Annotated in this window: 50 protein-coding genes and 1 tRNA gene (1 of these 51 running past the window's edge); 31 read left to right on the forward strand and 20 right to left on the reverse strand. The window is 47.9% G+C overall.

What is annotated here, in order from left to right; genetic code table 11:
- Positions 1–1,972, reverse strand: the 5' portion of a protein-coding gene (locus tag HNR50_RS09835; RefSeq protein WP_184746463.1) for an ATP-binding protein. The gene continues 287 nt to the left of window position 1, outside the view; only the first 1,972 of its 2,259 coding nucleotides appear in the window; its start codon is at positions 1,970–1,972; its stop codon lies beyond the left edge, outside the window.
- 94 nt (positions 1,973–2,066) lie between these two features.
- Between HNR50_RS09835 and HNR50_RS09840 the strand changes: the two genes are divergently transcribed.
- A complete protein-coding gene (locus tag HNR50_RS09840; protein WP_281389087.1) occupies positions 2,067–2,429 on the forward strand; it encodes a VOC family protein in 363 nt (120 codons plus the stop codon).
- Positions 2,430–2,431: 2 nt separating this feature from the next.
- On the opposite strand, the gene HNR50_RS09845 is transcribed toward HNR50_RS09840, so the two are convergent.
- A complete protein-coding gene (locus tag HNR50_RS09845) occupies positions 2,432–3,151 on the reverse strand; it encodes a GntR family transcriptional regulator (protein WP_184746466.1) in 720 nt (239 codons plus the stop codon).
- A 47-nt stretch (positions 3,152–3,198) separates the two neighbouring features.
- Between HNR50_RS09845 and HNR50_RS09850 the strand changes: the two genes are divergently transcribed.
- The 3 genes from HNR50_RS09850 to HNR50_RS09860 all read left to right on the forward strand — a co-directional run bounded on the left by HNR50_RS09850 (position 3,199) and on the right by HNR50_RS09860 (position 5,090).
- Entirely contained in the window at positions 3,199–3,663 is a 465-nt protein-coding gene (locus HNR50_RS09850; RefSeq protein WP_184746468.1) for a tetratricopeptide repeat protein, read from the forward strand.
- 85 nt (positions 3,664–3,748) lie between these two features.
- On the forward strand, positions 3,749–4,933 hold the full coding sequence (locus HNR50_RS09855; RefSeq protein ID WP_184746469.1) for an OmpA family protein: 1,185 nt from the start codon (positions 3,749–3,751) through the stop codon (positions 4,931–4,933).
- Between the two features lie 70 nt (positions 4,934–5,003).
- Positions 5,004–5,090, forward strand: a tRNA-Ser gene (locus HNR50_RS09860).
- A gap of 19 nt (positions 5,091–5,109) precedes the next feature.
- Here the strand turns inward: HNR50_RS09860 and HNR50_RS09865 are convergent.
- The 6 genes from HNR50_RS09865 to HNR50_RS09890 form a co-directional block, all read right to left on the reverse strand.
- Positions 5,110–7,119, reverse strand: coding sequence for a sensor histidine kinase (locus HNR50_RS09865; protein WP_184746471.1), 2,010 nt, complete (start codon positions 7,117–7,119; stop codon positions 5,110–5,112).
- Positions 7,120–7,130: 11 nt separating this feature from the next.
- Positions 7,131–8,231, reverse strand: coding sequence for a fused response regulator/phosphatase (locus tag HNR50_RS09870; protein WP_184746473.1), 1,101 nt, complete (start codon positions 8,229–8,231; stop codon positions 7,131–7,133).
- 112 nt (positions 8,232–8,343) lie between these two features.
- On the reverse strand, positions 8,344–9,318 hold the full coding sequence (locus tag HNR50_RS09875; protein ID WP_184746475.1) for a fibronectin type III domain-containing protein: 975 nt from the start codon (positions 9,316–9,318) through the stop codon (positions 8,344–8,346).
- A 27-nt stretch (positions 9,319–9,345) separates the two neighbouring features.
- Positions 9,346–10,296 carry a hypothetical protein gene (locus tag HNR50_RS09880; protein WP_184746477.1) on the reverse strand — a complete coding sequence of 317 codons (951 nt, stop codon included), beginning with the start codon at positions 10,294–10,296 and terminating at the stop codon, positions 9,346–9,348.
- Positions 10,297–10,457: 161 nt separating this feature from the next.
- On the reverse strand, positions 10,458–11,831 hold the full coding sequence (locus HNR50_RS22390) for a sigma 54-interacting transcriptional regulator (protein ID WP_184746479.1): 1,374 nt from the start codon (positions 11,829–11,831) through the stop codon (positions 10,458–10,460).
- A gap of 29 nt (positions 11,832–11,860) precedes the next feature.
- Positions 11,861–13,420, reverse strand: a complete 1,560-nt coding sequence (locus HNR50_RS09890; protein ID WP_184746481.1) for a B12-binding domain-containing radical SAM protein — start codon at positions 13,418–13,420, stop codon at positions 11,861–11,863.
- 62 nt (positions 13,421–13,482) lie between these two features.
- On the opposite strand from HNR50_RS09890, the gene HNR50_RS09895 reads away from it, so the two are divergent.
- Entirely contained in the window at positions 13,483–14,499 is a 1,017-nt protein-coding gene (locus HNR50_RS09895) for an ROK family protein (protein ID WP_184746483.1), read from the forward strand.
- A 12-nt stretch (positions 14,500–14,511) separates the two neighbouring features.
- Entirely contained in the window at positions 14,512–15,069 is a 558-nt protein-coding gene (locus HNR50_RS09900; protein ID WP_221439855.1) for a hypothetical protein, read from the forward strand.
- On the opposite strand, the gene HNR50_RS09905 is transcribed toward HNR50_RS09900, so the two are convergent.
- Positions 15,066–17,279 carry a glycoside hydrolase family 31 protein gene (locus HNR50_RS09905; RefSeq protein ID WP_184746487.1) on the reverse strand — a complete coding sequence of 738 codons (2,214 nt, stop codon included), beginning with the start codon at positions 17,277–17,279 and terminating at the stop codon, positions 15,066–15,068. The two genes, HNR50_RS09900 and HNR50_RS09905, sit on opposite strands and share 4 nt — an antisense overlap.
- A 438-nt stretch (positions 17,280–17,717) precedes the next feature.
- Here HNR50_RS09905 and HNR50_RS09910 point away from each other — a divergent pair, with 438 nt between their 5' ends.
- Together HNR50_RS09910 and HNR50_RS09915 are read left to right on the forward strand one after the other, a co-directional pair.
- Positions 17,718–19,214, forward strand: a complete 1,497-nt coding sequence (locus HNR50_RS09910; protein WP_184746489.1) for a hypothetical protein — start codon at positions 17,718–17,720, stop codon at positions 19,212–19,214.
- A complete protein-coding gene (locus HNR50_RS09915) occupies positions 19,211–19,801 on the forward strand; it encodes a cyclic nucleotide-binding domain-containing protein (protein ID WP_184746491.1) in 591 nt (196 codons plus the stop codon). The genes HNR50_RS09910 and HNR50_RS09915 overlap by 4 nt, the downstream gene beginning before the upstream one ends.
- On the opposite strand, the gene HNR50_RS09920 is transcribed toward HNR50_RS09915, so the two are convergent.
- Positions 19,767–20,450 (reverse strand): DUF4386 domain-containing protein, encoded by a 684-nt coding sequence (locus HNR50_RS09920; protein WP_184746493.1) that lies wholly within the window; start codon positions 20,448–20,450, stop codon positions 19,767–19,769. The two genes, HNR50_RS09915 and HNR50_RS09920, sit on opposite strands and share 35 nt — an antisense overlap.
- Positions 20,451–20,623: 173 nt before the next feature.
- Here HNR50_RS09920 and HNR50_RS09925 point away from each other — a divergent pair, with 173 nt between their 5' ends.
- Entirely contained in the window at positions 20,624–21,769 is a 1,146-nt protein-coding gene (locus HNR50_RS09925) for a 30S ribosomal protein S1 (protein WP_246433975.1), read from the forward strand.
- A gap of 76 nt (positions 21,770–21,845) precedes the next feature.
- Here the strand turns inward: HNR50_RS09925 and HNR50_RS09930 are convergent, their stop codons facing one another.
- The 3 genes from HNR50_RS09930 to nuoE are packed head-to-tail and all read right to left on the reverse strand — an operon-like array spanning position 21,846 to position 25,257.
- The gene (locus HNR50_RS09930) at positions 21,846–23,615 is read right to left on the reverse strand and encodes an NADH-dependent [FeFe] hydrogenase, group A6 (protein WP_184746495.1); all 1,770 of its coding nucleotides are present in this window, start codon (positions 23,613–23,615) and stop codon (positions 21,846–21,848) included.
- Between the two features lie 12 nt (positions 23,616–23,627).
- Positions 23,628–24,779, reverse strand: a complete 1,152-nt coding sequence (locus tag HNR50_RS09935) for an NADH-ubiquinone oxidoreductase-F iron-sulfur binding region domain-containing protein (protein WP_184746497.1) — start codon at positions 24,777–24,779, stop codon at positions 23,628–23,630.
- The gene (nuoE, locus tag HNR50_RS09940) at positions 24,772–25,257 is read right to left on the reverse strand and encodes an NADH-quinone oxidoreductase subunit NuoE (RefSeq protein WP_184746499.1); all 486 of its coding nucleotides are present in this window, start codon (positions 25,255–25,257) and stop codon (positions 24,772–24,774) included. Before nuoE ends, HNR50_RS09935 begins: the two co-directional genes overlap by 8 nt.
- A 231-nt stretch (positions 25,258–25,488) precedes the next feature.
- Between nuoE and HNR50_RS09945 the strand changes: the two genes are divergently transcribed.
- From HNR50_RS09945 to HNR50_RS09955, 3 genes are all read left to right on the forward strand, one after another.
- Positions 25,489–26,418, forward strand: coding sequence for a GNAT family N-acetyltransferase (locus HNR50_RS09945; RefSeq protein ID WP_184746501.1), 930 nt, complete (start codon positions 25,489–25,491; stop codon positions 26,416–26,418).
- A gap of 11 nt (positions 26,419–26,429) precedes the next feature.
- Positions 26,430–27,494: a serine hydrolase domain-containing protein gene (locus HNR50_RS09950; RefSeq protein WP_184746503.1), complete on the forward strand. Its 1,065-nt coding sequence runs from the start codon at positions 26,430–26,432 to the stop codon at positions 27,492–27,494.
- 218 nt (positions 27,495–27,712) lie between these two features.
- Positions 27,713–28,654, forward strand: coding sequence for an AEC family transporter (locus tag HNR50_RS09955; RefSeq protein WP_184746505.1), 942 nt, complete (start codon positions 27,713–27,715; stop codon positions 28,652–28,654).
- Here the strand turns inward: HNR50_RS09955 and HNR50_RS09960 are convergent.
- Positions 28,651–29,292 carry a J domain-containing protein gene (locus tag HNR50_RS09960; RefSeq protein ID WP_184746506.1) on the reverse strand — a complete coding sequence of 214 codons (642 nt, stop codon included), beginning with the start codon at positions 29,290–29,292 and terminating at the stop codon, positions 28,651–28,653. The genes HNR50_RS09955 and HNR50_RS09960 overlap by 4 nt on opposite strands.
- A 313-nt stretch (positions 29,293–29,605) precedes the next feature.
- On the opposite strand from HNR50_RS09960, the gene HNR50_RS09965 reads away from it, so the two are divergent.
- Complete coding sequence (locus HNR50_RS09965) at positions 29,606–30,205, forward strand: hypothetical protein (RefSeq protein WP_184746508.1); 600 nt, start codon at positions 29,606–29,608, stop codon at positions 30,203–30,205.
- A gap of 89 nt (positions 30,206–30,294) precedes the next feature.
- Here the strand turns inward: HNR50_RS09965 and ung are convergent, their stop codons facing one another.
- Entirely contained in the window at positions 30,295–30,990 is a 696-nt protein-coding gene (gene ung / locus HNR50_RS09970; RefSeq protein ID WP_184746510.1) for a uracil-DNA glycosylase, read from the reverse strand.
- A 192-nt stretch (positions 30,991–31,182) separates the two neighbouring features.
- On the opposite strand from ung, the gene HNR50_RS09975 reads away from it, so the two are divergent.
- The 8 genes from HNR50_RS09975 (at position 31,183) to HNR50_RS10010 (ending at position 42,163) form a co-directional block, all read left to right on the forward strand.
- Positions 31,183–33,711, forward strand: a complete 2,529-nt coding sequence (locus HNR50_RS09975; protein ID WP_184746512.1) for a sensor domain-containing protein — start codon at positions 31,183–31,185, stop codon at positions 33,709–33,711.
- 331 nt (positions 33,712–34,042) lie between these two features.
- On the forward strand, positions 34,043–35,455 hold the full coding sequence (locus HNR50_RS09980) for a PTS mannitol transporter subunit IIBC (RefSeq protein WP_246433976.1): 1,413 nt from the start codon (positions 34,043–34,045) through the stop codon (positions 35,453–35,455).
- Between the two features lie 70 nt (positions 35,456–35,525).
- Positions 35,526–35,984, forward strand: a complete 459-nt coding sequence (locus tag HNR50_RS09985; RefSeq protein WP_184746514.1) for a PTS sugar transporter subunit IIA — start codon at positions 35,526–35,528, stop codon at positions 35,982–35,984.
- Positions 35,985–37,244, forward strand: a complete 1,260-nt coding sequence (locus tag HNR50_RS09990) for a zinc-binding dehydrogenase (RefSeq protein ID WP_184746517.1) — start codon at positions 35,985–35,987, stop codon at positions 37,242–37,244.
- A complete protein-coding gene (locus HNR50_RS09995; RefSeq protein ID WP_184746519.1) occupies positions 37,245–38,153 on the forward strand; it encodes a PfkB family carbohydrate kinase in 909 nt (302 codons plus the stop codon). It begins immediately after the preceding gene.
- A gap of 11 nt (positions 38,154–38,164) precedes the next feature.
- On the forward strand, positions 38,165–38,425 hold the full coding sequence (locus HNR50_RS10000; RefSeq protein WP_184746521.1) for an HPr family phosphocarrier protein: 261 nt from the start codon (positions 38,165–38,167) through the stop codon (positions 38,423–38,425).
- A gap of 1 nt (position 38,426) precedes the next feature.
- Positions 38,427–40,142 carry a phosphoenolpyruvate--protein phosphotransferase gene (ptsP, locus tag HNR50_RS10005; protein WP_184746523.1) on the forward strand — a complete coding sequence of 572 codons (1,716 nt, stop codon included), beginning with the start codon at positions 38,427–38,429 and terminating at the stop codon, positions 40,140–40,142.
- A 17-nt stretch (positions 40,143–40,159) separates the two neighbouring features.
- Positions 40,160–42,163, forward strand: coding sequence for a BglG family transcription antiterminator (locus HNR50_RS10010; RefSeq protein ID WP_184746525.1), 2,004 nt, complete (start codon positions 40,160–40,162; stop codon positions 42,161–42,163).
- A 29-nt stretch (positions 42,164–42,192) separates the two neighbouring features.
- On the opposite strand, the gene HNR50_RS10015 is transcribed toward HNR50_RS10010, so the two are convergent.
- Positions 42,193–42,456 (reverse strand): TIGR03905 family TSCPD domain-containing protein, encoded by a 264-nt coding sequence (locus HNR50_RS10015; protein ID WP_184746527.1) that lies wholly within the window; start codon positions 42,454–42,456, stop codon positions 42,193–42,195.
- A 138-nt stretch (positions 42,457–42,594) separates the two neighbouring features.
- A complete protein-coding gene (locus HNR50_RS10020) occupies positions 42,595–43,362 on the reverse strand; it encodes a PEGA domain-containing protein (RefSeq protein ID WP_184746529.1) in 768 nt (255 codons plus the stop codon).
- Positions 43,363–43,525: 163 nt separating this feature from the next.
- On the opposite strand from HNR50_RS10020, the gene HNR50_RS10025 reads away from it, so the two are divergent.
- Genes HNR50_RS10025 through HNR50_RS10035 form a run of 3 tightly spaced genes read left to right on the forward strand, consistent with a single transcriptional unit; the run spans position 43,526 to position 45,889 of the window.
- Positions 43,526–44,707 carry a homocysteine biosynthesis protein gene (locus HNR50_RS10025; protein ID WP_184746531.1) on the forward strand — a complete coding sequence of 394 codons (1,182 nt, stop codon included), beginning with the start codon at positions 43,526–43,528 and terminating at the stop codon, positions 44,705–44,707.
- A gap of 12 nt (positions 44,708–44,719) precedes the next feature.
- A complete protein-coding gene (locus HNR50_RS10030; protein WP_184746533.1) occupies positions 44,720–45,139 on the forward strand; it encodes a 4Fe-4S binding protein in 420 nt (139 codons plus the stop codon).
- A gap of 6 nt (positions 45,140–45,145) precedes the next feature.
- Entirely contained in the window at positions 45,146–45,889 is a 744-nt protein-coding gene (locus HNR50_RS10035; RefSeq protein ID WP_184746535.1) for a UPF0280 family protein, read from the forward strand.
- Here HNR50_RS10035 and HNR50_RS10040 read toward each other — a convergent pair.
- Positions 45,883–46,941: a DUF2804 domain-containing protein gene (locus tag HNR50_RS10040; RefSeq protein WP_184746537.1), complete on the reverse strand. Its 1,059-nt coding sequence runs from the start codon at positions 46,939–46,941 to the stop codon at positions 45,883–45,885. The two genes, HNR50_RS10035 and HNR50_RS10040, sit on opposite strands and share 7 nt — an antisense overlap.
- 89 nt (positions 46,942–47,030) lie before the next feature.
- Between HNR50_RS10040 and HNR50_RS10045 the strand changes: the two genes are divergently transcribed.
- Positions 47,031–47,168 carry a hypothetical protein gene (locus tag HNR50_RS10045; protein WP_184746539.1) on the forward strand — a complete coding sequence of 46 codons (138 nt, stop codon included), beginning with the start codon at positions 47,031–47,033 and terminating at the stop codon, positions 47,166–47,168.
- 17 nt (positions 47,169–47,185) lie between these two features.
- Here HNR50_RS10045 and HNR50_RS10050 read toward each other — a convergent pair whose 3' ends face one another.
- Positions 47,186–48,490 carry an aminotransferase class I/II-fold pyridoxal phosphate-dependent enzyme gene (locus HNR50_RS10050; protein ID WP_184746541.1) on the reverse strand — a complete coding sequence of 435 codons (1,305 nt, stop codon included), beginning with the start codon at positions 48,488–48,490 and terminating at the stop codon, positions 47,186–47,188.
- A gap of 191 nt (positions 48,491–48,681) precedes the next feature.
- Between HNR50_RS10050 and HNR50_RS10055 the strand changes: the two genes are divergently transcribed.
- On the forward strand, positions 48,682–49,230 hold the full coding sequence (locus tag HNR50_RS10055; RefSeq protein ID WP_184746543.1) for an NADH peroxidase: 549 nt from the start codon (positions 48,682–48,684) through the stop codon (positions 49,228–49,230).
- Here the strand turns inward: HNR50_RS10055 and HNR50_RS10060 are convergent.
- Positions 49,227–49,730, reverse strand: a complete 504-nt coding sequence (locus HNR50_RS10060; protein WP_184746545.1) for a DOMON domain-containing protein — start codon at positions 49,728–49,730, stop codon at positions 49,227–49,229. The two genes, HNR50_RS10055 and HNR50_RS10060, sit on opposite strands and share 4 nt — an antisense overlap.
- A gap of 206 nt (positions 49,731–49,936) precedes the next feature.
- On the opposite strand from HNR50_RS10060, the gene rd reads away from it, so the two are divergent.
- The 5 genes from rd (at position 49,937) to HNR50_RS10085 (ending at position 55,832) form a co-directional block, all read left to right on the forward strand.
- Positions 49,937–50,098: a rubredoxin gene (gene rd, locus HNR50_RS10065; protein ID WP_184746546.1), complete on the forward strand. Its 162-nt coding sequence runs from the start codon at positions 49,937–49,939 to the stop codon at positions 50,096–50,098.
- Positions 50,099–50,101: 3 nt separating this feature from the next.
- Positions 50,102–51,319: an FprA family A-type flavoprotein gene (locus tag HNR50_RS10070; RefSeq protein WP_246433978.1), complete on the forward strand. Its 1,218-nt coding sequence runs from the start codon at positions 50,102–50,104 to the stop codon at positions 51,317–51,319.
- 95 nt (positions 51,320–51,414) lie between these two features.
- On the forward strand, positions 51,415–52,530 hold the full coding sequence (locus HNR50_RS10075) for an ABC transporter substrate-binding protein (protein WP_184746548.1): 1,116 nt from the start codon (positions 51,415–51,417) through the stop codon (positions 52,528–52,530).
- Between the two features lie 4 nt (positions 52,531–52,534).
- Entirely contained in the window at positions 52,535–53,629 is a 1,095-nt protein-coding gene (locus HNR50_RS10080; protein ID WP_184746550.1) for an ABC transporter substrate-binding protein, read from the forward strand.
- Positions 53,616–55,832, forward strand: a complete 2,217-nt coding sequence (locus HNR50_RS10085) for a PAS domain-containing sensor histidine kinase (RefSeq protein ID WP_184746552.1) — start codon at positions 53,616–53,618, stop codon at positions 55,830–55,832. Before HNR50_RS10080 ends, HNR50_RS10085 begins: the two co-directional genes overlap by 14 nt.
- Positions 55,833–56,007 lie beyond the last annotated feature (175 nt).

Below are 56,007 nucleotides of genomic sequence, written 5' to 3' on the forward strand. Positions count from 1 at the left end.
AGCGTTCATTCATAATAAAGGAAACTGTTCCTCCCGGTTCTACAGCCTGACCGGCATTGATTCCCAGATTGAGCAGGGCGTTCTGTATAGAGGAGCTTTCGCAAAAAAGGGTACAGGGGGCGTTTTCATTTTCGAAAACGAAATTGATATTTTTCTTTATGGTGAGACGTAGGATCTCAACGACTTCGGATACAACAGTCTCCATATCCACTTTTCTGATAGAGCTGCGGTTGCCCTGACTGAAATTGAGAAGTTTGCTCACCAGATCGGCACCGTCTCCGCAGGAATCATAAATCATCCGGGCGTATTTTTTTGCTTTCTCATCCATCAGCCTTTCGGGGGAGAGAAGAAGCTGGGATGCCGACATGATTCCCGATAATATATTATTGAAATCGTGAGCTATCCCTCCGGCCAGCTGGCCTATGGACTCCAGTTTCTGGGCCTGCATCAGGTGCTCCAGTATGGAGTTTTTCTCTTCCATAAGTCCGACCAGTTCGGTAATGTCTTTCTTGATAGACAGATACCCGTTGATCTGACCTTTTTCATCGAAGAACGGAGAGACTGATATATCCTGAATAATGACCGATCCGTCGGGATTCTCATTGGAAAACTGACCGCGCCAGGGATTTCCTTTTTCCACGTCTCTCCACAACTCTTCTGTTTTCCGGAGATTCTCCGCTGTGCTGGTACTGAAAATCTGTTCCGGTTTTTTTCCCAGTATCTGCTCCAGAGTGTAATTGTGCATAGCCAGAAAAGCCGGGTTGGCGTATATGAGCTTCCGGTTTTTATCGTATAGTTCAATGGTGTCGATAATCTGTTCAGAAGCCTGACGGAGATGCCTGAGAAACACCTCCGCTTTCTTACGTTTGATAAAATTGAGCAACAGAACCAGAAGAATGACCAGAAGTAACAGAAAAGCCGTGGAGTAGATAACAATTTCCACAATTTTCTCTTTGTCCATTGTTCCGGGAGAGTTAATGATTTTACTGCCCTCAGGTAGATCGGCGAGGGAAATATTAAACCGCTTCAATTCATTGTAGTCGAAATAGTACTGATTGGGACTGGTTTCAATAACCTTAATGGAGTTGATATCCTTTCCATTAAAGATGTCAATGGCTAATCCGGCAGCTGTTTGTGCCTGTTCGTAGTGACTTATGAGCCGCCCACCGAGAACCCCGTCGCCCAATCCATGATACCAGAGATGATAGATGGGGAGAGATAGCGATTTATAAATCAGTTTGAGGCTTTCGTTAAAGCTTTTCGATTGATCATTTTTATCGAAATAGGCGGAGAGAAGAAGGACTCCGCTCCTGTCGTTCAGGTTTTCGAGTTTTTGTGCCAACTCGTCCCATGTGAGTTTTCTCAAGTCGAGATTTATAAAGCTGTATCCGGGAAATTGTTCTTTTACAGACCAGAATGTTTTCAGATCCCCCTGGCCGCTTGCCGTTCCGTCGACTATGACGGTAATATTCCTCAATCCGGGATTCTGCTCGATCATCAGTTCGACCGTGCCAGCCATGGAGACCTGTTCAACGACTCCCGTAACCCCCGAAACATTGTTCATGGAGACGGCTTTTTCCGTATCGTTAACCCCGAAAAAAACAATGGGCATACCCGAAAATAACAACTCCTTTTCCTGCAGGGCGAAAGTCAGAGCATTGTCGTCTCCCGTGATAATCAGGTCGTAGGGATCGCTGTTGGACATTTTATAAGATAGATACTCTCTGAAGAGCTTCCGGTTTTCCTCTTCGGGAAACCTCTTGGTATCCATAAATTCGACATCGAATTCTATGCCCTCCGGCTTGAAGCTGTCCTGAATGCCCTCTACCTGGTGAATAAACGTTGAGAAGGAGGGATGGTAGGAACTGATAAAGAGAACAGACCGGTCTTTTTCTTCTCCTGACAAAGGGGCAAGAATCCCTGTAACGAAGAGAATGATTAAAATACATTCAGGCATTGTGAACCTATTCATTTTTTAATTATGGTTTATAGGATTTATAAAATCTACCGGGATGGAAAAAGGTTTGCCTGTTCATCGGGTTTTTTTTCTGTTACCATATAATATGATGTTTTTATGGACCACTATTCATGTAAGTAATATGGAAAAGTCGCTTGAGTTCTACACAAAAGTACTCAATCTGAAAATCGACAGGAAATACAGTCCCGCGCCGCATATGGAACTGGCCTTTCTGGGAGACGGGGAAACGAAAGTAGAGCTGATCCGGGATAATACAGAAGGGGCTGTCAATCTAGAAGCACCCGTTTCTATGGGTTTCAGGACCGACTCTCTCGACAAGAAAATGGAAGAGCTGGAATCTATGGGTATACCTGTTGCGGAAGGGCCATTTCAGCCGACTCCGAATATCAGGTTCTTTTATGCAAAAGATCCCGACGGCATGAAGATTCAGTTCGTCGAGCAAAAATCCTGAAATCAGGAAAAGCTCAATCTGTAACTGACAGCTTTACCGGGATTTTCCGATTCCGGCAGATAGAGAAATTCCAGACAGCCGGGTTTAAAAATCCTCAACTCTTTCCAGGCCGGCTTTTCGTTTTTCAGGAATGTGTCTGTTTCGATGGTAAATGACGCACCTCCGGGAGGGGTTTCCAGCAGCTGAGATTCCCTGTCTTCCAGTATCCGGCTTTTAACTACGGTTTCCGATCTGCCCGGATTGATCCCGCAAGTTTCGATAAAATAATTCCCTATATCTTCTCCGGGTGTATGATCCATAAAGTTTTTACACAACCCGGCGGATATTTGCTGAATAATGATAAGATAGGGTTTTCCATCGGCCGTTTTCAATCTTTCCACATGATATATATCTTCCGACCAGTCCGGATCACCGGTAATCCTCTCCATGGTTATCAATTCGTCTCCGGGGATCATTCCCGCCTCCTCGGCGCTTTTGTCAAAATCCACAAAATGGGAGATCCTGCGGTTTCTGACAAATGTGCCGATCCCTTTTTTAAATTCGAGAACTCCTTCCGATACGAGGCTCGAAAGAGCTTTGTTGGCCGTGGCTCTGCTGACGCTGAATCTTTCGCAGATAGCCCTTTCGGTGAGGAATTTTTCGCCACCTCTGTACTCTCCGCTTAATATGAGATTTTTCAGATATTGATTCAGCTGCTGATAGATCGGCGATTTATTGATCATATGGAAGATTGTACCATAATATCTTATGCTTTTAAAATGGAGCTTAAATGAAACGGATTCTTCCTCTTGTTCTCTGCCTTATCCTGACTCCTTGCATTTTCGGTGAAACGCTGCGAAGTCTCCAGGCATATGCCGATCACGGCGACCGTGACGCCCAGTTCAAACTGGGGCTCTGGTACTATTCCGGTTACAAAGTGGAACGGGATTTTGAAAAAGCCGCTGCCTATTTTGCCCTGTCAGCCGACCAGGATCATCTCGATGCGTATTTTCTCCTCGGCTACATGAAATATTACGGAGAGGGGATTGAACAGGATGTTCCCGAAGGTCTGAGACTGTTCGGGCAGGCCGCTCTTCTCGGGCATATTCAGGCCCAGTTCGATCTGGGATTTATCTATTATAAAGGGCTTATGACCGAAGAGGACCGGGAGAAAGGACTGGAGCTGATTTCCCTGGCTGCGGAGAACGGTTATAAAAAGGCGGAGGATTTTCTCCGGTCTCTACCAGCTGATTAGGGGCTGCTTACCGGAATTATGCATTGGCATGGTATTCCTGCAGAAGCATCTCATCAATAAAAGCCCTGCCGTCGATGATCAATATATGCTGAATAAAAAAAGAATACTATTGGGTATCCCGCTGTTTGTCATTGCGGCGCTTAGCTCTCTGGAAGCTGAAAATGACCGGATTCTCAGCTTTATACAGGTAGAAGGCCGTGTCCTCCATGCCGATTCACGGGTGGATGAACAGGTATACATAAACGGTTATCTGAGCCATACCGCTCAGATCGATGAGTTTTCCCTTTCGTCGATCGTGAAGGTTGATGAAAAGGGGAAAGCACTTCTCGACTCCAGCTTCAGGACAGTCGAAAGAATCGGGAGGTTCTACGAATGGGTCAGCTCCGAGAATGTTCGTCTCGAGAGAGAGCCTTCCGGATTTATGACAGTTCCCGCTGATGCGGCGCGCCCTGTGCTGCGCCAGGTACCGACATTTCCCTCTGAACCGATCGCCCCCGGTGATTCCTGGACCGCCGCTGCCGAAGAAGTCCATGTCCTGCGCATTAACGGTACTCTATACGGACCCTACCGGAGTACGACCCAGGTCCTCTATACATACAGGGAAGACCGCATGATTGATGGCCGGCATACGGCCTTGATCGATCTGGAATACAGTCTTTATCTACCGGTGCGCCGGGAGGGCGAACCGGTCCGGCTTATATCGGGACAATCGCAGCAGCAGCTTGTCTGGGATCTGGAAAAAGGACAGCCTTTCACAAAAACGGAAGATTTCGAATTTCTGATGATGATGAGCAATGGCACGTCCCAGGAGTTTGTAGGTCGCAGCTTTACGGAATACAGGGAGACTGAAAGCCTTGACAGGGAGGGGACGGCCGAAACTCTCAGAAACGAGTTGGGAGACGACTCGGGGATAACGGTCGAACCGACAGGTGAAGGTGTTCTCCTCTCTCTCGCGGAACTGGATCGCATACTGTTTGAACCGGAATCGGCTGAACTTCGGGCCGCAGAAGCCCAGCGGCTCAACAGGCTCGCTGAAATCCTCAAAGGTTATTCCGATAGAGATATTCTGATAACCGGTCATACAGCGGATTATGGAACAGCCGCCGGCAGAAGCCGCCTCTCTTTCGAAAGAGCTTCAGCCGTAGCTGACAGGCTTTTCCCCGATGGGCGGAAAGGAAGGGGAAAACTATTTCTCCGGGGCGCCGGCAGTACGGAACCGACGGGGACGGACCGGGAGAACCGAAGGGTTGAAATCCTTATTCTCGATTGATTTATACAGGACACCATAAAAAGATTATTGATATTCCCAGCAAGAGAATGTAAAATGCAGCGTGTAATCAGGAGAGGTGCCGGAGTGGTCGAACGGGCCTGACTCGAAATCAGGTGTACTGTCCGCAGTACCGAGGGTTCGAATCCCTCCTTCTCCGATTTCTTTTTCCTACCTGTTTATATTTCAAAGATGAAACTCGATCCTTCATCCAGTTTGCTTTCCACCCGGATTTGTCCCTTGTGTTTTTCAATGAATTCTTTACAGATAAGCAGTCCCAGCCCCGACCCTCTTTCATGATTGGTTCCTTTTGTGCTCATATTGGTCGCAATATTGAACAGCGAATCGATTTTCTCCTGACTCATCCCGACTCCGTTATCTATAATGCTGACTCTGGCCTGCGGGTTTCCTTTTTCGACTCTAACAGAAATTCTTCCCTTTTCTCCGGTAAATTTAATGGCATTGGAAATGAGATTCCGCACCACCGTATCGATCATGTTACCGTCGATCAGCGGCGAAATCTCATCAATAATTTCCGGAACGATCGTAATACCCTTTTCTCCCGCATTATGTTCGAAGAGCTGGATATTGTTTTCCACAATCTCCTTCAGAGGATATTTGACCGGTGTGAAAGAAATCAATCCCCTTTGGGCTCTGGACCAGGTGAGAAGGTTGTCGAGAAGGCGGTTGATGTTTCCCGCTCCTTCGCTGATATATACCAGGAAATCCGATTTTTCCTTTTCCGACAGTCCGAATCTGTCCGATTGCAGCATCTGGGAGAAATTCAGGATTGTGCTCAGGGGATTTTTCAGATCATGGGCTACTATGGAGAAAAATTTGTCCTTTGTGGCATTGAGATCGGTCAGCTGTTTTTTCGATTCGATCAGATCCTCAAGCGCCTGTTTCAGCGCGGTTATATCTACGACGAAAGTCACTTTTTTTGGGGATCCGTCCGTTCCCTCTATGTAGGCGGCGTCCGCGAGTATCGTGTGTTTTTTCCCTTCCTTATCCAGAACCTGCCATTCGCCCCTTATCTCCTTGCCTTCCCTTATAAAATCATCGTGGGCCCGGCTGAGATATTCCCTGTTCTCTTCGGGAACAATCATTGTGAAGTGATTGCCGATTAATTCTTCCCTGGTATATTTGTAGAGTTTCACGTAAGCCTCGTTCACCATTTCAAAGAAACCCGATTCATTAGTGAGACACATGGCGGCGACATTCTGATCAAAAATGGTACGGAATCTTTTCTCGCTTTCCTTCAGATGCTTTTCCTGCTCCTTCTTGTCCGAAATATCCCTGATAACGATGGTTGAAAATTGATATTCGTCGCGAACGATGACAGGACTGACGGCGATGTCCAGATATTTATTCAGAAACTCTTCGTATCTCTCCTGCTGACAGGCTTCTCTGTTGGAAATGGCGCGACAACCGGGACAATCGTCAAAACGTTTATGTCCGTGAATAGCGAGGTAATAGTATGTTCCTATAAGTTCGCCGGCGCTCCTGCCGGTTAGTTTTTCAGCGCTTGCATTGACATCGCGGATTATATAGTCTTTGTCGACAAGAAAAATAGCGTCATTAACCGATGCAAAACTCTGTTTCCAGATTTCCTTTTCAAAATCAATCAGTCTTTCAAGTTCTTTTTCCTGCGTTACATCGATAACCGTAATATTAATACGCCATTCATTGCTTTCAGATAAATGAAAGCGTCGGCTTTCCACGCGGCATTCCCGCAGCTCTGTTTTCTCTTTGGTGTCACTTACATCAAAGAAAAGAAAAATCATCAGATCTGTTTCCGGGGCTTTTTGCAAATCCTGGAAATGGAAGTAAAAGGCATCCTGTGATTGAGGCGCTATAAAGGCGGTCATCTTTTTACCCAGCACATCATATCGGGCGGCATTGAGAAAATTGAGAAAGGTAGCATTGGCTTCGAGAATGGTCTGATCATCGTTCAGTGTTATATAACCGGCGGGAGACTGATCGTAGAGAGCCTGGGCTTTTTTTGCGGAAAGCTCTTTTTCTCTTGTTATTCTTATCAGCTCTTCGTTCTGGTGCTCCAGTTCTATCTGATATATCTGAAGTTCTTCCACCAGATTTTCCAGATTATCGGTGTACAGCTCAGGCGCCGTATGTTTTTTTTTCTGTAGAATCTCTTCCGCTTTTCTTCTCAGTCTATCGTAATCCTGCATGTTTTCCCCGGTTATATCTGAACGCCCATTATCAGAATATCGTCGTTATTGTCAGCTGCCGGACTGATCGATTCCGAGAGGATCTCAATCTGTTCTCTCACAGATTTTCCTTCGGATTCCCTCAGGGCTTTTATTATCTGATCATAGCCGTCCGGTGCACGCAATTCATCAACAAGACCATCGGTAAACATGAAAATCCTGTCGCCTTCTTTCAATCTGGTTTCGTGAACTTTGATAACAGGGTTTTCCATCGTACCCAGCATATGGCCCCGCTCCCGTATCAGTTCAATCGAGCCATCGCCATGTTGGATAAGCGGAAAGGGATGACCGGCATTGATTAAGCTGGCTCTTCCTGTATCCCTGTTCACATAAAGGAGGATTAAAGAGACAAAAAGATCGTCATCTATCACTTTATTGAGAAGCTGATTGATCTGACCGATTATCTGTTTGGGCGTATAGATCACCGATGTGTACTGGCGGATCGCCGTTTTCAGAGCCGAACTCGTTACGATTGATGCTATATCATGACCTGAAACATCGGCGCATATGTAAATGTAGTGATTTTCCGTCAGCTTCACCACATCGTAATAATCTCCGCCCGCTTCCCTCAGCGGTTTGTGGTAGACGTGGAAAAGAGCGTCCGGAATTGATTCCGGGTCAATCAGTATCGATTTCTGGGCGTCGGAAATGCTTTTCAGGTCCTGGCTGTATTTAGCCATCAGTTCGTTCTGCACAGCTTTCAGCTGGATATGATTTCTGATACGGGCGATGACTTCTTCATCATGGAAAGGTTTTGTAATGTAGTCAACGCCTCCGCATTTCAATCCCTCTACGGTGGATTCTTTCGAATAATCCGCCGTCAGGAAGATGACAGGAATAGAATAGGTTTTACTGTTATCCTTCAGTTTCCGGCAGGTTTCCAATCCGGTCTCTCCGGGCATCATCATATCCAGAATGATTAAATCGGGCAGTTCTTTTTCTGCCGTTTTCCGACCTTCCGCACCGTTTTGAGCTTGCAGAGTTTCAAAGCCCTCTGAAGTTAATAGCTTTGATAGATAGACACGGTTGGGAAGAGTGTCATCGATAATCAGTATTTTTATTTTTTCCAGCATGTCCATATTACCCGAAACCTGAAAGATTCTATTGGAATTATAATTGGTAATTCTATACTTCTCAATCTTCTTTTAGATTTCGGGCGTATATGAGCCGTAAGTTCTGGAATTATCAGGGCGATTCCCAGTTTATGTACCATCCCGTTGCGGGAACAGCTGTATCATCCATGGAGCTGTGCAATTCCGACTCCTCTGCTCCCGACACCGAGCTAACGGCGAAATCATAGATTCCGTAGGCCAGCATGCTATTTCCTATGGAGTATTCCAGGTCTGCGCCTGAATCTGTGGAGCCAAGCAGAACCCAGTTGAAACTTCCGTGTTCTCTGTAATAAATCCGGTACAGGTCGACCGACAGGTCATCGCTGTCCCAGGAAATGGTAAAATCCGTTGCAGCCAGTTTTATTTCTGTCCCTTTTTTATTGATCTGCGATAGATCAAGATCTACGGAAGTCACCGTTTCATTCCGGATCAGTACAATTTCCACTGTGCCCGCCACAACTGATTCTCCGTCGAGAAGAGTGACCGCGAGTTTGTAGAAACCGGCGCTCAGGCCGGTTGTCTCTCCAGTCGCCATTCCTGTTTCCACATTGTAACTGACAGGTACGGGTACGCCGTCCAGAGTCGTCATATCCAGAAGAAGCCGGGGCTCTGCCATCAGGTCGTCATTCCACACCAGGGATAAGCCCAGGGTACCGCTGCCTGTTACGTCGTAGAGAACAATGGTCAGCGAAGAGTTCCCTCCCGGTTCCACTAACAGGGTTCCGGTACCTTCGGCCAGAACTTCATCATCGCTGTTGCAGGCCAGGACCCGGAGCGTCCATTCTCCCGGACGAAGCTCTGTTAAATGGACCGATGTCGAAAGGGATACCAGTTCGAGAAAATCTCCCTCCGTATGTGTGGCTTCTATTATGTAGTACGACAGTTCGCTATCGAGACCGGGCAGGGCGGACCGCATGGTTTCCGCGTCCAGTCTTATATCCATCTCTCCCTTTTGATTCAAATCGAGCATCAGCATGGGCGAGCATGAGAGAGTCAATAGAAGGGCTGTCAGTGATAAAAGCGCCGCTTTTAATGATAAAGTTCTCATATTTCTCTTCCATTTTTTTTGATTCGCTTACGGTTGGCTGACTGTAAATGTATGATTGAGGGAGCCGCTTCGCGAGAGATCGCTGTTGAGAGCAATCACGTCGAGTCTGTATATTCCCGGATCCAGATCGGAACCGACTGTGACGGTTGTACCGTTCCCCAGGGGAAATCCGTTCAGATACCAGTCATAGCTTATGGTTTCGGTTTCTGCCGGTGAGGCGGCCGAGACTGTCATGGCCGAGCCGTATGAAATGGTATCCATTGTGCCGCTCAGAACTATTTCAATCGGTTCGTTCAGGTCCACGTCTATGCCGATATCTCCCGATCCGCTGATGCTGTTAACATCGGTATAATCGAAAAAACCGCTTGTTGTTTCACCGGCGACAATCCTGACCGTTTCGGCGGAGCCCATAACAACTGTATCCGTGTCCAGAAGCTGGAGAAGCAGAGTGTAGTATCCCGCTTCGAAGGCCGCCGACAGGGAGGCACTGCCCGCTCCGTCGTCGATGAAATCCAGAGACAGAGCCGTTCCTCCAGGGGGCAGCAGAGTGGCTGAAATGACTGCATTCGAAAGATCATCAGGTTCCCAGATCAAAGAAAGATCCAGTACTCCCGTACCGCTTAGGGGTGTAACGGTTATAGCGGCTGATGCCGTCTCTCCGCCGAAAACCGCAATGGTCCGGCTGCCGCGGCCGATAATCTCTCCGTCCGCATTGGATGCCGACACTTCTATAAGCCAATCTCCCGGCGTCAGATCTTCGATGACATTCCGGTCTTTTAGTGTATCGAGAAGAAAGGTGTGTCCTTCCGGTCCGGTTCCGCTGATGCTGAAAGCATAGGGATCCATGGATATGTCCGGCAGCAAGGTGCGGGAAACTCCATTTCCGATAGACAGTTCCATGGAACCTACAGATAGGTCGGGCAGATCGCAAGCTGCCGTCAATGTGATCACAGCAAGGATGAAAATAATCTTTTTCATAGAATCCTCCTGAGCCCTTTTGGGCTTGACCTCTCTATGGCAAGATCCGTGCCATTCTAAGAAGGACTCTGGTTGCAGGAAGAGAGGTTTTTCGGGAGAATGATGTCAGTTGTTACAGTTTTGTAAGTTACAGTAATTACGATTTCGTAATCATGGATGAATCAGCGGTTTTTCTGCCAGCCCGAATGGGCTATGGCGTATTTTGATATTTTATAATTCAGGGAGCGGCTGGAAATTTTCAGAAGCTCCGCCGCTTTTTTCTGAACCCATCCGCTCTGTTCCAGAGCCTTCAGGATCAACTGCTTTTCCATCTCTTCCAGCGAAAGGTTCACTCCCTCAGGGGAAAGCGCCGGGGAAGATGGATTGAGGTTCCGGTCCGTTGGCAGATAAATGTCTTCGCAGGTTATTTCATCATCCGCCATCAGCACAGCTCTCTCCATAACATTTTCCAGTTCACGGATATTTCCCGGCCACTTGTATCCGAGCAGTTTATCTTCGGCGGACCGGCACATCCTGTAAATCTTCCGGTTGATTTTTTTGGAATAGCGGAGCATGAAAAAATGGGCCAGCATCAGAATATCGGCCTGACGCTCCCGGAGGGGAGGAAGGTCGATGCGGATGACATTGAGCCGGTAGAGCAGGTCTTCGCGGAAGGTCCCGAGGCCGATTTCCTCTTCCAGATTTTTGTTCGTCGCCGAAATGACCCGGACATTGACCTCAATGGTCCGGCTGCTGCCCAACCGCTCAAAAGTCTGTTCCTGTAAGACTCTCAGCACTTTCGCCTGTGTCTTCAGGCTCATATCGGCGATTTCGTCGAGAAATATGGTTCCTCCGTCGGCCTGTTCGAACCGACCGATCCTCACCTTATCGGCACCTGTGAACGCGCCTTTTTCGTGGCCGAAGAGTTCGCTTTCCAGGAGTTCGTCGGGAAGGGCTGCGCAATTGACCCGGATAAAGGCTTTATCGGTTCTGAGACTATTGTAGTGCACCAGTCCGGCAATCAGTTCCTTTCCCGTGCCCGTTTCGCCTCTAAGCATGATCGTCGAGTCGCTTTTGGCTACTTTTTCCACAATTTTCAGAACCTCCCGGAAAGGAGGACTGTCGCCTATGACTTCTCTGGTTTTATAAATCAGATGCTGTTGTCCCCTGAGGTTCTGCGCTTCCAGATGAAGGCGTCTGATTTCAAGAGCTTTTTCCACTTTTACATAGAGTTCGCCCTGGTTGAAAGGTTTTCGGACAAAATCCGACGCTCCTTCCTTTATGGCCTGAACGACCGCTGAAACTTCCTCAATGGGCGAGGAGACAATGATCATGGTGTGGTAGGTTCCCGCTTCGACTTCGCGGATGAGCTGGAGAATGTTTCCACCCGCCATGTCGCATTCGCTGATTATGACATCGAGCGACTTTGTTCTGAGAATTTCCTGAGCGGAAGGGAAGTCGGGAACGCCGATAATGTTATGTCCGCTTCCCGTAAAGAAATGAAGTGTTCTTTTCCGGACTTTTTCGTCCCTGTCAATTATAAGTAAGCTTGCCACTGTAACTTAAATAATATACCCCATTTTCCTTATCGAACACTGTCAGTGAAAAAAGCCGCGTGATTGGATGTAAAAACAGGAAGGTTTCTGTTGAGAATCCTCCGTATTTCCGGAACTGAACGAAAATCCTTGGCAAGAAAAGTACGGATCTCATTTCTGTTCCACCCCTCCGGATGGGCAAACTCCCGGTAGAGCGACAGATCTCCATCATAAAATGATCCCGATTCCAAACCCGAAGCTTCCTCGCTGTTCACCGGCATATTGAATATGGAGACATTGAGGAAATCGATATAGGGACTGTGTTCCGCCACAAAGTCCCTTGTCCGCTCGGCGCTGTCTCTCCTTTCCGCAGGCGTGCCGAACATAATGTACACATAAGTGGAGATGCCCGCGGCTTTGAGGTTTTTCAGAATGCGGCTGACCATATCGAGTCTGATACCCTTCTTCAGACTGTTCAGTACCTGCTGGTCACCTGATTCCAGCCCCAGACAGAGCATCCGGCATCCGGATTCCGCCAGATTGCGGCAGTATGCTTCATTCATCATGGCAGGGAGGAAGCGACTGAAACCGTACCAGAGAGGCCCGGGGGGCCTTTTTATCATTTCATCCATAAGTAGCGGGCTGATTTCGCTGTCGCAGAGATGGATGAGAGAGGGATTGTATTTTTCTGACAGATGAAAAAGATCATCGGCCGCAGCTGATGCGGCAGTTTCGCAGTAGGGATTGTCTTCCCATTTTTCAGAGCAGAATGTACAGCGCTTCCAGGAACACCCCCTGGAGCCGGAATAGGGCAGAATCCTGCCCGGAGATAGATAGGGGGCTTCCCGGTTATACAGATCTCCGTACCAGACTCTTCCCGGGCCCTTGTAGGTTCGCCCGGCAAAACGGACAATGGCTTCTTCGCCGTTCCCCCCGTAGATATTGTCAGCCAGCCCGTAAAGAAATGACATGTCGGACGGCCCCTTCAGCCATGAATTAATCAGTCCGCCGCCGACCTGGATTCTGATGCGGGGGTAACATTTCTTAATCCAGCCGCAAATGGCCAGTCCGGTCAGAGCCTGGCTGAGATAGCTTATGGAAATTCCCACAGCGCTCTGTCCGTTTTTTTCCAGAAGAGGAGCCAGCCTTTCCCTGAACCATGGATAGAAGAGGTTTTCTTCAGGATTTTCCCAGCTCTTTATCAGATCCTTCGAACGGAGGGGGTTCAGGAGGGGGTCATCATAATCGGCCGGTGATATACGGATTCCTCCTGCGGACACGGGACGGCTTGAAGAGGCAAGCAATTTGATTTCGTGAATCTGTCTCTTGTAATTGTCCAGAGAGGCTATTGTTCCGGGAAAGGAGAGAATCTTATCCCTCTTTCCGTACACCCTGGCGGCATGTCTGTCCTCGCCGTCGGCCCGGGGCTGTTCCGTCAGCCAGATGTAACCCTCGAGAGACCCGTCTATCATGATCACCGGTTCTCCCGCGGCTCGCAGGGCTCCGGCCAGATGGACCAGGGCTATGGGCGGTTCGCAGTTTCTCGCCTGGGGCGGATGGATAAGAAGCATGGGGTGGAGTATAGCACGGAGGGTATTGTGAGTCATCATATATAAAGTTTTGACAGGAGTATTTATAGAAAATATAATACTTAAGATAAGAGGTGTGGAAAGTGAAGCTGAACACGGAAAAACTCAAGCGGTTCAACACCGATCTCATCCGCTCCGTTCTGAAGGAAGGCGAGGCATTTACCAGAAACGCCCTGGCTTTTGAAACGGGGCTCAGTCTGTCGACCTGTTCCAATATTCTGGCTGAACTGCTCGAAAGCGGCGAAATCGGCCTTTCGGGGCTCGAGGAATCCACAGGGGGACGGCGATCGAGGCTGTACTGTTATAATCATAATTACCGGACGCTGGCTCTGGTTTACCCTTCGCTGGAGAAGGGGGAGATATCTCTTCATCTATCGGTTGTGAATACGGTGGGCAAACCCCTTCTGGAAGAAGTCCGTGTACCGGCGAAAATTGACGGCGATGATCTGATCGAATTAAGCGGAGAGCTCAAGGGCCGCTTTGAAAACCTCTCTGTTTTAAGCTTCGGCATGCCGGCTGTGGTCCGGAGGGGAGTCATCGGTCTCTGCGAGCTGAAGACTTTGAGCGGTTTCGATTTGAAAGGAGTTCTGGAAAGGGAATATGACATAAAGGTCTCTGTGGGGAACGATGTGAACAGCGCCGCTCTGGGGTATCACGATTCCCTTCAATCCGATCATCCCGAAAGCCTGGTATACCTCTATTATCCCGAGGACGGGATCGCCGGCGCGGGGATAATCGTTCACGGCCGCGTTCTCCGGGGGGACAGGGATTTCGCAGGAGAGATTTCCTATCTTCCCCTGGGAACAGCATTGGATAAGCAGGGGAAGATACAGAAGAACCGGAAAAGGTTTACGGAGCATCTGGTCAAAACCATACAATCGGTCAATTGCCTGATCAATCCCGGCGTCATCGTTATCAGCGGCAGGTGGTTCACAGCTGATTTTCAGACAAAACTTGTGGAAAATGTTAAACTGACATCTCCCGAGGGCCAGATCCCGATCATCCAGTTTGAGCCCGACATGGACGACAGTTACAAAAGAGGGCTTTTTCACCGGGGAATGAAGCTTCTGACCTGCGGATTCGAAATGATTGATCTATAACGGAACAAAATGATGAAAGAACTGAAAATCAAACAGCTTTACAGAACCGAGAACTCGAAAATCTGTATCGATATCAAAGTGGAATACTACAGGGAGGTGTTTCATTCCTGGGACTTCTCTCCTTTGCTGAACCGGGACCTCGACGATGACCTGTTCGAGTATCTCGAAGAGTGCACCAGGGAAATTCCCAGAAAATACGCTTTGAAAATCGTCCTCCATCTCCCTGAAAGAGCGAGAGATGAAGAGAAGGAGGAGGTCAATACAACCAGTTTCCGCAATTTCTTTCAGTACAAAATGCGCAAGCGTAGAATATCCCGGAGGAAAACATACGGGAGCGCTCTCCGTTACGCGGTTTACGGAATTGTGTTCATCGGGATCGGCTATATTACCGAGAATCTTGTTGACCGCTTCTCCATTCTGAAAATTCTCAGGGAAGGCGTTTTTATAGGCGGATGGGTCCTCTTCTGGGAGCTTTTCTCCACCATCTTTTTCACTAAAAACGATCTGAACGAATCCATTCATATTCTCAAACGCCTTTCAGAGGCTGAGATCGAGTACCACTATAATTAGAATCCTTTCAAGTCGAAGCTTACTGTTATTCCTTCTTCCAGATAAACAGCCGATTCTCTAAGATCCTTTCCAACGGGGATAATAATGACAATTTCTCTGCTTTCCCGGGCTCCGGAGATCGTCAGCTCTTTCCCTTCCAGAGATATTTCGAGTCTTTCGCCCTCGCCCTCTCTGTATTTTTCCGACCATCCGTCATCGCTGAATATGGTCGCCGAGCTTTTTCCCGTTCCGGGATAGATAAAGAGAGCCTCCCGTCCTTTATCGTTCATGGCAATGACAGATCCCTCTCTTGCAAATACGGGCATCTGCGAAAGACCGAAGGGTTCCTCATGCCAGCCTCCCTCTCTTTCTGACAGGTCGAATAGATTGAGCCAGTTTCCTTCGGGCAGATAGTATTTCCGGCTTTTCTCCTTTGACGCGGCGGCTGTAACCGGGGCCACCAGCAGGCTGTCTCCGAAAAAGTACTCATCTTCGATTCTCCAGGCTTCCCCGTCCCCGGGATATTCCGCAAAGAGGGGGCGCATCATCGGTATTCCCGAGACAGCTGTTTGCCAGGCCGATGAGTAAATGTAGGGGAGCAGACGGTAGCGCCAGTCAATTAGGCCGGAAATAAGGGATTCCGCCTCTTCTCCGCGGCTCCACGGTTCTCTCGGTCCTGTTCCGTGGGCGCGGAATACCGGAGAGAAAAGTCCAAACTGATACCATCGCACCAGCAGCTCAGGGTCCGGTTCTCCTGTAAAGCCGCCCACATCGCTTCCCCAGTAGGAAAAACCCGTAAGGGAAGCATTGAGACCGAGGGGAATCTCATCAGCCAGTCCTTCAAAGCTCGCCGGGACATCGCCCGACCAGTTGGAAACTCCGTATCCGGCGCTTCCCGTATAGCCGCTGCGGCTCAGAATGAAAAGCCTTTCATCGGGATATTCCTCTTTCATGGATCGGTAGATCATTTCCGACCAGGCCCTGTTATAGTAGTTGTGGAACTCATGTTCCTGCAGCCCGTTCATCCTGACTGTCCGCGGCACATTCTCCGGTTCTCCCAGATCGGTCCAGAAACCGTCTATTCCCTGTTCTCTCATGCGGATGTACTGCGAACCCCAGAACTCATCGGCATAATCCGCAAAGGGATTCATAATCGATCCGTCTGCAGAATCGAAACACCACCAGTCCTTCCAGCGCACAGGCTGACCTTCGCTGTTCGTCCCCAGCAAGCCCTGATCGGCCATGACTGAATAGTTCGGAGAATCGGATGTCACATAAGGCTCGCTGATAGTGATCAGCTTGATATCCCTCTCTTCCAGATAGCTGTCCAGCGCTGCCGGATCGGGCCAGTTTTCTTTATCCCAGTCCAGATCCCCCATATGTTTGAACCAGTAGAGATCCAGAACCACAGCGCTGAGGGGAATTTCCCGCTTTTCGAAATCATCGACCAGATCGATAACTTCCTGCTGGTTCCTGTAGCCGTATCTGGATTGAATAAACCCGTAAGCCCAGCGCGGGAGGAGGTTTTGGGAAGAGCTGAATCGGTAGAAATCCGAAACGGCCTGTTCCGGAGTGTCCGCATAACGGTAGATAAACTCAAGCCTTTTTGAACCTGTCGCCGTCTCAAAAAGACCCGATTCCCTTGCGCCGAACCGAACTGTGTCGTAAACATGGCTGTTGTAGTAAAAACTGTCTCCGCCGCTCGAGTAAATCTGGGGAATGAACATATAGGTCTGATCGCCGTATTGCGGATAGTGATAGAGGGAATAGCTGTCATTCCCCTTTATAATGGATTTGGAGGACTGGCCCATTCCGTACATGAGCTCCCCTTCGCCGGTCTGTTTTTCTTCCAGAAGTCTCTTGCCGCTTAATCTGAAAACCGAGGAGAACAGGAACAGGTCATTTCTGTAGATTTGGAATTCTTCATCTGTTTTGTAAATCCTGTATTGTCCCGATGCATAGAACTTCTTCCCCTCATCATCTTTCTCTTCTCGAAAGGGGAGTGTACTGCCATTCGCCCGGAGGAAGAACCGTTTCTCTGCCGAACTCTCTTCAGTCGCCGAGGCCGATACGGTCAGAAAGCCTTCATCGGTTACGCTTATCCCTACCGAAATGGTGTCGCTGACATAAAGAAGCTCATTGTCATCGATTGAGAATCCCGACTTATCGGAAGATTCACAGGAGACGAAGAGCATAAGAGCGATAAATGAAGAAATCAGATATTTTTGCATGAATAAAACCTCCGGTCACGAATATTGTAACGATGGCATATATTTGATGCAAGCGTTTGCATGGGGCTTTTCAGTTTGATATAAATCTTTCACAGCAACTTTTCTTGCTATAAAGATCGCTTATTCTTCTGTTTCTGAATCGGCTAGCAGGCGGAGAATATGATCTATCAGATTGAGCCCTCCCTCCGCGCCATGTCCTGGAATGAAGGTCTGGACGGGAAACCGGTTATAATCGAATAAATAAGATTCAGGGAGCAATGTCTCCGGGACGGGATGTCCACGGCTCCGGCAGATCTCTCCCGCTGATTCCAGTCGTTTGACAGAATATGGGGGATAAGAGAAAAATAAAACCTGTAATAAAGAGAGGGCGCAAGGATTCCATTAGTTCATTATAGAGCATATCTTGCACCGGAGCCGGCCAATTATTAAAATGGGTATATGAGCTCTTTAAATAGAATCATTATTTTTGCTTCTCTTGCCGGATTGCTGATTTCCTGCAAATCTCAGATCCTGCCGGAGGACTCTTCCATCGAATATGCCGGACCTCCGCAGTTCATTCAATCCGGAGGCAATACATATTATATAGATCCCTCGACAGGTAACGATTCCAATAGCGGATTGGACCCTGCAGCGGCTTTTGCAAGTTTTGATCCTGTCAATACTCATACAGTTCCGGCGGGAACGACAATTCTTCTCAAAAGAGGGGAGGTCTTTAAGGGGCCTTTGCATCCCGGCAGCGGCGAAAAGGGAAACTATATAAGATACGGCGCATACGGTGTCGGAGAAAAACCTCTTATCACCGGTGCGGATGAACTGACATCGGGAGGCTCATGGATCGATCAGGGAGCCGGACTCTGGACCTGGTCTGTCCCTTTTGCAGTCGATATCGGTCAGATTTATTTTAACGGCGATGCCGCGACGGGAAGCAAAAAATGGTCTTCCGCAGAGCTCGGTTCCGATGGCGATTTCTTTTTCGACAGGGCTTCAGGACTCCTGACCCTCTATTCATCAGCCGACCCTCTTTCCGCCTACTCATCCATTCTGGCGGCCAGGACCGAGCATATCATCAATTTCAGCGGCAGCTCCTATGTCCTGTTTGAAGACCTTTCTCTTCGCTACGGCGGGGCGCACGGCTTCGGCGGAGGGAACACCGATCATCTGATCATTCAGGATTGCGATTTCGCTTATATCGGCGGAGGATGGCTTGACGGAGCGGGGGAAACGGTCCGGTACGGCAACGGAATCGAGTTCTGGGGCAACGCTTCCAATCATCTTGTCCAACGCAATACTTTTACCGAGATTTACGACACCGCTTTGACAAATCAGAATCACACGAATCAGTCTGTCCAGCATAATATCTATTATATGAACAATATAATCTCCCGCTGCGGACTGGCATCTTTCGAAGTCTGGAACAGGCCCTCATCATCGCAGACGGCCCATATTTATTTTATCCACAATACATCTTATAACCCCGGGTACGGCTGGGGTGCCGAAAGACCCGATCGTAATCACTTTCATATCGCTCTTTTTTATCATGAAGCGGAAACCGACCAAATCGTGATAAAAGGGAACATATTTTATACATCCTCCATTCCTTCCGGATCGGATTACAATTTTCTTCTCTTCGATGAAAATCCCGCAGGCTGGTTTTCCGAAATCCTGCTGGAATCAAATCTCTGGCACGCACCGGCCGGACCTGCTTTCGGAATAAACTACATACTGTACGATAACCTGTCTGAATTCGCCGCAGCTACGGGGAAAGGCGCCGGCGGCTTATGGGGGGAGCCTCTTTTTACGGATAGTTCCACAGGCGATTTTTCTCTGGCGGAAGGGTCCCCCGGAAAAAATCTGGTCCCGGAAACCGAATTCAGGACAAGCGATTTTTTCGGAAATCCTCTTTCCCTGTCCGCTTCAGCCGGAGCCGTCCAGTGAATGGCAGCCTTGAATCGTTTATAAAAGACATGATGCCGGAAATATCTGCCGATCAGTTGAAATCGCTTGCGGACGCCTTGACGGTTGTCGAACATTCCCGGGGAACACTCCTTGTCAGACAGGGAGACATAGCGGAAGACTGCTTCTTCGTTCTGAAAGGATGTCTGAGGCTCTTTCATGTTGATGAAGAGGGGAGCGAGCACACGGCCGAACTGTATACGGAACTCCAGTCGCTGACAATTTTCGAAAGCTACAAAGAGGGAAAGCCTTCACCTTATTCGGTAGAATGCGTGGAGGATACCCTGCTTCTTGAAGGGGATCTGGAGAATGAAGAGGAGATGAATAGAAAATTCCCCTTCCTTCAGGATATCGTCCGGTCAGCTCTGGAATCCAATTTGTCTTCTGGTCAGATGGATATGGCTCTTTTCCGGGCTTCCAGTCCCGAGCGGCGCTATCTCCAGCTCCTGGAAAAACGCCCCGGCCTGGCCGGCCGTGTGCCGCAGCATCAGCTTGCCAGCTACCTGGGGATAACGCCCGAATCATTGAGCCGGCTCAAGAAACGGCTTTACGACCGGAAAAAGCAATGATAAGCAGCCACAGTGCCAGCAGTAATTCAGCCGAGGCCATGGGAACGGAAAGAATCTTTTCCAGAAGAACCGCCATGGTTTCAAATTGCGGTCCGCTGTTATAAAGCATGTGAATCAGGCTGTAGGCCGGTCCGGCGATAATAAGAAGAATAGACAGAAAAAGGGGAACAAACCGGCTTTTGAATGCCAGAACGGCCAGCAGCGTCAGATGAACTCCGAAAACAATCAGGCCGATCGACCATATCCGGCTGAAGAGACTCATGTTTTCATAGGCGACTTCCGGGTTTAAAGACCTTAGAAGAAAGATGATGGCTGTTGCCAGAAGGGCACTGTAGATCAGCCGGAGAAGAGCGGCGCTTAGACTCAGTCCTCTTCCTGCCGGTTTGAAGAAACTGTACAGTTTTACCGAAACGATAATATCGGTGAGAAGGATCACAACCCAGAGGGCAATTTCCGCCTGAAGAAGGGCGGGGTTCGATTGAACGGCCAGGCCGGTCGCTTCGCTGTCGCCGGAAATAAACAGCTGCCCGTGAATGGCTCCATAGGCAATCCCGGCAGATACAGCCATGATTATAAGACTGATTCCTGTCCATAGTGCCGCTCTCTTCTGCCCGTTATCAAAAATATATTTCTGTTTATTCGATTTCATGTTAAACACTCCTGTTTTTCTCAATGTTGAGTTCAATATACAGGATTGAAAATGTAACGGCATTGACGAAAGTTAAGAATGCCTTTTTCCAGTCAATTGATGTAATCCTCAGGAAAAGGTATGCTTATGGTCGCACATCTTTTTTTGTTAAATAATCGGGAGGTTTTATATATATGGAAAATATGGAAAATGAAGATTTCGCGACGATGTTCGAGAACAGCTATTCCGACATGGAAACCCTTGAGCCGGGACAGCAGATTGAGACGACAGTAATCTCAATTGCAGGAGAGACTGTCTTTCTCCAGCTCAGCGGGAAAAGCGAAGGTGTTCTGGATGCGGGCGAGGTTACAGACAAAGAGGGGAATCTCACAGTACAAGAAGGCGATCCCATTACAGCTTACTTTCTCTCTTCCCGCAATGGCGAGATGCGTTTCACCACAAAAATCAGCGGTGAAGAGGCCAATGACGAAGTCCTTGAAAACGCCTACCGCAACGCCATCCCCGTGGAAGGTCTGGTCCAGAAAGAGATCAAAGGCGGCTTCGAAGTTAAAATCGGTAACTCCAGAGCTTTCTGCCCCTATTCCCAGATGGGCCTTAAAAGGGTTGAAAATGCTGCTGAGTATGTAGGGCAGCACCTTACTTTCAAAATTACCGAATTCGGAGAAAAAGGCCGGAATATTCTGGTTTCCAACAGAGTCATCCTCGAAGAGGAACGGCAGCAGCAGATCGAAGAGTTGAAAAAAGAACTCAAGAAGGGATCAGTCATAAAAGCCACTGTTCTCTCTCTTCAGGATTTCGGGGCATTTGTCGATGTCCGCGGTTTCCAGGCCCTCCTACCCATTTCCGAGATCAGCCGGACGAGAATCAACGATATTTCAGCCGTGCTTTCGGTAGGACAGGAGATAGAAGCGGCCATTATCAGCGTCGATTGGGAAAAAGAGCGTATGTCTGTTTCCATGAAAGAGCTGATTGCCGATCCCTGGGATACGGCTGTCGATAAATACAGACCGGGTACCCGTCATGAAGGTAAAGTCGTGAGGATTACCGATTTCGGTGCTTTCGTGACTCTGGAGCCGGGTCTGGACGGATTGGTTCACGTTTCAGAGCTCAAAGGGGAATCGAGAGACAATCATCCCCGGGATATTGTCAAGAAAGGTCAGACTCTGGCCGTTGAAATCAATTCCGTTGATACGGACAGGAAAAGAATCTCTCTCAAACAGGTTTCTTCTCTGAAAGAGGATGAATCGGTTAAGAAATATATGGAGAGCGATTCCGACACTTACAACCCCTTTGCGGATTTCTTTAAAGATAAAAAGTAAGACACTGTCCCTTTGAATCAGGGCTGTAAAAAAGCTTCCGGCACAAATCAGTGCCATGTCTTTTTTACAGCCTTTTTCATTTGGAACGACGGACGTAACCGGTATGGAGCAGATGGTGAGATGTTTCGCTTCCCGGCTCCTTGAGAAAAACCCTGTACAGTTCCTGCAGTTCCGGATTCTCGTGGGATTTCCGCACGGACATGGCCATATCTTCCGAGTAAACCGCATCCATTCTCTTCTGCCGTATTTCAGGCGTTGTCGGAATCGGCTGTCCGCCTCCGCCCAGACATCCGCCCGGGCAGGCCATTATTTCAATAAAGTGGTAGAACGATTTTCCCTCATCGACGGATCTGAGCACTTTCCTGGCGTTCCCCAGGCCATGAGCCACGGCGACTTTTAGTTCAACATTGTTCAGGAATGACCACTCGCTGAGCGGATTTTCGATCGTAATGGAAGCTTCTTTTACGCCGTCCATACCCCTGACCGGTGAAATATTCAGATCCTCGAAGGGGACGTCTCGGCCCGTTACGAGTTCGTAGGCCGTGCGCAGAGCGGCTTCCATAACTCCGCCCGTCGCTCCGAACAGAGCCGCGGCACCTGTGCTGCTGCCCAGAAGAGTGTCATAGGCTGAATCTGCCAGAGTCATGAATTCCAGTCCTGACTGTTCTATCATCAGGGCCAGTTCCCGCGTTGTCAGCACATAGTCCACATCCTGGTATCCGCTGTCCCGCATTTCCGGTCTCTGGGCTTCAAATTTTTTGGCCGTACAGGGCATAATCGAAACAACCACCAGCTTTGCCGGGTCGATTGAAGCCTGCTCGGCATAATAGGTTTTCGCCAGGGCTCCGAACATCTGCTGGGGAGATTTGCACGTCGACAGATTATTCAGCATATGGGGGAACTCATGCTCTATGTATTTGATCCATCCGGGGGAACAGGAGGTCAGCATGGGGAGCGGGATATTATCTCCATCGACCACTTTTTTCTTAAGTCTCGTCAACAGCTCCGTCCCTTCTTCAACGATGGTCAGATCGGCGGTGAAGTCCGTGTCGAAAACGGCATCGAAGCCGATTCTCTTCAACGCGGTGACCAGTTTCCCCGTTACTCTTTCTCCGGGAGCAAAGCCCAGGTATTCTCCAAGGGCAACCCTTACGGCCGGGGCTGTCTGTACCACAACCGTTTTCTCACCGTCATCGAGCGCTTCCCATACTTTTTCTATATAGCTGTTTTCCGTCAGCGCTCCGGTTGGGCACCGGTTGACGCACTGTCCGCAGTTGGTGCAGACGACCTGATCCAGAGGGTAATCCAGAAAAGTGGAAATACGCAGATCAGCACCGCGATTCACGACGGCCAGCGCCGAGACGCCCTGGATTTCCACGCATGTCCTGACACATCTCTGGCAGCGGATGCACTTGCTGTCGTCTTTATGAATAGCCGGAGAGGATATGTCCGGCAGATAGTTCTTTTTCAGATCAATAAAAGGATTTTCCGTCAATGCGTACTCCCTCGCAAGGTCCTGAAGCTCGCAATGGCTGTTTTTATAGCAGTGCAGACAGTCTGTATTGTGCTCCGAAATTAAGAGATTGATAATATCCTGCCTTGCTTTCCGCACTTTCCTCGAGTTCGTATGGACCACCATACCCTCCAATGCATAGGTGCTGCAAGATGCCTGGAGAGTCCGCATCCCCTCAACTTCCACAAGGCATACTCTGCAGTTTCCGGCGAGACAGAGATCATCGTGATAGCAGAGGGTAGGGATTTTTATATTGATCATCCGGGCCGCTTTCAGCAGGGTTGTTTCTTCAGGCACTTCGAGGGTCCGATTGTCCATTGTAAAGGTAATCATAATCGCTTTCTCCTAATAGACTATTTCTTCTGTGAAATGTTCGGTTATGGATTTGAACGGATGGGCTACCGATTGGCCCAGGCCGCATTTGGCGCTGATTTCCATCATCCCGGCAAGCCCGTTAAGCCGTTTGAGATAGGAGGAAGGCTTTTCAGATGCCTTAACGGCTTCCAATCCTTTCAGAAGCTGCTGACAGCCGACCCGGCAGGGAGTGCACTGGCCGCAAGACTCTTCGCAGAAAAACTCCAGATATCCTTTCAGTATATTGTACATGGAGCGGCTGGAGTTAAAGAGCATCATCGATCCGCCTGTGGGTATTCCCTCAAAACCGATAATCGTTTCGGTGAACAGTTTTCTCGGCACGCAGTACCCCGAAGAGCCCCCCACCTGTACAGCCTTGGTATCACCGTCTCCGAAATCCCTGACGAAATCCTCCAGGTTCATTCCCATTTCCAGTTCATAGATTCCCGGTTTGGGAGTATCGCCGGAGACGCAGAATATTTTGGCTCCCCTTGAATCCTTTGTTCCGAGATTGTGGAATTCCTCCGGTCCGTGCTCGATAATGATGGTGGTGTAAACAAATGTCTCGACATTATTAATAATTGTGGGGAAGTCCAGGTATCCTTTATCGACGGGGTAGGGAGGCTTGTTTCTCGCTTCTCCCCGTTTCCCCTCCATGGATTCCAGAAGGGCTGTTTCCTCTCCGCAGATATAGGCGCCGCTGCCCATGCGCATTTCTATGGGAAAGGAAAGCTTCCGCGGTTCTATAAGCTTCTGGAACCGATCGATTTCCTTCTCTATGTGGCTGATCATGTAGGAGTACTCGTGTCTGAGATAAATGAACCCCCGGTCGGCTCCGACAGCTATGGCACAGACCATCATTCCCGTTAATACCTTGAGAGCCTGTTCTTCCAGAATTTCCCGGTCTTTGAAGGTTCCCGGTTCACCTTCGTCGGCGTTGCAGATGATTATTTTGGACTTGCCCGGTGCTTCGGCTACAGCGTTCCATTTCCGGCCGGTTGGGAAACCGGCCCCTCCGCGGCCCCGAAGACCCGAGTATTCAATCGCATCCAGTATGGATGCGGAACCCATGGACAAAGCCCTGTCCAGTATGGCTCCGTAATCGCTTTCGGTAAACATCAGGTTTATTTTCCTGCTAAGCATCTCTTTCCTCCTCGGCGATGGCAAGCCATTCATTCAGGGCCTCTGCAGTTTTTTCGGGAGTGAGTTCCGTATACACTTTTTCGTTGATGAGCATAGCCGGGCTTTTATGACACCAACCCATGCAGTTGATATGCTGCAGGGTGAACAAGCCGTCGGGAGTTGTTTCTCCCATCTTGATTCTCAGCCTTTTTTCGAGGGTTTCCGCAACGGCTTTTCTGCCGCTGCTGTCACAACTGACGGATTTGCAGATGCGGATCGTATACCGTCCTGTCGGACCGGTATTGAGAAAACTGTAGAATGTGGCCACTCCGTAGACTTCAGCGGCCGAGATGTCCAGCGCCGCTGCGATCTGCTTCATCGCGGATTCCGATAAATAATTCTGTTCCTTGACGACATCCTGGAGGATAGGCAGCAGCTTCTCCCTGGCTGGGCCGTGCTTTCTGATGATTTGCTGAACGTGAAGTTGGGTTTGAGTCATTTTCATTCTCCTATAACAAGGAGCTGAAACAGTTCTTTTCAAAGACGGGAAGAGACAAAATATGAACATCTTCAGTTCCGTAGATTGCTCTTTTCATTAATTCTAAGCCTTCAGCATTTTATAAACCACAAAAAGAGAGAATTTTATCGATATTATTTTGAAGTTTTCCTGTCCGATCTGTATTATTATGAGTGTGAATTTCCCGAAATCCGGTATTACAGAGGTCTGAACGTGAAAATCGATAGAATCCCAAGCCATTATCTGCCCCATGCCATACTCTATCTGGCCGATGAGGATGATCAGCAGATTGCAAAATACAAAGATTCGGCTTTATGGTGGGCAGCCCGGATCGATGGAGAAGTTGTAGGGACGATCGGCCTTCTGGAATTGAGTACTGATCAGGCGGAAATTGTCTCCGTAGCTGTCGGGGAAAAATATCAGAACCGCCATATCGGTTCGCAGCTGGTGGAAACCGCCATAGCTTATGCCAAAGAGAAAGGCTTCAGAGATGTTCTGATCAAAACGGGGAACTGCGGATTATCCCAGATCGGACTCTATCAGAAATGCGGTTTCCGGATCGATTCTGTAAAGAGAAATTATTTCCTCGGAAAATATGAAAATTCGATCTATGAGAATGGAATACGCTGCTGCGATCAGGTCGTAATGAATTACCGGATCTACAGCGAAGCGGAACGGGAGAGAATTATCTCCGGTTACTGGGACAGGTTTTTATTGTCGAATCCCCTCTATAAAGGAAGCCCCTATGACGTGTGGAATTTCTGCTATGGGGAATATCTGCCCAATCTGCTGATAGGACTGGTTAAAACCGGCGCTAAAACAGGCACTTCATCGGCTCTGGAGCTCTATAAGCCGGAGGAAAAGGTACCTGAAGCGGGCGATCTCTCCATCATTACCTATGGAAACGGATTGCCCGGCTGCATAGTTGAAATAACTGAAACCAGAGTGAAGAAGTTCAGCGAAATAAATGCCGATGAAGCCCGGTGGGAAGGGGAGGGCGACCTGTCTCTTCAGTTCTGGCGGGAGGTCCACAGGGATTTTTTCTCAATGGAATACAAAGAGGAAGGACAGGTTTTTCATGAAGATATCCCGGTTCTTTACGAGCGGTTCACAGTTATCTATGATGAAGACCTGAAATCCTGAAGGAGGCGATTTTGACATTAATAGATAATATCAGAGACAAAGCGGGTGAAATAAACTTCTCCGGAATGGTTCTGGTTCGCGATGGTCAGAATCCTCTCTACAGGGAAGCCTTCGGTTATGCGGACCGGAGCAACAGGATTCCCAATAGGGAAAAGACCCGTTTCGCCATAGCTTCGGGAACAAAAACATTCACTGCCGCCGGTATTTTCCGGCTGATAGACCGGGGAAAACTGACTCTGGATACACCTTTGCACAGTGTTGTTAAAGAAGACTTTCCCCTGATTGATAAGGCCGTGACCATAGACAGCCTCTTAAGCCATAGATCGGGAATATACGATTATCTCGATGAAGAGCTGATAGATGATTATGACGGATTTGAGCTTGCGGTACCCAATCACAAGCTTTACGGTCCCCGGGATTATATTCCCATGCTTCACGGGGATATGAAATTTCCGCCGGGCGAAAGATTCTCCTACAGCAATTCCGGATATATTCTGCTGGCTCTGGTCATAGAAACACTATCGGGACAATCCTTTTCCGGATTTATTGAAGAGGAGGTTTTCAAACCGGCGGGGATGAACCATTCGGGCTTTTTCGAAATGAATCGTTTACCCGGCGATACGGCTTATGGGTATATTGATGATAATAAGGACTGGAAAACCAATATTTTCGATGTGCCTGTAAAAGGCTGCGGCGACGGCGGAGCCTTTACGACTGCCGAAGATCTGAGCCTTTTCTGGTTCGGCCTGATGAAAGGATCGCTTTTATCGGAGCATTCCCTGGCCTGTATGACGGAAAAGGTCTCTTCTGTCAAACCGGAGACCGGGTACGGAAGAGGACTCTGGATCGGCTTTGACCGGGAGAAATATCTCTATATGGAAGGCTGTGATGCTGGCGTATCCTGTCTTTCCGTCTATTATTCAGATGCCCGTTATTTTACTGTGCTGTCCAATACGACGACCGGGGCTTATCCATTGAGAACACTTATTCATGAGCAATTGAAGTCCAGACCGGCAAGTAAAAAACGCGATTACAGAAAATCAAGTTCGAAATCGATGAACGGGACAGGGATATGATTTCTGTTTTTGATAATATTGAGTCTGCCAGTTTTCCTTTCGCCGCAAAAAAATACCTTTACACCAAAAGACTGGATTCGCAGATATGATGCTTCTTATTCTTCTCGGTTATGTTCTGACCATTTTTACACTTCTTTTCATTCTTCTTCTCATTTCCAGAATGAAATAAGACATCGGCAATTCTTGACATTCCCCATCAAGTCCTCAATAGTGTAAATATGTTCAATACACTATCCCGATTTATTCCTCTTTTTCTCATTATGTTTGTCGGTTACATCCTGCGCCGCCGCGATATCCTCACTGATGCGGTCGTCGCCGGTCTCAAGAAGATCGTCGTCACGACTGCCCTGCCGTCAGTCCTTTTTCTGTCCTTTCTGACAATGACTATCGAGGCTAAGGCTCTCTGGCTTTTCTCCGGAACCTTTATCCTCTGCATACTCCTCTATCTGTTCGGTATATTTTTAAACAGGACAAAGCTCTGCGCCTATCCGCTGTCGCCTTTCTTTTTTACAGGGTTCGAGTTCGGCATGGTGGGGATCGCCCTCTTTTCCGGGATATTCGGAGTGGAAAACCTTCATTACATACTGCTTATAGGTCTGGGGCACGAGTTTTTCATCTGGTTTTTCTATGCGCCGCTTCTCGAATCGAAAGAGAAGGGGACCGTGGATGCAAAGCTGATCATCCTCAACTTTTTCAAATCACCGATTATTATCGCCATACTGACAGCCATACTGCTCAATCTGACCGGACTCTACGATATGGTGTCAGATAAAGCTCCGGCTCTACTCATTCAGGAAACTCTTGAAATGCTGGCTGCCATCGTTACGCCGCTGATTCTTCTGGTTCTGGGATCGAATCTCCAGTTCAGCACCATCCCCTTTAAAAAGGGATTTCACCTTATAGCCTTCCGCTTCCTGGGAGTCCTTATCGGAGCGACAGCATTGGCGTTCTTTACCAACCGCTTCGTCATGCCGGTGAATTCGATGATGCTCTACGCTTTTATCACCTTTTTCCTGCTGCCTCCGCCCTTCATCATTCCCGTTTTTCTCGGGGAAAGGCATCGGGAAGAGAGCCGGTTCTACAACAGCATCCTGATTCTGGCTACGCTGGTGACTCTGGCGGTTTTTCCTTTGGTTCTCACATTCCTGGGGATTTTCTAGTCAGTAAAATAGTCTTTTGCCCATTTCACTTTGATGAAATACCGGGAGTTTCCTCCCCTATCGGGATGATATTCCTTGCTCAACTCCCGGTACTGCCTGTTCACTGTTTCTGCTGAAGGCTTTCTGTATTCCGGATCCGGTTCCCAGCGCAATGCCATGGCCGCTCCCAGATATTCCACTTTTTTCAGAGGCAGATGTTCGTATTCGACCGCCAGTTTATCCAGATAAGCATCGAAGAAATCCATCCAGTCTCCATGGGTGAACTTACCGTATTCATCAGTTCTCTTTTTTGTGGCCGGAAGAAAGGTTTTTCTGTAAACCGGACAGCTGTCGCGCCCGGTCATCTGTTTCTCCAGCCGCGAGCAGAGTGTGAAAATGACCTTGATAAAAGCGGGAAGGCGGGAAAGTCCCTTTCGGATATACTCCTGCCGCTCCAGCTTCCGGTTTTCCCTTTCTGTCAGATAGTCCCTTTTGATCAGGAAGAAGAGGGGAAAGAAGGGATTTTTCGGAAACCGGTAGGTCCGGTAGAAATTCTCCAGATGCTCCGGTCGAATAATCGCATTGTGAAGCAGGGAATAACAGCGTTTGTTAAAGCGCAGTTTCAGCAGTTTAGGCTCGCTGCTCAGATAGCTGACCATCAGCGGCCAGCGCTCATCTTTTCTCAGAGCTTTTGGCTGTTTATCCAGGAGATAATTTATTGAGTATATCGACCGGCCTTCGGGACGTCGCCGCTTTACTTTGCGCTTCGAACGGGCAGGGTAATGGTGAATTCGCAGCCTTGATCCTCCAGGTTACCTTATGATGGGTCTCCGTAATATTATTTTATTATACCGCAGCTGATCGTGAGTCCCAATCCCCTATTTTTTTGTATAAAAGCGGGATTTCCCGGGGCTTTTTCATAGACATCATTCTTTTCTAAGGACTGGGACTTATATTGCCGAATTTATAATCATGATACAGAATGCCCTCTATGCGATTAAAAGTTTCTTCTATCAATTCTCAAAGTCCGAGCTGATTCTCGTCATTACGGCGGCAGCAGCTGTTCTCATTGCCTTGATTGCTCTTTTTACAGCTTTGGGGCTATTCAGGAAAAACCGGAAAACGGCTGATATCAGACGCATGCTGGTCATTCTTCAGTCTCTCGACCTGCTGTATTACAGCCTGGACAAGCATGTTCACGCCTGGAAAGCCGCAAAAAGCGACGGGCAGAGTGCCGAAGCCCAGAAATTCTGGCGGTTTACAGATCTGACCGAGCTTGTGACCCGGCTCCAGGAGCTTAAAGTCCTTTCGAAAGTATATATGAAGAAAACTGTTCATCTGGAAATAGAAGCTCTTCTCGAATTCCTGGGAGAACTTATCCTCATTTCCTACAGGGGAGAAGACCACTCGGGCAGGCGCTACAGAGTGACGGAAATTCTCTCGACAGATAATTTTGATTTAAAACTCAATGAGATTATAATGAATGTATCGAGAGGAGTGAGATTCAGAAATAAAAAAGCGGTCGAAAAGGAAGCTGTTCAGTCTCTCATTCTTAAGACCTATCTCAAATAAACTCCTCCCGCCGGAGGAGTTTTGTCCCGTTTCTTTTATTCTGTAGTTCCGAAAAAGTCCTATAGCATTTTGAAAAAGTATTTCGCGAATTAGAGATCAGCCTGTTCCGGCAGCTGCCATTGAACTGGTTTCTGTCCTGTCTTTTCCAGATATTCATTGGTTCGGGAAAAAGGACGGCTGCCGAAAAATCCCCTGTAGGAGGAAAGCGGGGAGGGATGGGGGCTCTCTATTACAAAGTGCCTGTCCTTCCGGATAAAACTTCCTTTCTTTCTGGCATAGGATCCCCAGAGTATGAAAACGAGATTTTTTCTTCTCTCCTCCAGCTCTCTGATGACACGGTCAGTTAACTGTTCCCAACCGCGGCCCTGATGGGACCCCGCCTTCCGGGCTTCCACTGTCAGAACGGCATTGAGCAATAGAATCCCCTGATCGGCCCAGCTGTTGAGGCATCCGTGAGCAGGAGGTTTTAATCCAAGATCGCTTTCCATTTCCTTGTAGATGTTGACCAGGCTCGGGGGAGGAGCCACACCGGGCTGAACGGAGAAACAAAGCCCGTGGGCCTGACCGGGGCCATGATAGGGATCCTGTCCCAGAATCACGACTTTCACTTTGTCAAAGGGCGTCCTGTCCATAGCCGAGAAGATCTGCTGTCCCGGTGGAAAGATGGTCTTTCCCTGCTTTTTCTCTTCCAGCAGGAAACGGCGAAGATCTGTCATGTAGGGTTTTTCAAATTCATCGGCCATAACGGCCTGCCAGCTTTCGTGCAGCTTGATATCTCTTTTCATGAGCTTAATATTATCATACATGGGAGATTTTTTAACATCCTGAAAAATTATGTCTGATGGGTTGTTCGTTTCAGCTTTAATCTGTCGAATCTTCAGGAGTCAGTTTCCTCCCGGCCCGTTTTTTATTTTCCTCTCTTGAGAATAGTGACTCTATAAATTACTGTTTATAACAGTAAAGGACTAAATAACAGAATGACCGCTTTTACTCCGGATAGTAAAATTCTCAATGACATTTTTAATAACACGCCCGTTGGAATGTGCATAACGAACGGGAATGGGCTTTACGATTTTGTAAATAGGGCTTATTGCCGGATTTACGGGTATGAAGCCGAAGAACTCATCGGCCGCTCTTTCCTGACCGTTGTCCCGGAAGACCAACACAAATTGCTGGAAGATCTTCACAATGATTTTCTGAAAAACGGGGTAGAAGTTCACGGGGAATGGGAGGTCGTCGACAAAAAAGGGCGGGTTCTCTCCATCATAGCCGATGCCCTCAGGGTGTTCGGCAGCGACGGGAATGCCAGGAAAGTCACTTTTGTTATCGATATTACCGAGCTGAAATCGACGGCGGAAAAGCTTCAGGAAAGTAAAGATTTTCTGACTCGGAAAGTATCGGAGAAAACATCAGAATTGAATGAGATCATCGATCATCTGAAAAATCAGGTGGAACAGCTGTACCGAACGGAAAGTAAGCTCCTGAACATTCGGAAAAACCTGCAGGATGCTCAGAGGCTGGCCAGACTGGGCAGCTGGGAATGGATTATAGAGCAAAACAGGATTGAATGGTCTGATGAAACATTCCGTATCTTCGGACTGGATCCCGATCTTTTTGAAGCCACACTGGAAGCATATTTACAGTCTGTTCACCCCGATGACAGGCAAATGCTGTCAAGTCTTATTGAAAAAACTCTGAAGGAAAAAGAATCCTATACAATAGAGCACAGGGTCGTTCACTCCGACGGAACTGAATTGACTGTTCAGGGTATGGGACAGGTGGAAGTCGATGAATCGGGAAAACCTGTCAGATTTTACGGAACCGTTCAGGATATTACGGATAAAGTCGAAACTGACAGACAAATACGGCGCTTGACCAGAGTCCTTCAGGAAAGCTCCAGTATCATTATCATAACCGATGCTGATCGTGTCATCGAATATGTCAACTCTCGCTTTGAAGAGGTCACGGGGTACAGGCCCGATCAGGCGATAGGTCAGAAAGCCTATCTCTTTACCAGCTATGACAGAACCAGAAGCGATTCTCTGGAGATCTGGAACACCATCTCCACAGGGAACAGCTGGAGAGGCCGTTTTAAAAACCGCAGGATGAACGGTGAATATTTCTGGGTCGAGGCAACCATCTCTCCGATTCAGGATGAGACGGGAAAAATCACCAATTACCTGGCTATTGAAGATGATATTACCTCCATGCTGAAAGCGGAGGAACAGGCAAAGTACCTTACAACTTTCGATAAGACAACGGGTCTCTATAACCGCAGCTCGATAATCGGAATTCTGGAAAAAAAGATAGTTAAGAAGTCTCCTTTCTCTTTGCTGATGATCGATATCGATGATTTCCGGTTAATTAATGAAAATTATGGACTCCGAGTCGGAGACCTGTATTTACAGGCTGTGGTTAAAACTGTGAAAGGAATTGCCGAGAATTGCTGTTCCGGAAAATATCATTTCGGCAGACTGGGTGAAGATGATCTTCTGCTCATTCTTCCGGAAATTCATAAGGAAATTGGAAACGAAATCAACTCGGCCGTTGAAACTCTCAGAGTCGGAACGGAATCCGTGGAGTCGACAGTCAGCATAGGAGTGGCCGGCTTCCCTGAAGAGGGGGAAGAGGTTAAAGACCTTTTGACTAAACTGGATATTGCTCTCTACAGAGCGAAGGAGAAAGGCAAGAACCAGTGTCATCATTACACTTCTGATGATGACCGGTTGTCGGAAATCCACACTCGTTTTTCTCTGCGCCGGCGTATTCTCGATGCACTTGAAGAGGATCGTTTCGTCATCTGGTTCCAGCCCATATTGAACCTGGAGAGCAATCAGGTTCACCACTTCGAAGTTCTGGTCAGGATGAAAGAGAAAGATGGATCCATAGCCCTGCCGGGATCGTTTATACCCGCTGCCGAATCTTTCGGACTTGTCGGGAGCATTGACAGGATCGTCGCGCAGAAAGCCATAGCCTATCAGGCCTTTCTCGCTGGAAAGGGGATTCATATTTCTCTGTCCATGAATCTTTCGGGAAAGGATCTTGCCGATGAAAAACTCCTCGGTTTTCTGAAGAATGAAGTTCAGGAAAGCGGCGCCGATCCGGAGAAAATTGTTTTTGAAATTACGGAGACAGCCGCGATTGAGGATCTTCCCAGAGCCGTGGAGTTCATTGCCAATCTTAAAGAGCTGGGCTGTAAATTTTCCCTGGATGATTTCGGTGTCGGCTTTACGTCCTTTGTCTATTTAAGGGATCTGAAAGTGGATTTTATTAAAATCGACGGCGCTTTTGTCCGCTCGCTCTCCAGAAATAAAGACGACCGGACCATCGTCAAGGCTGTCTCCCTGGTCGCAAGGGATATGGGCATAAAGTCTATTGCTGAATTTGTCCAGACCGAAGCGGACAAGAAAATCCTCAAAGACCTGGGAGTCGATTTTGTTCAGGGGTACCTGATCGGAAAACCCGATCCTTCACCCCTTAACGTGCTGGGAATTGAACTGGTATAGAGTTCCTTCTCTGGAGATCTTTTCCGGGATTGTCATGAATTCAGTTACTGTGCCTGAAAAATTCCTATCGATATACGGGTTGTCAATAAGTTCGTACATCCGGCATTAATTAGTGCCAAATCGATATATTTTTAATTATGCCAATAAAAAATTAGTAAAACTTTCTCATTTCAGGAACCGGCGTGATAATGAAACATCAATAAGAATCTCCGTCCCGGAGTATTCTTGTTCGGATAGGTTGCGGCGTTGCCGCGTTATATACAGGGCCTGCATTCCCGATGTCAGAACATCGGGGATGAAGGCCACCCGAATAAAACAGAGGTGTTAAAACATGAGTACAACACAAAGTGATTCTATGGCTCTCAACGGAGCCGCGTCAGGAACCGCTTCTTTCAGAGCCGGTTTACAGAGATTCGGCCGATTCGTCAGCGGTATGATTATGCCCATTATCGGTGCGTTCATCGCCTGGGGTCTTATCACGACGCTTTTCATTCCCACGGGATGGATTCCCAATGAAAAGCTTTCTTCTCTCGTAGGTCCGATGATTACCTACCTTCTTCCTCTTCTGATCGGTTTCACTGCCGGTAAACAGGTTTGGGGAGTCCGTGGTGGTGTTATCGGTGCTATTGCAACAATGGGCGTTATCGTCGGTGCCGATATTCCGATGTTCATCGGAGCTATGCTGATCGGTCCTTTCGCTGCATGGGTAATGAAAAAATCCGACAAGCTGGTTGAAGGTAAAGTGCCTGTCGGATTTGAAATGTTAGTTGATAACTTTTCCCTCGGAATCCTCGGAATGTTGATCGCGCTCCTCGGATACGTCGTTATCGGTCCGGTTATCAGTGCTATTGTAGCAGTTATCCAGGGTGGAGTTCAATTCATCGTAGACATCAAAGCTCTTCCTTTGATCTCTCTCTTTATCGAACCGGGTAAAGTTCTTTTCCTCAACAATGCTATAAACCACGGGATTCTGAGTCCTCTCGGCATACAGCAGGTTCAGGAATCCGGCAAGTCCATTATGTTCCTTCTGGAAACTAACCCCGGACCCGGTCTCGGCATACTGCTGGCTTACTGGCTGTTCTCCAAGGGAAATATCAAAGCTTCCGCACCCGGCGCCATCATCATCCATTTCTTCGGCGGTATCCATGAGATCTACTTCCCCTATATTCTGATGAAACCGATCCTCATTCTCGCCGCTATGGGTGGTGGAATGGCTGGTGTTCTCACCAACATGCTCCTCGGATCCGGTGCTGTTGCCGCTCCTTCTCCCGGCAGTATCTTCGCCTTGCTGGCTATGTCTCCCAAAGGCGGACATCTGTCCATTCTTATGGGGGTTATCGTAGCGACAGCTGTTTCCTTTGTCATCGCCATGCCTTTTGTTAAGAGATCGGCCGATCAGTTCGAAGATGAAGCTCTCGATGAAGCTAAAGATTCTGTTAAGTCTCTGAAAGCTTCAGGACCTATCACAAAAGTGCTTTTCGCCTGTGATGCCGGAATGGGTTCAAGCGCCATGGGTGCCAACAAACTGACGAAACTGCTGAAAGCGGAAAACATGGATATCAAGGTCGAGCATTGCTCTGTAGATGATATTCCCAGAAACGCGCAGCTGGTTATCTGTCACCGCGACCTGGCTGAGAGAGTCAAACTCTCCGGTACAAAAGCGCAGTGCATCAGCGTCACCAATCTGGTGAATGCCCCTGAGTACAAAGAAGTTGTACAGATGGTTGTAGATAGCCATAAATAATTCTTGATAAAAAGGGGGGATGCATGGCATCAGACCCCCTTTTACTCTCAGCGATATAAGGAGATTACCAGTGGGATTCACAGATTACATTGTTAAAAAGAAAGCTGTAATTTGTGCCCTTGATGTAGTCAGCTGGGAAGACGCCATCAGAAAAGGTGGACGGATTCTGGTTGATAAGGGTGCAGCGACGGAAGAATACCTGGATAACATAGTGAGAAAATGTAAGGAAAACGGTCCTTACATCGTCATCGCGCCGGGTATTGCCATGCCCCATGCTAGACCGGAAGAAGGCGCACTGGCTCTGGGATACGGAATCGTGACACTGAAAAATCCGGTTGTCTTCAACGATCCGGATAATGATCCCGTGAGCCTGCTCATATTTATGGCGGCTCCCAGCGTAAAAGAACACAACGAGGTGGCGGTCAGTCAGATCGCCGACCTCTGTGACGATGAAGAGGCGGTGGAGCAGATTATCGCCGCTTCTTCGGTAGAAGACATAATTGACATATTGATAAATCAGGGGTTTTGAATGAAGACCAAAGCGGTTCGGTTATACGGCAAAATGGATTTACGTCTCGAGGAATTCGAACTTCCCGAAATAAAAGATGACGAAATCCTGGTCAAGGTCTCGGCGGACAGCCTCTGCATGAGTTCCTATAAAGCGGCGAAACTGGGCGAGGACCACAAAAGAGTCCCCGACGATGTCGCCGACAATCCGATTATTATCGGCCATGAACTTTCCGGCGAAATCGTTCAGATCGGAGAGAAATGGCAGGGAAAATACAAGGCGGGAGAGAAATTCTCTCTTCAGCCTGCCATTAATTACAAAGGATCGATGGATTCTCCCGGGTATTCCTATAAATACTGCGGCGGCGACGCCACATACATGATACTTCCTCCGGAAGTGATGATCATGAACTGTCTTCTTCCCTACAGAGGGGAGGGGTATTTCAACGCGGCTCTTTCCGAGCCATATTCCTGTGTTATCGGTGCCTGCCGTTCCCTATACAGGACGGACAGACAGAAGCACATTCATTATCTGGGTATCAAAGAAGGCGGCAGGATGGCCATTCTCGGAGGATGCGGTCCCATGGGACTGGCGGCGATCGATTACGCCCTCGCCGGAGAATTCCGCCCCAGACAGCTGATTGTAACGGATCTCGATAATCAGAGGCTCCAGAGGGCCCAGTCCATTTTCGGACCCATAGCGGAAAAGAGGGGCATTTCCCTTCTCTTTATCAATTCAGGCGAATTGGATAATCCCCATCAGTTCATTATGCGGCTTACGGAAAACGAAGGCTTTGACGATATGCTCGTCATGGTTCCCTTTGCGGACGCTCTCGAGCTGGGCGAAAGCCTTCTGGGCTTCAACGGCTGCATGAATTTTTTCGCGGGACCGACTGATGAAAAGTTTTCTGCAAGATTGAACTACTACGATGTACACTATACAGAGAAACATATAATCGGAACGACAGGTGGTAATGTCGACGATATGACGGAAGCCCTGGAGCTGATGGAAAGCGGTCTGCTTTCTCCGGAAGTTCTGGTCACCCATATCGGAGGGCTCGATGCCGTAGCGGAAGCCACTCTGAATCTGCCCGCGATACCGGGAGGCAAGAAACTGATCTATACGGGGCTGTCTCTCCCTCTCACCGCTCTGAATGATCTTCCCGAACTGGCGGAGAATTCCCGGCTGTTCAAAGAACTGGCGGAGATTGTAAAGAGAAACAACGGGCTCTGGAGTGTCGAGGCGGAAAATTACCTCCTGGAAAATGGAGAAAAGATCTGAATGCATAACAGTCAACCCGGATTTCTAACGGTAGGCCTCAGTCCGGCCATTCAAAAAACTGTGGTTTTCGACACTTTATATGAAGGCGAAGTGAACCGGAGCGAACAATACTATCTGGATGCGGCGGGAAAAGCGGTCAATGTCTGCCGGGTTCTGACCCAGGCCGGTGAAGAGGCTTCCTGTCTCACTATTGCCGGCAAGGAGAACCGGGTTCTCTTTGAAGATCTCTGCTCACGGGATTTTCTCCATCTTTCGACTGTGGAAACAGCGGGACGGGTCCGAACCTGTACGACACTGCTCAACATGGAAAACAACAGTTGTACGGAACTCGTTGTCAATGAGCCTGAAGAGGTCTCCCCCGAAGAGGAGGAGGTCCTGAAAAAATCTTTTCTCCGGAGGATGAAAGAGGACTTCAGATGCCTGATTATCAGCGGCAGCCGGGCAAGGGGGTTTTCGGGTGAGATCATCCCCTTTCTGGTGCGGACGGCGAAAGAAAAAGGGTTGACTGTTATTGCCGATTACAGAGGAACCGATCTTCTGGGATCTTTTATTTCCCGGAAGATAAGGCCCGATTACATTAAAATCAATGAACAGGAGTTCTTCCAGACCTTCCCGGAGTACAGTGATATTAGCCGGGGGATAAAAGAGGTTTCGGAAAAATACGACTGTTCTTTCATTATATCCCGGGGAGCTTTATCCACGCTTATCGCGGAAAGGGGAGCGCTGTCGGAAGTCGACAGCAAACTGATCGATGCGGTCAACCCCATCGGATGCGGAGATTCCATGACAGCCGGAATGGCTCAGGGTATTCTCGAGGGTCTTTCGCTCAGAGAGGCAGTAGAACGGGGACGCGATTACGCCACCCGAAACGCACTCAGCATACATCCGGGATGGATATTAGAAGACTAGGAGTAGAAAATATGGTTCAGGAAACAATTGTTATCAGCAATCCCACGGGACTGCATACAAGACCGGCGAAACAAGTCGTATCGGAAGCGAAAAAATTTGAAAGTGATATTACTATCAAATTCGGAGAGAAGGAAGCCAATGTGAAAAGCCTTCTCAAACTGATGAAACTGGGGATCAGCCAGAATCACAGTATCGATATTGTCTGCGATGGTGCTGATGAAGCGGACGCCCTCGCCCATATGAAGAATTTTATTCTCAATCTGGAGGGCTGATATGAACGGATTAGCCGTTTCCGGCGGAATTTCTTTCGGAAAAGCCTTCCTCCTCGATTCGGGAGCCAGCGTCAGCTGCAGGGGTATCTCCGTTGAACAGATAGACGGGGAAATGAAACGATTTCTCGAAGGGCGAGACAGGGCCGCAGTAAACCTGGAGAAACTGATTGAAAAGGTCAGAACCGAAATGGGCGATGATAAAGCCGAGATATTTGAAGGGCATCTTGAAATCCTCACATCCGACGATGTGGAGGAGGGAGTCAGGGAAATCATCGTGGAGCAGAAAGTCTGTGCGGAAAAAGCCGCTGAGATATTTGCCGAAGACAACGCCAGGGAAATGGAAGAACTGGATGACGAGTATTTCCGTGAGAGGGGGCAGGATTTCCGCGATATCGGACAGCAGCTGATTAAAGGAATTCTGAATATAAATCCCGATGAAAGGACGCTTCCCGATCAGGCTGTCGTTATGGGAGAAGAACTATCGCCATCCCAGACGGCATCGCTGGATATGTCCAGGGTGAAAGGTCTGATTGTCAAAACAGGCGGGAAAAATTCCCATGCGGCCATTATCGCCAGATCCCTTGAAATCCCCGCTCTGATTATGCCCGAACTGGATTTTGCCGAACATGTCAAAAACAACGATATTGTTTATGTCGATGGTGAATCCGGCGAGCTCTGGGTCAATCCCGATGAAAAAACCATCGAGTCCCTGAAAAGAAAAGAAGAAAAACTGGAGAAGGAGAAAGAAGAACTTCTCACTCTCCTCGATGAGCCTTCGGCTACAAAAGACGGACATCCTGTGGGATTGTATGCCAATGTGGGCGGAACCTTCGATATCGGTAATGCGGTCCGTTACAAAGCCGACGGCATCGGTCTTTTCAGGACCGAATTTCTCTTTATGGAAACCATGTCCAGCCCGACTCTGGCCCGGCAGACCGAAGTTTACCAGCATGCCGTCGAGTCTCTCGGCGGCAGGAATGTCATAATCAGGCTGCTCGATACGGGAGCCGATAAGCCGCTTCCCTACTGGCCGCTGCCCCGGGAGGAAAACCCCTTCCTGGGAATCCGGGGAATCCGGCTTCTTTTTCAGAAAGAGGACATTCTCAGAACCCAGATCCAGGCACTTCTTCAGGCTTCCAAATCGGGACCTGTGGGGATGATGATTCCCATGATCGGATCCCTCAAGCCCATTGAAAGGGTCAGAGCTCTGGTGGAAGAGGAAAAACTGGCTCTCGGATGGACTGAGGCTGAAAATCTTATGCTCGGCGTCATGATCGAGACACCGGCGGCCGTGCAGCTGATTAAGGAAATTCTCGATATCGTGGATTTCGTCAGCATCGGAACCAACGATTTGACACAGTATATGCTGGCGGCTGACAGAGGGAATCCCTCTATGACCGATTATTACGATGAATTTCATCCTGCGGTTCTCCGCTCCATAGCCCATGTCATCAAACAGGCGGGGAAGAAGGCTAAACTGAACGGGATCTGCGGCGAGCTGGCCGGCAATCCTCTGGCCCTGCCTTTTTTCGTGGGACTTGGTGTCGACGAGCTCAGCACCAATGCTTCATCCATTTTAAAACTGAAAAAGATACTTCGCGAGATCGACTTTACCGAGGCAGAAAATCTGGTCGAAGAAATCCTGAGGATTCCTACCTCCGAAGGAATACGCATGAGACTTCACCGGTTTCTTGCAGAAAGGGATCTGCTGAAGTGAAAGACCGGCAGAAAAGGATGCTCAGATTACTTCTGTTAAATGAGGGGTCTCTTCTGATTGACGATCTGGCCGGGACCTTTTCTATCGGCCGGAGGACTGTATCCCGCGATCTCGATGTTCTCGACAAGTGGCTCTCCCTCAAGGGAGCGCGGCTTGAGAGAAAGCAGAACCACGGGATACAGGTCCTCTGTTTCGGGACCGATCCTGCCGACCTGATCGAGCTTATCAACAAACCCGATTCCTATCTGGAATCGCTTCCCCCTTTTAAAAGACAGAAACTCATTCTTCTCTATCTGCTTTTCAACAACAGGGAAATAAAGATTTCCCATATGGCCAATACTTTTTTCATCAGCGACACTTCTGTGTGGAACGATCTGAATCAGATCGAAAAAAGCATCGGCGATAAAGATATAGCTCTGGAAAGGATGAAAGGCGTCGGAATCAGGCTGAGAGGCTCCGAATCCTACATCCGGATGAAATTTCTCTCAACCATGATGGAGGTTTTTTCCTCCCGGACCATAATACCTCATCTCTATTCACTCAAAGAGAGCCGTGAATCGACTCTGGAAATCAATCAGTTCAATATGCTTATGGAAAGGCTCCGTTTTCCCGTAGGAAACAGCGCGGTCCAGAAACAGATCCGCCGGGCCGTCTCCGCTCTGGGATACAGTTTTACCATGTCCGGCGAAGCACTCCTCTATTTCTATCTGCAGCTGACTCTCCACAGGATCAAGGCGGGAGCCATGATCGTACGCTACAACAGTTTTCGCTGCACACCGCTTTTTTTCAACCTGGCGCAGGATATTCTTTCCGATCTGCTGGAACGGGTTTTCAGCGGAGCCATACCGGAGGGAGAAATCGCCCAGCTGGGAATGATTCTCCAGGTATTGGAAATCGGAGATCTGAAATCGGTCAGGATCAGCAATTTCGAATCCATGATCGATGATGAAATCCGCGATCTGACGGCCCGGATGATCGAACGGTTCGGAGAACTGGATAAACAGCTCTATTACTTGAATCATCATATGGAGGAAGTGCTCAATCTGTCTCTGGCTTCCCTGGTCATAAGATTGGAAAACGGTGTTCCCTACTGGCACGGCGATTGGGGAAGCTCCTCGTCGGAAGAGTGGAGACGGGGCGAAAAAGAGGAATATCTCTCTAGTCTCCTCAAAGAGCGGTGCGGCCTTGATCCGTCGGGACGTGATCTGGAATACATACTCATTCTTTTTCAGTCCCTCATCATCAGTGAAAGCGAAGTGCCTCCCCGGCGAATCCGCTGTCTCGTCTGCTGTTTTGAAGGGATCGGTCTGGCTTCCTACCTTCAGTCAGTCCTGCAGAGAGAAATCAAGGGAATCAATATTATCGAAGCAACGGCAGTATTTAAAATCCGTCAGGAGTATATCGATGAAAAGGGGATTGAGCTGATTATTTCAACTTTTCCCATAAGCGATATCAATATCCCTGTCATCGATATCTCTCTACCGCTCAATAAGGAAAAAATCAAAAAAGAAGTGGCTTCACTTCTTCCCTTACTGGCGCCCGGGCGGGATTTCGAACCGGTGATTGCCGGGGAAGAGGTTTCATTTCAGGAAGTTCTCAATCTCATTCAGAATTTCATGATGTACCGGCTGGCTGAAGCTCCTGATATCGACCGGGTCATTTCCTCTCTATCGGCAGAGCTGACTGGCACCGGAAAAAAGGCGAAGAAACTGGAAAAAGATTTCCGCAGAAGAGAAGATCTGGGGACGCTGGAGTTCGAAGATTACGGAATCCGGGTTCTCCATTGCCGTTCCGCTGCTGTCGACGGACCGAAAGCTGGAGTTGTTGACTTCGAGGCTGATGATCGTGCCAGAATCCTCTTTATGGTGGCCCCTGATCCCTGTCCGGAACAGATCCGGAAGCTTCTGTCCGTCATAACCATCTCGTTTCTTGAAAACTCATCGTTCCGCCGCTCCATCATATCCGGGGCGCTGAAGGATATCCGAAAGAACCTGATGGATATATTTAAAGATGTTCTGTAGATAATTAGCGGGAATATCTGATTTCAGTTTTATGCGCAGCAGGCTTTTGCCGCGATCATGGTTTTCAGCGATTTGGCAAGCTGGTCCGGGCAGGATGTCTGCCTCATCCCGCAGGGAGATCCTTCAAAGAGCTCAATGACCTTCTCCGCCTCCATTCCTTTGACGAGCTTGGAAATCCCCAGAAGATTTCCGGGACATCCTCTGTGAAAATTTACACTTTTTATGGCGCTACCATCAAGTTCAATGTCAATGCGGGCTGTGCATACACCCTGAACTTCAAAACTTTCTTTCATATGAATAAGGCCTCTATATTTTCATTCCGTTTTTTTCCCGATAAAAAACCCCTGCATAAAACAGGGGTGGTTTATTGGATAAATAAATATATATAAGATTTCTTTAATATTGTCTACAGGTCGGGAACCTGAAAAGGATCATTCAATTATAAGAGACAGTATCGGCCTTATCGTATAGGTCCGACCCGCCTCGGCAATAATCGTGGACTGCGTGGCAAATCCTCCGGATCTTACCTGAATGGTATGCTGTCCCGGCTGTATGGTAAAAACCGTACTGTTCATTAATATCCCGTTGTCGTAAATGCTGATCTGCGACATGGCATTATTGATCGTTCTGTTGAGGCTCTCATTGGGGATGATCACCTGTATCGTAGCGAGAGGCTGCTGGAGATTGAAGTGGAGATTCTCATTGCGCTGAAGGTTGACGGTTTGAGTCTGGCTCGAATAGCCCGGCGCGGAAACGGAAACCGTATAGCTGCCCTGGGGAAGTTCCATCCTGAAGGGAGCCGTGCCGGAAATACTTCTGGGGCCGCTGATGTCCACCCGGGCTCCATTCACATTGGAAGTGATGTTTAACTGGGCGCCAGCCGATCGTCGCTGGGTTTGAAACGTAAAATTTTCCGCCCTGTTTCTGTCCATGACGACAACTCTAGACTGGGCCGGGTAACCGGGAGCGGAGATTTCGATCGTATATGTGCCGGCCGGAAGGGCGACATTCAAATTGGTCGTGCCTTTTATGGGCGAGAAGCTTCGGTTATCTCTCGATTGTACGAGGACATTGGCTCTCACATTTGCCGTTACCGACAGCTGAAACGTTGTTCCTCTTCTTGTCGTTTGAGCCGGCAACCCTGCGACCAGCCCGGCCAGCATGCATATTGTAAAAAACCGTATGATGTTTTTGTTCATTTTCTAACTCCTCTCAAATCTTATTTCTCTTTGAAATAACAGATAAAATTCTAACTCAAAGACTCGGGAATATCTAATATAACATTCAATTTTAAAAAATCTGTCACTTTTTCTTTCCCGTAAGAACTGACTTTTTAATGGCTATGGATTATTCTCTATAAGCATGAAGACCGTAGCAGAAATCAATGAGAAAATCAGTTCTGGCCGGGCCGTAGTCCTTACCGCCGAAGAAGTTATCGATTATGTGGATAAAAAAGGGCTGGAACAGGCCGCAAAAGAAGTCGATGTCGTCACAACGGCTACCTTCGGGCCTATGTGTTCCTCCGGCTGCTTTCTAAACTTCGGACACAGTAAGCCTAAGATCCGTATTACCGAAGCCTGGCTTGATGATGTGAGCGCCTACAGCGGAATCGCCGCGGTCGACCTCTATCTCGGGGCAACGCAACTACGGCATAACGATCCTGCCAATCTCGATTACCCCGGCGACTTCCGCTTCGGAGGCGGCCATGTCATGGAAAAACTCATCGCCGGAAAGGAAGTTCAGCTTTTCGCTCTTTCCTACGGGACCGATGATTACCCCGGACGGGAGCTTCGGACCAGGTTTACCATAGATGATCTCAACCAGGCGGTTATGGTCAATCCGCGAAACTGCTACCAGAATTACAATGTCGCCATTAACGCTTCGGACAAACCGATCTATACCTATCTGGGATATCTGAAGCCCCATATGAAAAACTGCGGTTATTCCAGTGCCGGACAATTATCTCCTCTTTTGAACGATCCCTTCTACAGAACCATCGGCGTCGGTACCAGGGTCTGGCTGGCAGGAGCGCAGGGGCATGTCTATTCAGAAGGAACGCAGCATTCTCCGACATGCGAAAGAGGTGTTCTCGGAGTACCTTCCGAAGGGGCCGGAACGCTGGCACTGACTGCTGACATGAAAAAAATGAATCCCGAATTCGTCCGCGGAGTCAGCCTGAAAGGTTACGGGGTCTCGCTGTCTCTGGGGGTGGGGATCCCGATTCCCATTCTCGATGAGGACATGCTGAAGCAGACGACGATCCGCGACAGAGACATTAAAGCCCAGGTTATCGATTACTCAACCGACTATCCGCAGAGAACGGGAAAGGTTCTGGGCACGGTCAATTACGAAGAGCTTAAATCCGGTACCATAGAACTGAACGGTCAGAAAGTCGAAACGGGAAGTCTTTCCTCTTATGCCGGAGCGAGAAAAATCGCGGCCATTCTTCAGGAAGAGATCCGCTCGGGAAAATTCCTGCTTTCCCAGCCGATATCACCGCTTCCCTTTGAACAATCGATGAAACCCATGAAGGAAATCGGGTAGGGGGGAGGAAATATGTCTGATAATATCACCAAAAAGATCATGCTTTATTTTCCAGAATGCGAAACCGAAAGCCCCATAGTCTATCATCTTGTCAAAGATTACGATCTGATGATAAATATCTTCCGCGCTAAAGTGACTCCCGAAGAAGAAGGGTATCTCGTACTGGATATAACCGGTTCGGATGGGAATATCCACCAGGCTACCGAATGGCTTCAGTCTCTGGGGATCATTGTCAATGAGACAGATAAAGGTGTGAAATGGGATCAGAACCGCTGCGTTCAATGCGGCAGCTGCGTTCCTCACTGCCCCACAGGAGCTCTCTCCATTCCCGATAGATCGACAATGGAAATACGTTTCGAGTCAAATAAATGTATTGAATGTTTAAGCTGTATAAAAGTCTGTCCTTACGAAGCGGTTACGTCAATTTTCTGATATCTGATGAAGAGGCATTTCAGAGAATTCCATTACAAGGAAGCCCATTTTCATATTCTCACTTCCTCCTGGGATCCGGTGACGGAATTCATTCTGTCTGAAAGGCTCAGATTGGAAGCCTTTATTTTATCTCATCCCCTATTCGGAGAATCTCTGGAGCCTGTCAGTATCTCCCCGGCAGATAAACAACCTGAATCTGTGCGGAGAATGATCGAAGCTTCTCTTGCCACAGGTCTGGGGCCGATGGCTGCTGTGGCCGGTACAATGGCTCAGCTGGCTGCTGAAATCTCGGCCGATATGGGGAGTCCCGAGACGATAGTGGAAAATGGCGGCGATATATATGTCGACTGCAGGGAAGATGTCACTCTGGGATTGTATCCCGGAAGAAACAGCCCCTTTTCCAATCTGGCGCTGCGCATTCTTCCCGAATTCATGCCGCTGGGTGTCTGCACCTCTTCCGGGCGGATGGGACACTCCCTCAGTTTCGGAGACTGCGATATCCTTACGGTTTTCTCGAAGAACGCTTCGCTAGCCGATGCCGCGGCCACTCTGGGATGCAATAGCATCCGCTCGAAAGAGGACATGGAGCCGGTATTGAACCGGCTCCTGGAAATACCCGGTATCGAGGGGGCTCTGGCTATCAGGGATGGTGATTTCGGAGCTGCGGGTCGAATCCCCGAATTGGTAAAAAACAGCGACCCGGAAATCCTGAATAAAGTGTCCCGCGATGAGACTTCGAATTTTCAATAGCGGTTATAAACGTCTTCCGCAAAACCGGGAAAGTTCTCCAGAGAGAGTTCCCGTTCATCATCAAGACGGACTTTCCCGGTAAAATATCCGAACACCTGGTGCTGGACAGAGCGGATCAGAAGGAGATTCACTTCGGACTGCCTGTCCACTACCGGTCTGAAATCCAGTTCGAAACGGCCGTCGCTGCTGGTGAATTTCCAGGGAGCCATGTAGTTGTCGGGATCAATGTGAAATGTCACCTCTTCCAGTTTATGAACTTTCCTGCCATAGAAAAGCACATTTTCCGTCGCCGGCGTTCTATCGGTAAAGCCGTATCCGATATTAAAGCCGAAAAACTTATCATTTATATAACCGCTTGCGGATCCCCAGTACCATCTGTTCCGGTATGTCCAGGCTCCCCGACCCCAGTCCAGGGTTCCCGTGTCCCTTTTCGGATCGAACTCATAACGGTTTGCTGCCGTTTCGACAAAACCGGACGCGGGCATTCCATTTATCTTTCGGTTGTAGTAAAAGCGCCTGCGGTTTTCTTTCCAGGATGTGGCGATATTCATGCTTTCCAGATCCGGGGGCTGCTGTAGAATTATCTCTCCCCGAATTCCCTTACCCTCACCGGGAACAGGGAGTTCCGGTGCATGGAAGATAATCTTTCTGGATCCTTCTCCTGTTTCGTAACGGATAGTCAGAACCTTGTCGCCGAAAGCCATGTTCCCCGAATCAGGTGTCATCTTTCTCTCTCCGCTACCCGCAGTAATGCGGCCGCGGGGGAGAAGGGAAAGAGTGTCCGCCTGCCGGGTTTCCCCTTTCTCCATATCGATCCAGCAGATAGCCATTAGACCGGCATAACCTAGATCGCTTATAGTGAAGCTGATCCCCTTTTTCATGGAATCGGAAAGAATGATGTAGTAGTCCCATTCTTTAATGCGGAACCAGGGAGCCTTTATATCTTCTCTCCGATAGTTCCAGAATGGTTTTCTTCCCCAGCCTTCACTGGATATATGACCTCTTTTATCGAGTAAATCGAGAGATTCTGTAATTTCTTTCTGTATTTTCATATAGAGAAGTCTATCATCGGGAATATCAATCTGTCATATAAATAATCAATGTGTAATTCTCTCTCTCATGTTTTAGAATTCTCTATATTATGAAAGGAAAATTTATTCTGGTAATTCTGATTATTGTTACGGGGGGGATTACCGGTTGCCGGACGGTCGGCGGTGATAAACCGGAAGAAGACCAGTGGTTTGAAATCGCAGGTGAAGGGGAAGAATCGTCGGGCTGATTCTTCCCCTGTTATGCTTATCTCTGTTTATACTGTTCCAGCAGGGATGCGAAAAGTGCGGGAACCAGAGCCATTCTTTCCGGTTTTTCCACATAGGCTATGCGCATCTGCGTTCTGCCGGGATTGGGGGCTCCTTCGGGCAGGCTGTAGAATCCGGCCATGGGAGCCACCAGAAGAGTCAGCTCTTCCCCTTTTATATCAACTTTTCCTTCCCGGGCGCAGAAGAGTACAAAGTCCTGGGCGTTAAAATTTTCATCAACCACATTTCTCACATCTATTACGGAATAGAGAGAGGCATCGGGATTGGAGACAATGATACCGGGAACCAGTTCTTTGAACTCTTCAGTCAGGCTTACAAGCATTTTGCTGTAATAGTTTCTCTGGGACTCATACCATTTCCCCAGAGCATCATGAGATTCATGGGCCAATGCCCCGAACATATACTGTCCGATGGCGTTTGAACAGAGATCAGCAGTACATTCGGCAACGCTCTTTTCATGAAAATCTTTTCTGTCTGTTACAAGAGCCCCGATCCTCAGGCCGCAGCCGTTCCATACTTTGGAAGAGGTTTCTATGGATATGCGCCGCCCTTCGATCCCCGGCACATCTTTATCTGTTACACCCCATATGCTTGACGTGACATCCTTTGTGTAAAACAGCTCCCTGTAAGCTTCGTCGCTGATCATCCAGATATTGTGTTTCACGCAGATTTCTGCAAGAGTTTTCATAGCCTCCAGGCTGTAAAACTGTCCGGTCGGATTGTCGTAGGGAATGACAACCATGGCCGAAGGTTTTTCCTTTTCAATTACAGTCTCGATTTCCTCCATAGAGGGAAGAGAGAAGTTTCCGTCTTCGCCCAGTGTTCTTGATACTGAAACAGTTCGTCTGCCTACGCGGGCCGCCATGGCGTTATAATTGGTATAGGCCGCATCAATGAGAAGCAGCGGATGGTCCGTTGATCCGGCATCTCCGCATACGCCGAGAATCACCATCTCCATGGCCTGGGATCCGCCGTTGGTCACCTGGGAATAAAGTCCTTCCGTGGAAAACCCACTGGACGCGATAATATTGAGAAAGGCCTGATTTGTCTCTTCCATTCCCACTGTCGCGGTGTATTTTACAACTCCTTCCTTAAAGGGACTGTCCTCTTTGTTCAGATTGAACATGCGTTCCGAAATTGCGGGATGGAGCGGAAGGGATACATTCCCGATGGCCGTATTAACCGGCTTTGTGTTATCTTTTCTTTCGGCGAATTTTATCTGAGCCAATCTGATAGCCGAAGGTTTTCTATTGCTGAAATGTCTCGACATTTGCGGTTTCATAAATGCCTCTCTCAATACGATTTATTTAAGTGATGAGACAGTTTTACACTTATTATGGATTTTGGCAATAAAAAATAACCGCCTATCGTAAGAGGTTGCAAAAGATTTTTCTGTTTGACTAATATTGTTCAATCGTATACCATTGCAATGGTAATAATTATCAATACTAGTAAGAATCACAGGAGAAAATTATGGGAAAAAAATGGATCTGCTCGGTTTGCGGTTATATTCACACAGGAGATTCCGCTCCGGAAAAATGTCCACAGTGCGGAGCTCCCGCTGCAAAGTTCAATGCCCAGTCTGAAGGGCCTATGGTTTTTGCCGATGAACATGTCGTCGGTTCTGCTAAAGACCTCGATCCTGAAGTTGTTCAGGGACTGAGAGAAAACTTTATGGGTGAATGCACGGAAGTGGGAATGTATATCGCCATGAGTCGTCAGGCTGACAGGGAAGGATATCCTGAGATCGCAGAAGCATTTAAGCGCTATGCCTTCGAAGAAGCCGATCATGCCTCCCGTTTTGCCGAACTCCTGGGAGAAGTTCTTGTAGCCGATACGAAAGCCAACGTCAAAGCCAGAGCCGAAGCTGAACACGGAGCCTGTCAGGGCAAGAAGGATCTCGCTACTTTAGCTAAAAAACTCAACTACGATGCCGTTCACGACACTGTACACGAAATGTGTAAAGACGAAGCCCGGCACGGAAAAGGTTTCGCCGGGCTGTACGCCAGGTATTTCGCTTAAAGATTAATTATCAGTGAAGTTCTCCGGCTGTGTTTCCGTGATAAACTGTCACGGTTTGCATAGGCCAGGAGAACTTTAACTTCGTCTCCCGGAGAGAGAACGGAATCCATTTCATCTCCGCTGTTAAGGGGCATGGTAAACTCAACAGTGGTCGTTCCATTGGACTCTGATCCTGAAATCAGTTGAAAATCATCAGTACCGCCGATATCGCTATCTTTTTTGTGACTGATGTTCCCCGTCCCGAAATGATCTTCCAATACTACAACGTCGCCATCGACATAAGCCATTTTATAATCTGCATCTTTCATCATTCTTGAAGGGTTGAATCCCACAGCAATCCAGCCCTCAGTGGGAGCGGATAAGCGTATCTGGAGCTGACTGCCTATGATCTTCCATTCAAAGCTGATTCCCGATTGTTCTCTTTTATTATAGCCGCTCTGAGCTGAGAGGATTGATATTAAAAGAAAGAGAAAAACCGATAAAACTGTCACCTTTTTCATTAAGAACTCCTTATGGTTATTAATCTAGTTAATAAAATTAGTTACGGCAAATAAAAAAAGTGTAAAAAATAAGGAAAAAAATATCTATTTGTTGACTTTAATAGGAATCATTACTAATATCAAAGCGAAGGAATTAATTGATTTTCCTTGTTCAATAGTCAATAATGTAGTATGACAAACTTATAGACCAAATTAGGAGAGACCTTATGAAAAAGTATGTATGTGATGTTTGTGGTTATGTTTATGATCCTGCTGTAGGAGATCCTGATAACGGTGTTGCAGCCGGTACAGCATTTGAAGATCTTCCCGAGGATTGGGAATGTCCTGAATGCGGAGTTGGCAAAGAAGATTTTTCACCGGAGGATTAAGGTTTGAAGAAAGCTGTAAAGATTACAGACGGAATTTTCAGACTTGGATCCAATATAGAAAACGGAGACTTCTTCGAGGGGATGTGGCCCATCCCCGACGGGGTCTCCCTGAACAGTTATATTGTCAAAGGGGATAAGATCGCCCTGATCGACCTGGTCGATGACTGGGACAACGCCCCTTCCGATTTAAAGGAACAGCTTGAGTCCATACCTGTTGATCCCTCTGAAATAGATTATCTCATTCTCAATCACCTGGAACCGGATCATACGGGCTGGCTTGAAGATTTTTTAAAAGCCGCTCCTTCTGTCGAACTGGTAACCAACAAAAAGGGAGCCGCTCTGATAGAAGGTTTTTACGGTATCACCGATAATGTGAAAGTCATCGATTCCGGCGATACCATCGACCTCGGACAGGGTAAAAATCTCGAGTTTCATAATATCCCCAACGTCCATTGGCCCGAGACTATGATCACATTCGAAAAAAACTCGGGAGTACTATTCTCCTGCGATGCTTTCGGATCATACGGATCGATTGGTGATTCTGTTTTTGACGACGAAATCTCTGAAGAGGAACACAACCTCTTCGATGTGGAATCTCTCCGTTATTATGCCAATATCGTCGGGAGTTTTTCAAAATTCGTATTAAGAGCCATCGACAAACTTTCCGATTTCGACATCAAAGTGATTGCCCCCTCCCACGGTATAATCTGGCGGGACAATCCCGGTGAGATCATAGAGCGATATAGAAAATTCGCCTCTTATCTCGAAGGTCCGGCGGAAGAGGAAATTACCGTTATCTGGGGTAGCATGTATGGCAACACCGAGAAGGTACTCCATTCCGTGATCAAAGGTATCCGCTCGGAAGGCGTACCTGTTCATGTGCATAAAGTACCCGAAGTTAATGTCTCATGGCCTCTGGCCTCGGCATGGAAATCGAAAGGTCTTGTATTCGGTATGCCTACATACGAGTATAAAATGTTTCCGCCCATAGCGGCTGTATTGAATATGTTCAGCTTAAAGCACGTACAGAACAAGACAGTCTTCCGATTCGGATCCTATGGCTGGAGCGGGGGAGCGCAGAAAGACTTTGACGCCGCGACCGCAGATATGAAATGGGATTTTATCGATCCTGTCGAGTGGAAGGGGAAGGCATCGGAAGAAGTTCATCAGCTCGCTTTTGAAAGGGGCGCTGAACTGGCCCGGAGTATTAAAAATCAATAAATATTGACAATTATGTAAAAGCTCTGCCTGACGGCAGGGTTTTTTTTTCGGCTGAATGATTGGCAATAATTCATCTGAGAATTTAAAATTCAAATATGTGTAAATGGGAGAGAAACATAATAATCGCTTTGGGTCTGCTTGTTTTTCTCTGTAGTTGTGCCGACCGCAGTCCCCTGAAAATCGGATTGATAGCTGATTTTTCAGGTAGGGGTTCCCAATTGGGACCTCAGGCCAGAAATGCCTTGACAATAGCTGTTGATGAAATTAACGATGACGGAGGGCTTCTTGGACGTCCGGTAGAGTTAATCTATGCCGATCATCAATATGATCCGGAACTGGCAAAAGGGGAAGTCCGGCGGCTTGTATCCGAAGGCGCTCAGATCATTTTTGGACCGATGGTGAGCGGAATGGCTGCCCCGGTGATCGAGGCGGCAGCGGAAAGCGGGACTTTAGTAATTGCCTCGACGGTCAGTACGGATACGCTTACCGGAATTGATGATAACTTCCTGAGAGGTGTAGCCCCGGCTTCATTTCAAGGCATATACCTGGCGCGGGTCGTTAATTCCCTTGATAGCCGTAATCTGGTTTTTATCATGGACAGCAAGAACAGAGTTTATACAGATGGTGTTCTGGCCGGTTTCTATAAAGAAGATCCTGATCTGAAAGACAGAACAGCCGCAGAGCTGTATTTTGAAACCAAAGAAGACTTCCCCGGCCTTGTCGAAGCTCTTTCTGAGAAAAATCCTGATGGAATTGCCTTTCTCGCAAACGGTATTGATTCTGCCGGTATCATACAGCTATATGCAAAGGAGAATGATCTGCCTCAGCTTTTTGGGGGCTCCTGGCCGAAAGTTACAGGTATAACCCAGTATGCGGGAAAACTTTCGGAAGGCATGATTTTTATCGATACTCCGGTTAATGACGTACCGCTGGAACGAGAAAAGCGTTTTTATGAAACTTATAGGAGTTTATACAGCGTTAATCCCAATATTGCCGCCATCCATACCTATGAGTCGGTAAAATTATATGCACGGGCAGTCCGGGAAAGCGGTTCAACCGATAGCGCTGTTGTAAAGAAAACGATAGTAGGCATGGATTCAATAGAAGGGTTATACGATACCTTTACCATTGATGAGTTCGGCGATGGTGAACGAGCCATGAGTGCATTTATTCTCGATAATGGAGAATATAAACCTTACCTTATGAGGTGAATTATTGAGATTTACTTTACTTTTCCTGCTTTCATTAACTCTTCTCTCCTGTTCCGATAAAAGCGATATAAAAATCGGCTATGTTGCAGATTTCAGTTCGGGGCAGACCAATCTGGGGGAGTTATGCCGCAACGCCGCTCAAATGGCTATTGATGATATCAATGATTCCGGTGGAATAAAGGGGCGAAAGCTCGAGCTGATACCCCGGGATAATGGAGATGTAGCATCAGCGCATCAAAAGATTGTTGAGGATTTTACAGAACAGGGAATCCGTTTTATCATCGGCCCTTTTCTCAGCCGCAACGCTCCTTTTCTTCTTGAAGAATCAAAAGGGAAGGAAATGCTCATAATAAGTCCTGTTGTCAGTTCCGATGATTTTGCCGGCCTGGACGACAATTTCTTCACGATTCAGCCCAATGCCTCCTCTGACGGCTTGATAGTCGGAAAAACCATTATCGACAGAGGGGATAGAACAGCGGTTCTCATAAGGGATTCGGAAAACGATAAATATACCGATTCTTTTATGAGCGGAGTCAGGTCCGTGCTAAATGATAAGGGTGTTAAAATTCTTGGTGATCTCTCATATAATCAATCTACAAATTTTCTGGAATTGACCAGCAGACTTATCGCTTTCAATGCCGATGCTCTGGTTTTTTCCACTCTTGGCATAGATGCAGGAACCATAATTCAGCAATATGGAAAAACGGAAGATCTTCCCCATTTGTACGGAGATGAATGGTCCAGGACAACGGGCGTTCTACTCCATGGGGGCAGATTTACAGAGGGTATGATTAATCCCGGGGTTTATAATGCCCATAGGGATAAAAACCTGGAAGCTGAACTGAAGACGCGGTATGAAGAAACCTTCCTGGAAGATCCGGTCTTCTTCGTCTATTTTACCTATGAAGCTATCATGCTTATTGCAGGGGTTCTCGAAGAGCTTCCGGAAAAAAGCACTCTGGAGGAAATCAAGGACTATCTCGTTGATAGAAAAGACTTCGAAGGAATACTGGGGCATCTGGAATTTGACCGGTTCGGTGATTCTCTCAGAAAAAAGACCTTGTATATCATTCGAAACAATGCCTATGAAACCTATTAAGCTGAGCATAAAACGATATCTGAATCTTGTTCTTTCCTTTCTCATTATTCTGCCCCTGCTTTTTGCAGGGGGAATCTCTATTTTCCTTTCCTCACGGATTCTTAGGGGAGAGATGTTAAAGGCCAGCAGAAACCAGGTCAGCTTTTTATCAGATAAAATCGATCAGTATCTGAATACTCCGATCAGTATTATAAAAACAATGGCAGGTATGCTTGAGCTGGAAGCCAATCGGAAGGTCGAGAGAGATATTGATGTGGTCCTTAAATCCTTTACAGAAAGCTTTGACATTTTCAAGAGCATTCATTTCGCGGGAGCAGATGGACTTGTCAGGAATCTGTATCCTCCCGACGAACTGTTTACCGGGACCGACATCTCCAGCCATGAGTATTTCAAATCTGTCATGAAGACGGGAAAGCTGTTCTGGTCTTCTTCATTTATATCGGAACAGCTGGATATTCCCGTTTCCACTTTAAGTTATCCTGTGATGGGAGGAGTTCTGACCGCTACCTTATCTCTGGAACCCGTTATGAATATGATCAGCAATATAGAGGAACGGGATGAAGGGCTTGTATTCTATATTACAGATCAGAAAGGGGTGTATATAGCGCACACAGACAGACAGAAGGTTGTTCTGAAGGAATATGATACGGCTCAGATAGCCTATAGGCAGGGAAGTCTTGATGGAATGGTTCAGGATGTCCTGTATGAGGGGATGGCATACACTTCCTATTATTCCATAGTGGAATCTTCAGGATGGATGGTTGCTTTGCTTCAACCTCGAAGCGTCATCAATGATCCAATAGAGACTATGATGTGGTCTCTGCTCATTGTCACTGCAATCATACTTCTGGTAACATTAATTTTCAGCATGAGTCTTCAAAAGAGCCTTGCCGGTCCGCTTCAGGCTTTTACAAAATTAACAGAGAGCATTTCCCGGGGCAATTACAATGTCTCAATTCCCGAATACAATATACAGGAACTGTCCTGGCTGGGAGATTCCGTCGGTTCCATGGCGAAGAAGATACAATTTCGCGAAAAGGAATTGAATGAGGCATCCGCCAATCTTTCGAGTCTATTAAACTCCATGCCTTCCATCCTTATAAGTATTGATCAGGACTTGAATATAACGCGTATGAACAGCAGGGCGGAAGCCTCTTCAGGTTTCGAAGAAAAAGATGCTCTCGGCAAACCGCTTGAGGAAATCTTTCCCCGCCTGTCTCCGGAAATTCCCCGCCTCGCCCTTGCTGTAAAAGAATCGCGGATGGATATCATGACAAGAGAGACTATTTTGAAATCGGATCGGAAAATCGTAGAAAACGTGACGATTTTCCCTCTGATCTTACCCGACACCCGTAGCGCGGTGCTCAGGCTCGATGATATTACCGATAAGGCCATGATGGAACAAACTCTCATTCAAAATGAAAAATTGCTTTCCCTGGGCGGGCTGGCCGCGGGAATGGCTCATGAAATAAATAACCCTCTTGCTGGTATGATACAAACCGCCAATGTTCTGGCTGGTCGACTGGGTCTTGAACGCCATATACCCGCCAACGATCAAGCTGCGGGAGAGGTTGGCATATCGATGGAAAAACTGAATGAATATCTGATGATCCGCGATATCCCGGATATGATAGACAGCTTGAATAAGTCGGGGCAGAGGATCGCTTCAATTGTCAATAATATGCTCAGTTTTGCCCGGACCGGCGAGGAAAATATCTCTACACATCAGATAAGAGATATTATTGAAAGATCGATTGAACTGGCTCAGACAGATTACAATCTCACAAAAAAGTACGACTTCAGACAAATCGAAATAATAAGAGAATACGGGGAAAACCTTCCTCCCGTCATGTGTGAAACTTCAAAGATACAGCAGGTTTTCTTTAACATCCTTCAGAATAGTGCGCATGCAATGTCTGATTCACAAGTTGAAAAACCGAAGGTTCTTATTAAAACCGGTTTTGACAGGATTCATTCCATGGTTGTTATTGAAATAAAAGATAATGGACCGGGAATGGAGGAAAATGTCCGCAAGAGAATCTTCGAACCTTTTTTTACCACTAAGCAGGTAGGGCTCGGGACAGGTTTGGGACTGAGCGTCTCCTATTTTATTATTACGGAGAACCAGAATGGCGAGATGACTGTTCAATCCAGTCCGGGAAATGGAGCCAATTTCATAATTAAATTACCGACGACCCATTAGCTCCCCCGAACACAAAATCCGGCTGCCCCTGATTTTGCACCGAAGCCGATCATTTGAGGCTTCTACCTACAGGACTGTTCGAGTCCGTTCGGCAGTAATTATAAAAAGAAAAGGTTCAACTTAAAAAGCTGAACCTGAAATAGCTCCCCCGAACACAAAATCCGGCTGCCCCGGA

Source organism: Spirochaeta isovalerica (genome assembly GCF_014207565.1).
Classification (GTDB): Bacteria; Spirochaetota; Spirochaetia; order DSM-2461; family DSM-2461; genus Spirochaeta_F; species Spirochaeta_F isovalerica.

Bases quoted from the DNA above. Each gene is read 5' to 3' on its own strand.
- HNR50_RS09995 (WP_184746519.1), top strand. From the start codon at position 37,245: ATGCATAACAGTCAACCCGGATTTCTAACGGTAGGCCTCAGTCCGGCC.
- HNR50_RS09865 (WP_184746471.1), bottom strand. From the start codon at position 7,119: ATGCAGGATTACGATAGACTGAGAAGAAAAGCGGAAGAGATTCTACAG.
- HNR50_RS09845 (WP_184746466.1), bottom strand. From the start codon at position 3,151: ATGATCAATAAATCGCCGATCTATCAGCAGCTGAATCAATATCTGAAA.
- HNR50_RS10015 (WP_184746527.1), bottom strand. From the start codon at position 42,456: ATGAAAGAAAGTTTTGAAGTTCAGGGTGTATGCACAGCCCGCATTGAC.
- HNR50_RS09980 (WP_246433976.1), top strand. From the start codon at position 34,043: ATGAGTACAACACAAAGTGATTCTATGGCTCTCAACGGAGCCGCGTCA.
- ptsP (WP_184746523.1), top strand. From the start codon at position 38,427: ATGAACGGATTAGCCGTTTCCGGCGGAATTTCTTTCGGAAAAGCCTTC.
- HNR50_RS09880 (WP_184746477.1), bottom strand. From the start codon at position 10,296: ATGAAAAAGATTATTTTCATCCTTGCTGTGATCACATTGACGGCAGCT.
- HNR50_RS09840 (WP_281389087.1), top strand. From the start codon at position 2,067: ATGTTTTTATGGACCACTATTCATGTAAGTAATATGGAAAAGTCGCTT.
- HNR50_RS09965 (WP_184746508.1), top strand. From the start codon at position 29,606: ATGATACAGAATGCCCTCTATGCGATTAAAAGTTTCTTCTATCAATTC.
- HNR50_RS10010 (WP_184746525.1), top strand. From the start codon at position 40,160: ATGCTCAGATTACTTCTGTTAAATGAGGGGTCTCTTCTGATTGACGAT.
- HNR50_RS09910 (WP_184746489.1), top strand. From the start codon at position 17,718: ATGAGCTCTTTAAATAGAATCATTATTTTTGCTTCTCTTGCCGGATTG.
- HNR50_RS09925 (WP_246433975.1), top strand. From the start codon at position 20,624: ATGGAAAATATGGAAAATGAAGATTTCGCGACGATGTTCGAGAACAGC.
- HNR50_RS09905 (WP_184746487.1), bottom strand. From the start codon at position 17,279: ATGCAAAAATATCTGATTTCTTCATTTATCGCTCTTATGCTCTTCGTC.
- ung (WP_184746510.1), bottom strand. From the start codon at position 30,990: ATGAAAAGAGATATCAAGCTGCACGAAAGCTGGCAGGCCGTTATGGCC.
- HNR50_RS10055 (WP_184746543.1), top strand. From the start codon at position 48,682: ATGGGAAAAAAATGGATCTGCTCGGTTTGCGGTTATATTCACACAGGA.
- HNR50_RS09935 (WP_184746497.1), bottom strand. From the start codon at position 24,779: ATGCTTAGCAGGAAAATAAACCTGATGTTTACCGAAAGCGATTACGGA.
- HNR50_RS10045 (WP_184746539.1), top strand. From the start codon at position 47,031: ATGAAAGGAAAATTTATTCTGGTAATTCTGATTATTGTTACGGGGGGG.
- rd (WP_184746546.1), top strand. From the start codon at position 49,937: ATGAAAAAGTATGTATGTGATGTTTGTGGTTATGTTTATGATCCTGCT.
- HNR50_RS10085 (WP_184746552.1), top strand. From the start codon at position 53,616: ATGAAACCTATTAAGCTGAGCATAAAACGATATCTGAATCTTGTTCTT.
- HNR50_RS09855 (WP_184746469.1), top strand. From the start codon at position 3,749: ATGCTGAATAAAAAAAGAATACTATTGGGTATCCCGCTGTTTGTCATT.
- HNR50_RS10075 (WP_184746548.1), top strand. From the start codon at position 51,415: ATGTGTAAATGGGAGAGAAACATAATAATCGCTTTGGGTCTGCTTGTT.
- HNR50_RS10000 (WP_184746521.1), top strand. From the start codon at position 38,165: ATGGTTCAGGAAACAATTGTTATCAGCAATCCCACGGGACTGCATACA.
- HNR50_RS10030 (WP_184746533.1), top strand. From the start codon at position 44,720: ATGTCTGATAATATCACCAAAAAGATCATGCTTTATTTTCCAGAATGC.
- HNR50_RS09850 (WP_184746468.1), top strand. From the start codon at position 3,199: ATGAAACGGATTCTTCCTCTTGTTCTCTGCCTTATCCTGACTCCTTGC.
- HNR50_RS10050 (WP_184746541.1), bottom strand. From the start codon at position 48,490: ATGAAACCGCAAATGTCGAGACATTTCAGCAATAGAAAACCTTCGGCT.
- HNR50_RS09955 (WP_184746505.1), top strand. From the start codon at position 27,713: ATGTTCAATACACTATCCCGATTTATTCCTCTTTTTCTCATTATGTTT.
- HNR50_RS10040 (WP_184746537.1), bottom strand. From the start codon at position 46,941: ATGAAAATACAGAAAGAAATTACAGAATCTCTCGATTTACTCGATAAA.
- HNR50_RS10035 (WP_184746535.1), top strand. From the start codon at position 45,146: ATGAAGAGGCATTTCAGAGAATTCCATTACAAGGAAGCCCATTTTCAT.
- HNR50_RS10020 (WP_184746529.1), bottom strand. From the start codon at position 43,362: ATGAACAAAAACATCATACGGTTTTTTACAATATGCATGCTGGCCGGG.
- HNR50_RS10060 (WP_184746545.1), bottom strand. From the start codon at position 49,730: ATGAAAAAGGTGACAGTTTTATCGGTTTTTCTCTTTCTTTTAATATCA.
- nuoE (WP_184746499.1), bottom strand. From the start codon at position 25,257: ATGACTCAAACCCAACTTCACGTTCAGCAAATCATCAGAAAGCACGGC.
- HNR50_RS10025 (WP_184746531.1), top strand. From the start codon at position 43,526: ATGAAGACCGTAGCAGAAATCAATGAGAAAATCAGTTCTGGCCGGGCC.
- HNR50_RS09875 (WP_184746475.1), bottom strand. From the start codon at position 9,318: ATGAGAACTTTATCATTAAAAGCGGCGCTTTTATCACTGACAGCCCTT.
- HNR50_RS09990 (WP_184746517.1), top strand. From the start codon at position 35,985: ATGAAGACCAAAGCGGTTCGGTTATACGGCAAAATGGATTTACGTCTC.
- HNR50_RS09900 (WP_221439855.1), top strand. From the start codon at position 14,512: ATGAAAGAACTGAAAATCAAACAGCTTTACAGAACCGAGAACTCGAAA.
- HNR50_RS09930 (WP_184746495.1), bottom strand. From the start codon at position 23,615: ATGATTACCTTTACAATGGACAATCGGACCCTCGAAGTGCCTGAAGAA.
- HNR50_RS09960 (WP_184746506.1), bottom strand. From the start codon at position 29,292: ATGGTCAGCTATCTGAGCAGCGAGCCTAAACTGCTGAAACTGCGCTTT.
- HNR50_RS09920 (WP_184746493.1), bottom strand. From the start codon at position 20,450: ATGAAATCGAATAAACAGAAATATATTTTTGATAACGGGCAGAAGAGA.
- HNR50_RS09890 (WP_184746481.1), bottom strand. From the start codon at position 13,420: ATGATGACTCACAATACCCTCCGTGCTATACTCCACCCCATGCTTCTT.
- HNR50_RS09975 (WP_184746512.1), top strand. From the start codon at position 31,183: ATGACCGCTTTTACTCCGGATAGTAAAATTCTCAATGACATTTTTAAT.
- HNR50_RS09870 (WP_184746473.1), bottom strand. From the start codon at position 8,231: ATGCTGGAAAAAATAAAAATACTGATTATCGATGACACTCTTCCCAAC.